The organism is Syntrophales bacterium, from assembly GCA_023229765.1.
Classification (GTDB): Bacteria; Desulfobacterota; Syntrophia; order Syntrophales; family UBA5619; genus DYTH01.
On the sequence record JALNYO010000030.1, the window covers coordinates 1 to 45,801 of the forward strand.

At 51.1% G+C, this 45,801-nt stretch carries 44 protein-coding genes, 1 tRNA gene and 1 pseudogene; 13 read left to right on the top strand and 33 right to left on the bottom strand.

All coding sequences use genetic code 11. From position 1 onward, the window contains the following. Positions 1–146: 146 nt before the first annotated feature. The 19 genes from M0P74_13445 to M0P74_13535 form a co-directional block, all read right to left on the bottom strand. Positions 147–2,111, bottom strand: coding sequence for a transporter substrate-binding domain-containing protein (locus tag M0P74_13445; protein MCK9364589.1), 1,965 nt, complete (start codon positions 2,109–2,111; stop codon positions 147–149). A gap of 145 nt (positions 2,112–2,256) precedes the next feature. Continuing rightward, positions 2,257–2,664 (bottom strand): hypothetical protein, encoded by a 408-nt coding sequence (locus M0P74_13450; GenBank protein MCK9364590.1) that lies wholly within the window; start codon positions 2,662–2,664, stop codon positions 2,257–2,259. Between the two features lie 805 nt (positions 2,665–3,469). Continuing rightward, positions 3,470–3,739, bottom strand: coding sequence for a hypothetical protein (locus M0P74_13455; protein MCK9364591.1), 270 nt, complete (start codon positions 3,737–3,739; stop codon positions 3,470–3,472). A gap of 263 nt (positions 3,740–4,002) precedes the next feature. After that, the gene (locus tag M0P74_13460; protein ID MCK9364592.1) at positions 4,003–4,182 is read right to left on the bottom strand and encodes a hypothetical protein; all 180 of its coding nucleotides are present in this window, start codon (positions 4,180–4,182) and stop codon (positions 4,003–4,005) included. A 108-nt stretch (positions 4,183–4,290) separates the two neighbouring features. Then, positions 4,291–7,254: an ATP-dependent DNA helicase gene (locus tag M0P74_13465; GenBank protein ID MCK9364593.1), complete on the bottom strand. Its 2,964-nt coding sequence runs from the start codon at positions 7,252–7,254 to the stop codon at positions 4,291–4,293. A gap of 240 nt (positions 7,255–7,494) precedes the next feature. Continuing rightward, complete coding sequence (locus tag M0P74_13470; protein ID MCK9364594.1) at positions 7,495–8,922, bottom strand: helix-turn-helix domain-containing protein; 1,428 nt, start codon at positions 8,920–8,922, stop codon at positions 7,495–7,497. Positions 8,923–9,138: 216 nt separating this feature from the next. Continuing rightward, complete coding sequence (locus M0P74_13475; protein ID MCK9364595.1) at positions 9,139–9,936, bottom strand: AAA family ATPase; 798 nt, start codon at positions 9,934–9,936, stop codon at positions 9,139–9,141. Further along, the gene (locus M0P74_13480; GenBank protein MCK9364596.1) at positions 9,933–10,127 is read right to left on the bottom strand and encodes a hypothetical protein; all 195 of its coding nucleotides are present in this window, start codon (positions 10,125–10,127) and stop codon (positions 9,933–9,935) included. Before M0P74_13480 ends, M0P74_13475 begins: the two co-directional genes overlap by 4 nt. Before the next feature lie 171 nt (positions 10,128–10,298). After that, positions 10,299–11,450, bottom strand: coding sequence for a DUF4143 domain-containing protein (locus M0P74_13485; protein MCK9364597.1), 1,152 nt, complete (start codon positions 11,448–11,450; stop codon positions 10,299–10,301). Between the two features lie 166 nt (positions 11,451–11,616). Continuing rightward, complete coding sequence (locus tag M0P74_13490) at positions 11,617–11,805, bottom strand: hypothetical protein (GenBank protein MCK9364598.1); 189 nt, start codon at positions 11,803–11,805, stop codon at positions 11,617–11,619. Positions 11,806–11,828: 23 nt separating this feature from the next. Then, positions 11,829–12,203: a hypothetical protein gene (locus M0P74_13495; GenBank protein ID MCK9364599.1), complete on the bottom strand. Its 375-nt coding sequence runs from the start codon at positions 12,201–12,203 to the stop codon at positions 11,829–11,831. A gap of 80 nt (positions 12,204–12,283) precedes the next feature. After that, complete coding sequence (locus tag M0P74_13500) at positions 12,284–12,709, bottom strand: hypothetical protein (protein MCK9364600.1); 426 nt, start codon at positions 12,707–12,709, stop codon at positions 12,284–12,286. Positions 12,710–12,813: 104 nt separating this feature from the next. After that, on the bottom strand, positions 12,814–13,041 hold the full coding sequence (locus M0P74_13505; GenBank protein MCK9364601.1) for a hypothetical protein: 228 nt from the start codon (positions 13,039–13,041) through the stop codon (positions 12,814–12,816). Between the two features lie 31 nt (positions 13,042–13,072). Next, positions 13,073–13,321 carry an ATP-binding protein gene (locus M0P74_13510; protein ID MCK9364602.1) on the bottom strand — a complete coding sequence of 83 codons (249 nt, stop codon included), beginning with the start codon at positions 13,319–13,321 and terminating at the stop codon, positions 13,073–13,075. Positions 13,322–13,672: 351 nt separating this feature from the next. Continuing rightward, the gene (locus M0P74_13515; GenBank protein MCK9364603.1) at positions 13,673–13,945 is read right to left on the bottom strand and encodes a type II toxin-antitoxin system RelE/ParE family toxin; all 273 of its coding nucleotides are present in this window, start codon (positions 13,943–13,945) and stop codon (positions 13,673–13,675) included. Further along, positions 13,929–14,153: a DUF6290 family protein gene (locus tag M0P74_13520; GenBank protein ID MCK9364604.1), complete on the bottom strand. Its 225-nt coding sequence runs from the start codon at positions 14,151–14,153 to the stop codon at positions 13,929–13,931. The genes M0P74_13515 and M0P74_13520 overlap by 17 nt, the downstream gene beginning before the upstream one ends. Positions 14,154–14,562: 409 nt before the next feature. Further along, the gene (locus M0P74_13525; protein MCK9364605.1) at positions 14,563–15,180 is read right to left on the bottom strand and encodes a hypothetical protein; all 618 of its coding nucleotides are present in this window, start codon (positions 15,178–15,180) and stop codon (positions 14,563–14,565) included. Positions 15,181–15,412: 232 nt separating this feature from the next. After that, positions 15,413–15,589 carry a hypothetical protein gene (locus M0P74_13530; GenBank protein MCK9364606.1) on the bottom strand — a complete coding sequence of 59 codons (177 nt, stop codon included), beginning with the start codon at positions 15,587–15,589 and terminating at the stop codon, positions 15,413–15,415. Positions 15,590–16,011: 422 nt separating this feature from the next. Further along, positions 16,012–16,629 carry a hypothetical protein gene (locus M0P74_13535; protein ID MCK9364607.1) on the bottom strand — a complete coding sequence of 206 codons (618 nt, stop codon included), beginning with the start codon at positions 16,627–16,629 and terminating at the stop codon, positions 16,012–16,014. Between the two features lie 108 nt (positions 16,630–16,737). Here M0P74_13535 and M0P74_13540 point away from each other — a divergent pair, with 108 nt between their 5' ends. Next, on the top strand, positions 16,738–16,890 hold the full coding sequence (locus M0P74_13540) for a hypothetical protein (protein ID MCK9364608.1): 153 nt from the start codon (positions 16,738–16,740) through the stop codon (positions 16,888–16,890). An 86-nt stretch (positions 16,891–16,976) separates the two neighbouring features. On the opposite strand, the pseudogene M0P74_13545 reads toward M0P74_13540, so the two are convergent. From M0P74_13545 to M0P74_13560, 4 genes and pseudogenes are all read right to left on the bottom strand, one after another. After that, a pseudogene (locus tag M0P74_13545) lies at positions 16,977–17,690 on the bottom strand (DUF1016 N-terminal domain-containing protein). A 23-nt stretch (positions 17,691–17,713) separates the two neighbouring features. After that, a complete protein-coding gene (locus M0P74_13550) occupies positions 17,714–19,003 on the bottom strand; it encodes an ATP-binding protein (protein MCK9364609.1) in 1,290 nt (429 codons plus the stop codon). Positions 19,004–19,336: 333 nt separating this feature from the next. Further along, positions 19,337–20,353 carry a DUF3187 family protein gene (locus M0P74_13555; protein MCK9364610.1) on the bottom strand — a complete coding sequence of 339 codons (1,017 nt, stop codon included), beginning with the start codon at positions 20,351–20,353 and terminating at the stop codon, positions 19,337–19,339. 123 nt (positions 20,354–20,476) lie between these two features. Further along, entirely contained in the window at positions 20,477–22,882 is a 2,406-nt protein-coding gene (locus M0P74_13560; GenBank protein MCK9364611.1) for a PAS domain S-box protein, read from the bottom strand. A 317-nt stretch (positions 22,883–23,199) separates the two neighbouring features. On the opposite strand from M0P74_13560, the gene M0P74_13565 reads away from it, so the two are divergent. After that, positions 23,200–24,738 carry a radical SAM protein gene (locus M0P74_13565; protein MCK9364612.1) on the top strand — a complete coding sequence of 513 codons (1,539 nt, stop codon included), beginning with the start codon at positions 23,200–23,202 and terminating at the stop codon, positions 24,736–24,738. A 13-nt stretch (positions 24,739–24,751) separates the two neighbouring features. Here M0P74_13565 and M0P74_13570 read toward each other — a convergent pair whose 3' ends face one another. After that, positions 24,752–25,525 carry an enoyl-CoA hydratase-related protein gene (locus M0P74_13570; protein ID MCK9364613.1) on the bottom strand — a complete coding sequence of 258 codons (774 nt, stop codon included), beginning with the start codon at positions 25,523–25,525 and terminating at the stop codon, positions 24,752–24,754. A gap of 258 nt (positions 25,526–25,783) precedes the next feature. Between M0P74_13570 and M0P74_13575 the strand changes: the two genes are divergently transcribed. Continuing rightward, complete coding sequence (locus M0P74_13575) at positions 25,784–26,230, top strand: hypothetical protein (GenBank protein ID MCK9364614.1); 447 nt, start codon at positions 25,784–25,786, stop codon at positions 26,228–26,230. A gap of 265 nt (positions 26,231–26,495) precedes the next feature. Here the strand turns inward: M0P74_13575 and M0P74_13580 are convergent, their stop codons facing one another. Continuing rightward, positions 26,496–27,218, bottom strand: a complete 723-nt coding sequence (locus M0P74_13580; protein ID MCK9364615.1) for an MTAP family purine nucleoside phosphorylase — start codon at positions 27,216–27,218, stop codon at positions 26,496–26,498. Between the two features lie 316 nt (positions 27,219–27,534). Between M0P74_13580 and M0P74_13585 the strand changes: the two genes are divergently transcribed. Next, positions 27,535–28,239, top strand: coding sequence for an outer membrane protein assembly factor BamD (locus tag M0P74_13585; GenBank protein ID MCK9364616.1), 705 nt, complete (start codon positions 27,535–27,537; stop codon positions 28,237–28,239). Positions 28,240–28,417: 178 nt separating this feature from the next. Here the strand turns inward: M0P74_13585 and rlmN are convergent, their stop codons facing one another. Together rlmN and M0P74_13595 are read right to left on the bottom strand one after the other, a co-directional pair. Beyond that, positions 28,418–29,452: a 23S rRNA (adenine(2503)-C(2))-methyltransferase RlmN gene (gene rlmN, locus M0P74_13590; GenBank protein MCK9364617.1), complete on the bottom strand. Its 1,035-nt coding sequence runs from the start codon at positions 29,450–29,452 to the stop codon at positions 28,418–28,420. Between the two features lie 15 nt (positions 29,453–29,467). Further along, positions 29,468–30,328 (bottom strand): OmpA family protein, encoded by an 861-nt coding sequence (locus tag M0P74_13595; protein MCK9364618.1) that lies wholly within the window; start codon positions 30,326–30,328, stop codon positions 29,468–29,470. Between the two features lie 172 nt (positions 30,329–30,500). Here M0P74_13595 and M0P74_13600 point away from each other — a divergent pair, with 172 nt between their 5' ends. Then, entirely contained in the window at positions 30,501–30,947 is a 447-nt protein-coding gene (locus M0P74_13600; GenBank protein ID MCK9364619.1) for an NUDIX hydrolase, read from the top strand. Between the two features lie 4 nt (positions 30,948–30,951). Continuing rightward, positions 30,952–31,263, top strand: a complete 312-nt coding sequence (locus tag M0P74_13605) for a nitrous oxide-stimulated promoter family protein (GenBank protein ID MCK9364620.1) — start codon at positions 30,952–30,954, stop codon at positions 31,261–31,263. A 38-nt stretch (positions 31,264–31,301) separates the two neighbouring features. On the opposite strand, the gene galE is transcribed toward M0P74_13605, so the two are convergent. Continuing rightward, on the bottom strand, positions 31,302–32,318 hold the full coding sequence (gene galE / locus M0P74_13610) for a UDP-glucose 4-epimerase GalE (protein MCK9364621.1): 1,017 nt from the start codon (positions 32,316–32,318) through the stop codon (positions 31,302–31,304). Positions 32,319–32,656: 338 nt separating this feature from the next. On the opposite strand from galE, the gene M0P74_13615 reads away from it, so the two are divergent. Then, positions 32,657–33,178 (top strand): peptidylprolyl isomerase, encoded by a 522-nt coding sequence (locus M0P74_13615; protein ID MCK9364622.1) that lies wholly within the window; start codon positions 32,657–32,659, stop codon positions 33,176–33,178. A 50-nt stretch (positions 33,179–33,228) separates the two neighbouring features. Here M0P74_13615 and M0P74_13620 read toward each other — a convergent pair whose 3' ends face one another. The 5 genes from M0P74_13620 to M0P74_13640 form a co-directional block, all read right to left on the bottom strand. Then, positions 33,229–34,095, bottom strand: coding sequence for an enoyl-CoA hydratase-related protein (locus M0P74_13620; protein MCK9364623.1), 867 nt, complete (start codon positions 34,093–34,095; stop codon positions 33,229–33,231). Positions 34,096–34,147: 52 nt separating this feature from the next. Then, positions 34,148–34,223 (bottom strand) — tRNA-Lys (locus tag M0P74_13625). A gap of 79 nt (positions 34,224–34,302) precedes the next feature. After that, complete coding sequence (locus M0P74_13630; protein ID MCK9364624.1) at positions 34,303–35,601, bottom strand: adenylosuccinate synthase; 1,299 nt, start codon at positions 35,599–35,601, stop codon at positions 34,303–34,305. 157 nt (positions 35,602–35,758) lie between these two features. Next, entirely contained in the window at positions 35,759–37,342 is a 1,584-nt protein-coding gene (gene serA / locus M0P74_13635) for a phosphoglycerate dehydrogenase (GenBank protein ID MCK9364625.1), read from the bottom strand. Between the two features lie 97 nt (positions 37,343–37,439). Beyond that, positions 37,440–38,567 carry a phosphoserine transaminase gene (locus tag M0P74_13640; protein MCK9364626.1) on the bottom strand — a complete coding sequence of 376 codons (1,128 nt, stop codon included), beginning with the start codon at positions 38,565–38,567 and terminating at the stop codon, positions 37,440–37,442. A gap of 269 nt (positions 38,568–38,836) precedes the next feature. Here M0P74_13640 and radA point away from each other — a divergent pair, with 269 nt between their 5' ends. The 6 genes from radA (at position 38,837) to M0P74_13670 (ending at position 45,784) form a co-directional block, all read left to right on the top strand. Beyond that, positions 38,837–40,228, top strand: coding sequence for a DNA repair protein RadA (gene radA / locus M0P74_13645; protein MCK9364627.1), 1,392 nt, complete (start codon positions 38,837–38,839; stop codon positions 40,226–40,228). 127 nt (positions 40,229–40,355) lie between these two features. Next, positions 40,356–40,646, top strand: coding sequence for a co-chaperone GroES (gene groES / locus M0P74_13650; GenBank protein ID MCK9364628.1), 291 nt, complete (start codon positions 40,356–40,358; stop codon positions 40,644–40,646). A gap of 28 nt (positions 40,647–40,674) precedes the next feature. Continuing rightward, complete coding sequence (gene groL, locus M0P74_13655) at positions 40,675–42,315, top strand: chaperonin GroEL (protein ID MCK9364629.1); 1,641 nt, start codon at positions 40,675–40,677, stop codon at positions 42,313–42,315. Positions 42,316–42,469: 154 nt separating this feature from the next. After that, the gene (locus M0P74_13660; protein MCK9364630.1) at positions 42,470–43,603 is read left to right on the top strand and encodes a branched-chain amino acid ABC transporter substrate-binding protein; all 1,134 of its coding nucleotides are present in this window, start codon (positions 42,470–42,472) and stop codon (positions 43,601–43,603) included. Between the two features lie 74 nt (positions 43,604–43,677). Next, the gene (locus M0P74_13665; protein MCK9364631.1) at positions 43,678–44,580 is read left to right on the top strand and encodes a branched-chain amino acid ABC transporter permease LivH; all 903 of its coding nucleotides are present in this window, start codon (positions 43,678–43,680) and stop codon (positions 44,578–44,580) included. A 19-nt stretch (positions 44,581–44,599) separates the two neighbouring features. After that, complete coding sequence (locus M0P74_13670) at positions 44,600–45,784, top strand: branched-chain amino acid ABC transporter permease (GenBank protein MCK9364632.1); 1,185 nt, start codon at positions 44,600–44,602, stop codon at positions 45,782–45,784. Positions 45,785–45,801 lie beyond the last annotated feature (17 nt).

Genomic DNA, 45,801 nt, shown 5'->3' on the forward strand with positions numbered 1-45,801 from the left:
ACCCGGTCGAAAGCTACAGAAGCAAGCAACACGCTCTTTGAAAACAGACTTCCACCGGCGTTTGATAAATTTCCCGCTTGACAAGAACGGTATCTACAAGTCAACAGCGCTCGATGTCGTATTGATGTGAGCATTACCGACAGTAATCAAGCCCCTTCAAGTTTAAAACCTTTCTCCCGAAATAATCTTAGGCAGGCTTCGGCAACAGTCTTGTCGTAAATGATGTCACTGTTCTTCTCGATTTCATTCAGAGCTGCTTCAATGCCCAAACCAGCACGATAGGGCCTGTGTGAGGCCATGGCTTCAACAACGTCGGCAACGCTGAGGATACGGGCCTCGATCAGAATGTCATCCCCTATCAGATTTCTTGGATAACCTGAGCCATCCATCCGTTCATGGTGCTGGTAGACAATCTCAGCAAGGGGCCAGGGTGATTCCAAGTCTTTGAGCATTTCGTATCCTCTGCGGGCATGCTCCTTAATCAGGGAAAATTCTAAGTCAGACAGTTTTGTCGGCTTGGATAATATCTCGGCAGGGATGGATATTTTCCCAATGTCATGAATGGAACCGGCCATGCGGATGCCATTGATTTTATCCTGGGGCAAACCCATCTCCATAGCGATGGCACGGGCAAGGTCCGCAGATCGGATCTGGTGTCCGGATGTATAGGGATCCCTTGCCTCCACAGTGGAAGAGATGACCTGGATCGTTGTGCCAACTGCCTTTCTGAGACTTTCGAGGGTATCTTGGAGCCTCCTCTCCGCTTGCTTGCGCTCGGTGATATCCTCGGAGATGCCCAGCAGGTATTCGGGTTCTCCCTTTGCGTTCAGGATCGGCACCTTCTTGGTGTGCATGGTGCGCTTTCCCTTGTTGCGGGTCTGTAGAGGTTCCTCCGGTATATCCACAAGCTCCTTCCCGCGCAGAACATCTCGGTCCTTCTCGGTAAAGAAGTCCGCCTGCTCCTTCGGGAAGAAATCGTAATCGCTTTTCCCCAGCAGGTCCTCCCTAGAATGACCCAGCAGATCCTCTCCAGCCCGGTTGAACCGGACGAACCTGAGGTTCCCGGCATCCTTGAGGAAGATCATGTTCGGGATATTCTCGACAACCGAGTCGAGTAACGTATTCATCCGGCGCAGCGCATCCTCCGCCTGCTTGCGCTCGGTGATGATTTTTAAGAGTTCATTCCTGCGGTTTCGGAGTCTCCAGTATAAAATAAAAAGACCTATTGAAATACCAAAGGCAAGTGATACTGATATCGCAATTAAACCGAAGATCCTGATTTCTTTCTGCGAATACCCTGATAATATTTTTTTCCCAAACCACTTGGCATATATACGTTCGTATTCACCGCTTTGGCGTACCTTTCTAATTCCTTCATTCAAAAGGCTGAGTAATACTTTATCTCCTACTCTTACCGCCATCGACCATTTTAGGGTCCTTAGCGGCTCTCCCGTCACTTTAATTTTGTCACCAAACCTGAGTTCCTGGGACAGATAGGTAACTATCGGTTCGGGATAAGCAAACGCATCAACATCGCCGGCGATAAGGGAATAAAGTCCCTCAGCAGGAGTCCTTACAATACGGCATCTTATCGCAGGAAATTGCATCAGATAAAGGTGGGTTATGTGTTGATTAACACAGGCGACCGTTTTTCCTTTCAATGACTCGATGCCGGTAATATTATACTGCCCAGCCCTGACAATGATGACTTCCTTCATTTCAAGGATCGGATCACTGAAATCAAGAACAATATCCCTTTCTTTAGAATAGCCGGTGTCGTGGATGAAATCAGCCTTGCCTAAATTAAGATAATCAAGAACTTCAGACCATACCGGGGAATGAATGTAATTAGTTTGGCCGCCAATGGCTCTTATGACAGCGGTTGAAAGATCACGTCCGAAACCTGTTAAATTGCCATCTTTGTCGAGCATATTTACCGGAGGAAAATTATCTGATGAAGCAACAACAAATTCCCGGGCTACTTGTGGCCTCACATCCTTAGTTGATGCAAGTGCATTTTCATTTACAAGCCAGAAAACTGCTATAACGGCAAGCACTAGCAGTGGAAACTGTCCCCTGAGTGGCAGGCAGTTATTCTTATTTATCATCATACCCCTTGCCTCTTGCTGCTCGCTATTGCCTTCGTGAAAAGATAGTGAATAGCGCGACCCGGTCCGTCACTTCAATGTTAAAACCGATTATCCCCGAGTACACCGATGGGGCTTCCTTTTTCATCGAATATAGGGACGCAAATGGCTACCACCAGCGGCTTATCCTCGACGATCTAAAGACAGTGGAAATGTATGGTTTCCAGTTGGCACTTACCCCTTTATACCAGTAACGATCGGACAGGTCTTTCTCTGCGAATTCTGGAAAGAAAGGATAATTCACCAAGAGAATTGCGCGTTTATCGGTGACATAGGTCATGTCGATCTCGGCATTGTTTTTGAGGTTGGTCAGGTGCAACAAAGCGCCCTTAATGTCCTTATTCTTCACGGCATCGATGAATGTGGGCCGGTAAGCATGGGACTGGAGGATTCCTATGGTTGCTTTTTTGTGTTCTAGGATGAGGCCTGCGAGGAGATTTGCGATGGTCTTATCACTGACCAGACCACCGCCGGAATGAGGAGAATCAGGAAAAGAATATTGGTTGCGTACTTCCATGATCAGAATCCTCTTCTTCGCTGATTTTTGAGGTCGACATGGTTTTCAGAAGATTTACATTCTGACACGCTGACTGTCTGGGAGCATATAGTAAAAAAAAAGAAAATACCAGAGATTTCAATTCATAACCGATAATGAATACCGTTCGAAAGGGTGGATATTTTTCAAAATCACCAGACGCTTGACTTCAGGAAGGAACCCTCGCCCCCAATCATCCCCCTAAAATGCCATCTTTCAACCGCAACTCATCAATATACCTTGGTGAAAAAAATGGCAACTTGTAAGTCATGCCTTCGCCGCGATAAAGGGTGGATTAACGAATCAGTTCAGGAAGCTATACATATCAGCTGGATGAACCGTCTTTATGATAAAGTCGCATGCTTCGATCATGACTTTATCGCCAAAATCTCTTCGATGACACTTGGAAGGTTCGGCTGGCTGAAACTCAGTCCAGTCGCGGGAACTCGATGACGTTTTATGTCAGGAGGAACATGTTTGTGATGGGGAAACGTCGATGCAAGGCTGGAATCTTGGGGGTGCGGGAAATCATCGTACCAATAGAGGCGCTCATCCCCTCTGTAAATCTCGTAACCATAGGATGTGACAAGAGACGCATCAAAATCGAGATCTTCCCTCATGCGTAAACGTAGACCATTGTGGAAGAATATCTCTCCCTCCGCAATTCCCGTATGGGGGCTTTCCGACCAGACAACCACTGTAGAATGGCGAACCTGTGTCCGGTTAATCAATTCTGAAACGAATCGACTATAATCGGCCAATGAAGACAGGGGGGAAGTATCCATTATCAATACGCTGGTTGCACGCGTAGCGTGTCGATGACGTCACGCTTGCAAAGATCTTCTCTATAAGCCTGCTTGCGTCGTTGCCATGTCTCATAAATACCTTTCCAACGGCTGAAATCGTTCCTCGATTCATCGTATTCGTCGTAACGCTCTAATTTGCCAGTCGTCAGCGCCTCATAGAAGTCTTCGCTGAGGATGCCATATTTTTCCTCAAAAAAAGTCATTCGACGTTCGAGAAGTTTCATTTCAACCACAAGCTCATGAATTTCCATGATAACAACCTCACTTTAAGGATATCTTGGATGCATTTATTTTGGGAAGCATCTTCATTCCTGTGCCTCAAAATATCACAGTCCATCGTGCTTATTCAATTGGTTTTTTCTTTTCAAAAATCAAGATAAACTTCACAAGCCGTTCATCCCGTGTTCAATGACCTGGCCCGACGAGCCGTAGAGAAGCCTTGTATTTGAACCCCAAATTATCGACCACATAATTTTACATGCTTTTAAGGCCGTCTGATTGAGACGGCCCTATGCTATTTCTTCCGGTAAACGTTCAGTCCGACCTTCGCCTCTTCATGCCCATCAACGGTGACATTTCCTTCTGTTGAGGCAATGATAATGGTCTTCCCTGATGATGACGGGCCAAAGTCTTTTGATAGGTCAACCTTGATAGACAGGATGTTGCCGTCCACTTTCATCTCTACGTTCTTCATGACAGTTCTCCTCGGGATTTTAAGAAAATGCAGCTTAACACCAACCGCTCAGATGTCAATATAAAAACTTCTTGTGTCATTGCCAGGCTGAAGACCGTAACTCATAATTCATCTCTTTCCATAGTATTTACGATAACGCGCATCAAGGATAACCACCTGTCCGCTGTCCGCCTCGGAACGGATCAGGCGACCGATTCCCTGCCGGAGTTTGATTGCTGTTTCATAACGATAGCGCCGCCAGTACTCCTTTTCGGCAAGGATGTTGCGGCGGGCGATCTGCAGTGGATCCTGGGGGTGGGGAAAGGGAAGCCGGGTGATGATCACCTGGGTCAGCGTGTCTCCGGGGAAATCCACCCCGAACCAGAAGGAATCCACGCCGAAAAGGACGCTTTCCCGGATTTCCCGAAATTCATCGACCAGGGCGAGCGTGGAAGCGCCGCTTTCCTGAAGGAGAAGGGGGTAGCCGGAGGCGCGGATATCGTCTCCGATTCGTGCCGCTATTTCCTTGAGATCTCCGTAGCTTGCAAACAAGACAAGGGTTCGCCCCCGGTTTTCGTGGATAAGACCGGGAAGCAGCTCCGCGACCCGGGACAGCCAGAATTCCTTGCTTTCATAAGCTCCGCTGAGGGCCTCCGGAGGCACGCTGATTACAAAGGCGTCGGGCGCAAAAGGGGAGGGGATCGCCTCAAAACGAAAATCCCGCTCTTGTTTGTTATTACTCCGGCAACAATGTATGTCTAAACCTTCATTCTCGCGCAGGCGGGCAAGCGAAGCTTTATTTTCATAATCCGGAACAGGGCTGGATGCCGGATCAAGTCCGGCATGACAACTTTTAATATGTTCACCTGCCGGAGCAATATTATCAACATGAACCTTTGTTTGCCGAGCATCCGTCTTGTTTTTGGTCAGCTCCTGCTGAAGAACGCTACGCTTGCCGGCACTGGAAGGATCTTCCTGATTTGTTTCGGATGATGGGGCGTTCTTTGGCGTCATGCCGGCAATGCTCATGAAGCCGGCGAAGCTCTCATTCTGACGAAGAGTGGCCGAGGTGAAGATCACGCTGTCCCAGATTTTGTAGAGATGAGTGCGGAGAATGTCCGCCACCTCTACCGCCTGAGTGGAAACGCTCCAGTGGTGAACGTAAAGCACCGCCGCGGTTACATATTCAGGAGAGTCGCAGGCGTCGGCGATGGCCTTTATGGTATCGCCATATTCCTCTATGTCCTGCAGTGCCGTCCTCAGCCGTTCGAGGGTCCGGGGACGAATGCCGAGCTGCCGGCAGGATTCATCGTCCTTTAAAAATGAGAGGCAGACCGCTATTTTTTTGAGGACTTTCCGCAGATCGAGAAGCTGGCAGTTCAAGCGCCCTTTCCGGAAGGAGGGATGTTCCGCGGGGATAATAGTTGCCTTGCCGCCGGAGGGAGCACCCCGAATTGACGAGATAACTGACGAAAATGCCGACATTTCTTCGCGAAGAACATTAATGGCGTCAAGCGCTTCGCCGGCGGCCTTCCCGCAGGAGTCTCCTTGGGAAGGCGGGATGCGCCGGAGCCCCGTTTCGATGTAGGTTGCGGAGTCGGAAATCTCGCGCGACGAGACCTCCATCGCAAAGGCGCTGCGGGCGGCCTGCTCAAAATGGTTAGCCTCGTCGATGACGCAGTTTCCGAAAATTCCCGCCAAGGCCCCATCCTTGTTCAGCAAGGCCAGCTTGTGGTGGTTGGTGATGACAAGACGGGCGTTCAGGGCCTCGGCGGCGATTACCTGGGCCGGGCAGCGGGAATGGCGGCGGGAGCAGCCGCTACGGGCCGATATTTCATGCTGGAGACGTCGGAAAAAAAAGCCGTCGTTGAGGTGAAAGCGGATTCTTTCTCCGGTTGTCTCGCCGTCCACCTGCCGGAAGTAAAAGATCTTATTGACAAAATAGAGCCACAACAGCAATCTGCTCCCGGAGAGGGCCTCTTCATAAATATGATCGAGTTTTTCGGCGCACAGGTAGTTAGATTTACCCTTCAACATCGCGACCGGTATTTTTTTGTAGGCCGGCTTGAGGGAGGCAGCAAGCGGGAGTTCACGCCGGACGAGCTGTTCCTGAAGGTTTTTCGTGTAGGTGGAGATGGCTATGCGGGCGCCGGGGTTTTTTGCCAGAAACTCCATGGCGGGAATCAGGTAGCCCTGTGTTTTTCCGGTGCCCGTTCCCGCCTCGATCGTGAGAACCTCACGCTCGTTGAGGGCGGTTGCCACGTGCTTTGCGTAGGCGATCTGCGGGGGGCGAATTACGTAGTTTTTCGTCTTCGCCGAGAGCGCCCGATAGATCTCTTCAATATGGGGCAGGGAAACCTTTTTTCGCCTTTCCTCTGGAACGGGCACAGGTATTTTGAGCGGCGCCTTTTCCAGGAAGCCTTTCCAGTCGTCCGTTTCCTCGCCGCCGCCGGGGTTGAAAAGCTCTCCGAAATAATCCTGAAAGTTGCTGTTCAGGCCGATAAAAAGATCGCCGAAGAGGGTTTCACTTTTTCGGAGGTAGAAACGCAGGGCCGCGGCCGGGGGAAATTCTGCCGGATTGAGAATAAAACCGGATAGATGTTTGAGTAGCTCGACTGAAAGAAGGAGCGCCTCTTCGGCGCTGAAGGAAAACTTCTCCCGCTTTTTTCCGTGCAGGTATTCCCACAGGGATTTGGGCGAGGCGGTGTTGGCATGGGGCAGAAAGAATTCGGCGGCGAACCGCAGATCGACCACGCGGGGGTTCCCGTAAACCGCCAGCAGCGATTCTATTTCCTCCCGGGGATTCAGCGTGACAACGATATTCGTTTCCCGAAACAGGGGGAAGAGAAAAGCGGCGACATCGGCAAAAGTAGGGGCGCCCTGCAGGGTATCGCGGGAGACGCCCGAGAGGCGATAGTCACGCTCCGTCGTTTTTTTGTACCGTACCGGCGACGAGAACGGTTCCCCGCCGCCCTTGGGAGAGAGCGGCTGCGCGGCTATCTGATAGATGCGGCTGCCTTCGTCTTCATCCTTGCCCACGTGGGCGAAAAGACAAATGATATTGGAGATGTTCCCGTTGTATGGCAGCAGCATTAAACAGCCTCATTTTTACGCATTATTTAGTAGGGCAAAACTTTTCGAGCATCGCTAATTTACTAATGATATCAGTAGTATTATATATGTCGGATATCCGACATACCCCCGAAAAAGCAGACGCCCCATGTCTCTAACTAAGCACTCATCCCCACTTTTTACCTTCAGCCCTTAGCTTTTCCTCTTTACTGGCCGCCGGTCAGTCTCAACCTCTTCAACATACCACACCCTTTACGAAAATTATCTCCCCTTTTTCGTTAACCGGTATTTCTGAGTTGGGCTTTTGGGGGAATCCGGTTGGGTCATCTCAACAAAACCTCCTTCAATAGCAGGTTTCAAATAATCGTAAAGCAATGTTGGACGATGGTTCAATTTCAAGAATTGCATTATCTCGCGAACGGCCAATGGCTGGCGCTGCAAGCAGAGCAGTAATCTCTGCACTTGTTCGGTTACTTGTTCGGTTACTTGTTCGGTTGGCTCGGTTTTCGAGAGCGGCGGTGAACTTGCACCGTTAAGGGCGAGTGGTTGGGCAAAATATACAGTAAAGCGAATACGCATTCCTATCTCGACCATTTGTGGCTCCGGCAAGCCAAATTGTTGTGCCTCCTCGAAGATCCGGAGAATGCCGCTACCCCACTGTTCGATAAGATCAATCTCTCTGAAAACACGTGCTAAAACGCGGTTCCGAAGCTTGGAAACACCCTGACGGATATCATCAAACGTTAACCCCGGCAGCAGAATTCCGGGGTTTTCAATTTCAATCCGGTCGTCAAAAAAAGAAACCCTGATGGGAGCGCCTTTCTGGGAGTAGTCGGCATGAACAACCGCATTTACTAAGACTTCACGGAGGATCGACAGGGGAATGCTCCAGACATCCCGCCGGTGCAATTGAGAGAGGTCGGCACCTTGCAATGCATGCTTTTTCAGGAAATCCATGGCTCGTTCTACTGCAACCGGAAGGTGATCGTAAATTTCCGCGTGATCAAATATTTGACTTTTGGTTTTGCCGATAAAGCGTCCGCATTGAATCCACGCATCGGGAAAAACCGCCGCGCGTTGCTTGCCAAACAACAGGACGCCCCCCACGGTGGGAACCAGACGCCCTTGATGTTTTATGACGAGACGCAGTGTTTCCAAATCTTTTTTCAGCAGTTTGCGGTGCCTTGAAAAACATGAGACTGCCCCCTGAAAATCGAGGTCATCAATCTCCATTTCAGGGAGAGATTGTTCATCAAATGCTGCACCCAAGGCGCTTCTAAGCAGTTCCTGAATCAAATCAACATCTGCCTGACGATTGGTGGAACCGAGCCGAACATACACCCCCTGCATCGGGCCTTCGCGTTTCAGCCAGTGTGGCCGGGAGCCACTGGGATACACTTCTACCGCCAGCAAGGTTTTGTCCTGCCAAGCAATCAATTCCACATTGGGTGCAAGTCGCGGCTCAATGCTGTCGGCAATCAGACTGCATAACCGTTCCTCTTCATCCAGCGGATTCTCAAGTCCGAGTACATTTTTTGTGACATCCTCGATACCTATCAGCAAAACGCCGCCTGCGGTGTTGGCAAAGGCTGTCAAGGTTTTCAGTATATTTCGGGGAGACCTGAGATCACGCTTGAACTCAAGCGTTTTGCCCTCATCGCGTCCGATCAGTTGGTTAATATTCATCATGGTCGAATCCCTCTTAAATAAAATATTCATGACGGCACACCGTCACAAATAAGGACGAAAATTGGCGGTACGCGCTCCATCGCGTCCGTGGCAATTCCCTAAAAAATAACGAATTATAAATCACCAAGTTATGTACGCATTTTCAGGTGAAATTTAAAATGTGAACCCGTCCCCGATTGCCCTTGCAACTATCGGAACTCATAGACAAACAAGTACCTAAGAAAAATTCCTAACAAAACGGCTACAGGTGAATGATTTCCACGTCTCCCCATTTTGAACGCAAATATTCGGCGATGAGCCGGCGATGGCATTGCAACGGCTTTTCCTCGCTGCACTTTTCTCCAACTCAACACAGAGGCGATAATTTTCATTTCTGCCATTCTCCTTGTCAACCATTTCTTCCAACGTCCTGACCTGTGCAAGTTTATCCCTCAATTCCCTGCTACAATCATCGTCGGCGGCTGAAGACAGGGCGCTTCGCTTTGCCACAGAGATTTTTTCTATGCTTTTGGAGTAACGACGAAAATTGACAAACACGTCTCTTGCAGCCATTAAATTTTCAACGCCAAGTAATTTATGAAGAAGATCCCTGCGGTTAGCCGGTGTTTGGGTAAGGAACTCACCCAGTTCTTCTTCTTTAAGAAAATATCCGACTTTCCATTGATGAAAATTAAGATCAGGAAGCGCTGATCTTTCAGTTGGATGCCATACTTTATCTGTGAAAAGTTCCTCCAGAATATCTCCTTTTGTAGACCGATAAAGGCGATAGAGACTGTCGCGAACAGTATAAGTTAACCCAACCGTTCCGCTATTTATGCCATCGGAAACGACGGCTTTTGATGTAACCCCTGTGGTCAGAATTTTTCCGCACAAGGTAAAATAGAGGGCCCGCGCCAAAGTTGATTTTCCGGAAAAATTCTTACCATAAATCACTGTAAGATTGTCGTCGAAATCAAACCGCCGAGAGCCTGCAAAGACGCCGATATTTTTTACGACAAGATGCTTTAATCTCATTTTCCGACTCTTTCGCCAGCGAGAATTTCAGACAATGTTGCTGTGGAAAGTGAAGGATTATCAAGTGTTAATTCTAATGCGTATAAAGCTTTTTCATGATCTTCATCTTCAATTCCCCGACTGTACTTATTTTTATCTGCCAGAACATTTAAATTGTCGTGGAAAATCATCAATATTTCTTGCGTATTCATTAATGTTTCTCCTCCCGTTTTCCAGAAAGTTTACTCACTGAGCGCCTTGAGCGGGGCATCCTTTGCATCTGCGTAATAGACGACAGTGACCTTGGTGGCCAAATCATCAGGTAATTCAGTGATATTCTAAGGCTGCATTACGTAAATAATTCAGGATGGATTCAAGGATAATCATTCAGGGAACCCGCTTGGTTTCAGTTGAAGCAGGAACTCCTCGCAGGGTACGCAGAGGATACCGTCACGCAAAAATCGCTCCCTCCCCCGATACAGCAGCCAGCGGCGGCTTTCCGGAAAGTCTTCGCCGAAGCTTTTAAGCCCGCGCAGATCTTCCGGCCGCACTTGGGAGGAATTCTTCACTTCCAGCGCGTACAAGCCGCCCTCGCCATAGACCACGAAATCCACCTCCACTTTCGACCGTGTCTGCCAGTAATACAATTGGTGTTTGCCGACCGAATAGTCACACCAAGCTTGCAGATGCTGGGCAACGAGACTCTCCAGCGCAGCGCCATCGATCTCCGAGGGAGCATCCAGGGGCCCGGACGGCCGGTTAGCGCGGAAGACTCCGACATCAAAAAAGAAAAACTTCGGATGTGCCGCCAGTTCGCGCTGTGCCCGCCTGGTGAAAACCGGCACTCGAAAAGCCAGCAAAAGATCCTCCAGTATTTCCAGATAACCCTCCACCGTCTTGCGGTTTACGTGGCAATCCCGGGCAACGTTGGCCAAGTTGAGCACGGACGCCTGCGAAAAGCTGATTGCTTCGAGGAAGCGGGAAAAGTTTCCGATATTGCGCACCAAGCTTTCCATCTGCACCTCTTCCCGCAAATAGAGGCCGTTGTATGAGCGCAGAATTTCCTCAGGCGCCTTGCCCCCCCGCACGATTGGCAGCATGCCCAGGCGCAATGCCTCCTCCAGATTGAATTGGGGGCAGAGTTCGGAGGCCATGAAGGGATGCAACGACTTTTGCGCCGCGCGTCCGCCTAAAAGATTTGCACCGCCCCGCCGAAGCTTACGGGCGCTTGAGCCGGTGAATATAAACTGCACACCCTGCTTAGCCTCGATCAGCAGATGGACGACTTCCAACAAAACCGGCAGCATTTGCACTTCGTCGATGACCACCTGCCGGACTTCAGGCCTCGCCCCTATCAACTCCCGCAGACGCTCGGGGCGCGCCGATAGCGAACGCAAGGTTTCCGGCTCCAGAAGATCTACCCGGAGCGCCTGTGGAAAAAGCCTATTGGTCAACCAGGTCTTGCCCGTGCCGCGCGGGCCAAGCAGGAAGAAGTGGTCAGCGGGCGGCATGAAATATCGTGGTACTGATTCCATTTTGCGCCTCATAATAGCAGAAGAGATGCTATTTTATAAAACGTATTTCCAGTGTTTGCAATTGAAAATGAAGACGCTCATAAGACCGGATTGATCATTGACGGCTCAATGGCAACATACCTTTCTGAAATTTTAATCTTTTCCAAGACTGTCATCTTCCCTGCGCTCATCCGTAATTTGCAAGATATGCGAGTACGGCATGGAGGGTTGCGCTGATAAAAAGGATCATTCCTGTTTTCTTGTGCATTTTGAAGGGGACCCTGATCCAGCGAAGTCCCGTACTGAGCTGGAACAAGATCAGTGTCATGTTGACAAGCCCCAGGATTAAAATGATTGAAACTCCACCGATCTTCATAGCAGACCCCTTATTGTGGCTGATCATTTCACCATTATTTTATGTGTTGCCGGCCCTTTGCTGCCATGATTATTGCAACTTGACTCGGCGACGATTTCCGTATCTTCTGTCACCTTGATCTTGATTTCTTTGCTAAAGACCGCTCCCTCAGGTCGATTCTCTCTGGTATAGTCCCACCTTTTCAAGTCTTTACCGTTCGCCGTTGCCTTTAACCACTCGGTATAATGGAAAGCATTATTCGCACTATGGGTGGACGTGATCAGGATCGTCACCTCGGCTCCTTTGGCAGCTTCGGCCGGCCCCTTAATGGAAGTTTCCGCCTTATTAGCGAGGACAACGTTTGCCGGAACCAAAAAAAATGCCAGTACTAACGTCCCAAATAACATGATTTTTTTCATTTATAAACCTCCGTGAATAATGGGGATAGGTTCAGTGTCCCCGTATTTCCCTTCTTTCTATCTTCATTCTTTTGTTCTATTCATTCCAACGCGTCCTTGATTTTTAGCTCGAACTCCCACCCTTCGTGGATCGAGAAGAATCGAGAGAGTTCACCCATGTCGACGGCGAGACCATCGACGACCAGCAGTACGCCGCCGTTACCGTCTGATGTTATGCGCCCCCGGAGCTTGTCGTGTAACATGTCATGACCGCTGCCAAGGTAACGTGTAGCCATGGATTGCCGCGCCTTATCACGAAGTCGCCCCAGCGCGTTGTAGGGGCTGGTCTCACTGTATACAGCGAACTCGTATCCTTTGCCCTTCGGTTTTTCTTCCCTCGCACGGACCGTGTACCCGAGTAGACCTTCGTGGCAGTCGACGACAAAAGCCCTCTTTTTGCCTAAAAAATCTTCGAATTCCTCACGACGAGGGAAATCGCTTTGCCAATCTGGCTGGTCACTATCCATCAGCTTCCTACCTCCATTTCTTCCGGGCCTCTCCGCCACGCCCAGTTCTTGATCCACGGACTCGCCACGTCGGTGGTTTTGGGGACACTATTCCTTAATATTCACTATTTCCCCCGGTTATCAAGAATATTAGTGGTTGTCCCCATTGAATTAATGTTATCAGAAAACCCTTTTGCCGCCGCAAATATTTCCTCAACACTCTTATCAGGCCACAAATCTCTCTGCCACTCAGTGTAATCGAAATTATCGTGCCGAATCAGTGTGATAAATTTTTCCGCCTCAACTACTCCAAGTTGGTTGCGAAGCGCTTTCATGCCTTCCGTGCGGATCATCGTGTCTGCCCTCATAGTTTTCCCTCCAGTATTATCTTTTATTTCTCATTATCCCCGATTGCCGTTCGCGAAATACGGGAAGTGTCCCGCTGTTCCCAAGCAAAATCGTTTCGCCATCGGTATTGGCCATAGCACAGTAGGGTTTCCAGGCATCCTGAGGCAGTTCGCCCCGGCCATCCCGCCCTTGTGCCGCCTTGCACTCCAGATCGACCGACCCGGCCATAACGGCCAGGTCTTCCAGTGTCAACTCCTCGCGCATCGGGTTGTCTCCTGTTTTCATCCTGGTCCCCATCGCTTAGATAGACTTTACTTCAGTTCCGGGGGACAGAAGCTTAACGCTCCATGTTATCATCCAGCCGCCAAAGACTTGCTTCCCGGTGGATGGCCTTCCCTCCGGGGCGGGATTCACACCCGCTGGATTACGCGACCTTGTCTGGCCGCACATTAGTGGCTGTCCCCAATTATTCCCTTGGCAGTTGCATTCGTATTTACAGAAAATGCGTTAGGTTCAACAAATGGCTTCATATGGTTCCCGACGATATTCTGACCACACACGGGACATGGGCTGGCACTACCACTACCGGGTCGTCGTCGTAGTTTTTTCTCTTAAAAACAAGAAAAAGAGAATCCTTTAGTCTTTGTAGACATTTTTTCGCTTTGCGATACGTAAAACCAGAATCAGAAAAACATTGTCTTCGGTACGGACGATGATCCGATAGTCCCCGACTCGATATCTCCAAAACTCTCCGAATTGTGGACCCTTCAGCGATTTGCCAATGCTCCGGGGATCTTCCAGGGAAGCGACCCTTTCCTGTAAAAACTTCAAGATACGCCTGGCGATCTGAGGATCAAGCCGATCTAATTCCCGTTCGGCAGCGGGATCAATCTCAATCTTCCAGGCCATAGCGTTTTATCACGTCCTTCATGGGTATCGGTTTGCTATTCCCGGCCCGAATATCTGCTAATCGCTTTTCGGCAAGATAAACGTCTTCCATATCGTCAAGATGCTCAAGAATAGCCTCCCGGACGTAAAATGTCTTTGTGCGCCCGGTTTCCTTCGCCAACACGTTCAACCGTTCTTCAATTCCTTCAGGTAGTCTGATTGCTAACATTGGTTTTTCCTCCTTGCAATACACGTATAGCATGGAGCATGTTCAGTGTCAACCGTCCGGGTACGAAGAACGGCGTTGATGTTGAGGCCGACCTCTGCCGCCCGTTGCGTTTATCTTTTCGACGTTGAGCCAGCGGTCGATATCCAGCAATATCTTCACCCGCTCGTTCTGAATCTATCTGAGAACGAGCGGGCATTTACAAAACAACACTCATTTATTAGCACGAAGCAAGGTCACCTGCGGACAACAGTATTTTATATTTATATCTAAACTGCTCTGTCAAATTTTATCCAACGCAACACAAAAGAGCGCAAAAGAATAAAGTCAATTTTACTCCACAAAAAATTTTTCAATTAAAAAAGGAGCACTCGTTGATGCTCCTTTCGTTAAAACTTCCCCTAAAAGAAACTCATTTCTGGGTGCCGTATAGCCCAAAGCCTGGGCCAGCCGGACTTTTGAACAGAACCCCGTGTTGCCCGGCGCTCGGATCATTGGATAATTCCTGAACGACTGCGAAGTCGCCCCAAATTTGCGGGCCGATCTTGGCACCATCGGCAGCATACCAATTGCCACCAAAAGAGACCGCGTCCAGAGGAGCCGCCACGATTTTGACAAAATAGACCCATTGTCTCATCTTACCGCTTACTTCCACTTCTCCAGACTGATGATTTGTCAGCCAAGCGCCGGAGCCACGATATGACGCAAATCCGTTATGCCTATCCAGGAGACCGTCGCCGTCGCAATCCCTGTTGCTCAACCAACCCTCGCTCCATTTCATAAGAAGATTTACGCCTTTGTAGGGTTGGCACCAAGCTGCGTTCCGGTAGGAATCGCAATAATCGCCATTGAACATGAGGGCTTGGTAGTTATAACCCCACTGGTCAGAACCAGTTTTAATCACTTCGCCGGCCGAGTTAAGCAAGGTGCCGCTTTGAATTGTAGTACACTTGTTCGGTCCAGCCGCCCAGACAAAGCTTACAACAAACGTCAATCCCAACGCCAAAACAATTGCCAAAAACTTTTTCATTGGTCACACCTCCTTTTGTTTTGTGTTAAACCGTTAAAAAAACTTTTCCTATCCGAAAAGAACTCCTAACCCGGACGAGCCGGAACCAAAATATGACCCATGTTTTAAAAGTTGGATTAAAAAATAATCTCAGTAATCACTTTACAGTAAAGGGTTTGCACAGTTCATGAAAAATATCTTGCCTAAAACTCGATCAACTTTACGGGTTAGTGACTAAGGGTTAATGACAGTTTCAATATCCCGATTGCAGAACCGACAAATTAGGAAGCCCTGCAATATATTTTCCGATTGGAAAGTCATCTATGGCACCTATTTTTTTATCTCTTTTTTCTGACTTATTTGCGACATTGATGCCCCACACAACCGCAAGAACGAGAAAGATTACGATTAGCGTCAAAATCTCATACATTATAGTCTCTCCTTTGTGTGGATTATATTTGCTGCATAACAGTATAATTGGGCCAAAGCTGATTGCCTTGGATAACGTTTGGAAAGCCGTTCAAACGGTGCTATAAAGTAGAACATTTACATCCCTGCATGTCAAGGAAAAACAGTGACTCACTGACATATATCTGTCATTTATCTCCTTGACATCACTGTTTACTTCCACTATCATCCTTCGCACCTAGTTGGTGAACTTCATAGTTCACCGTGATCAAAGGGCGGTGCCACTGCCAAGTAAACACCGCCCTTACTAAAACAAAAAGGCCTCTCTCCCGAGAGGCCCATCTATTTCGATGATCCGCTACTTCTTGTCAATCTATTCTGAAAATATCGCCCCTATACTACCCCAGATAATTTAAAGATCTACATGGCTTCAGTCTCAATCCTTTATTCATCAAGGTTATTTTCCTGCCCATACCCAGCCAAGGCGTACACCAGATTCTTCCCCGTGGCGATTCGCAGGATGATTTCCCGCTGCTCAGGTGAAAACTGGAACTTCATGGCTTTCTGGATTTTCTCGACATGCGCTTTTGCTGATTCAAGGGACAATACAGGCTTGCCCTGTCCCATCGACCGTTCCCGGAAGAAAGACAACAGCCATTTCTCCATATAGTCATAGGACGACAAGGAAACGGTTTCCCGCTCGATAAGAGTTTCGCTCATGCCAGTCAGAGTATCCAAGCCCTGCCGGATATCCTCATCCTGGATTTTATCGGTTTCGGTGTCGATCAACTCTTGAATGTTGTCATATAACATTGAAATCGGCAATCTGGTATGCCCTTGTTCTTCAGCGGCCTTTACCAGGGCATGTCTTAAAGCGGCCTGCACCCGGAAAGGGGAGGAAAAACTGACTCCGAGTTTTTGAGCAACATCATCGGCAGTCTTGAAGCCGATGCCCCGCACGTCGGTAAGGTAATACGGGTTTTCCTTCACCTTCTGGATGCTGTCCTTTCCGTAGAAATTATAGATACGGATCATGAGGTTCGTTGTGATGCCGAACGGCACAAGGTATGCGGACAGTTCCCGAAGCTCCTTCTGTTTTTCCCATGATGCCCTTATTTTCAGGAGCTTTTTTTCCTTGATCCCCTTAAACTCAAGTAGTTTAGCCGGTTCATGTTCAAGTATTTGAACCAGTCCGTCGTTGCCGTAGCAGTCAATGAGATCACGGGCCAGTTTATCGCCAACACCCTTGACAACTTTTATGAGAAAATAGAATCGCGGCGCTCACCTGCGGAGCAGGCGGCGAACCGCAGGTTCGACGGCTGAGCCGACAGGTGAAGTGCCTTGTTCCGGCGCAAGGCGACGGGACAAGGCCGAACTACAAACTCCTTGTAATCCGGGGATATCCTTACTTAGTTCCTGTCGGTAGAACATCGAACACCCTGTTCATCCAATATCCCGGCGGCGGCCCCGGGTTTTAAAATCAATGCCGGCGCAGGGCTCGGCGAGAGAAAGACGAGGGTAACATGAAAGCTTTCCCGTTCTTTCACTTCCCGGCGGACGCCGAGGAATCCTAAATTGTAGGAACTCTTTATCATTTCTTCGGCCTGCTCGGCGAGATACTCCGGCAGGGCGAGGGGGAAGTTTAGGGTCTTTTTTCCCGTCACCGCCCGTTCATATGTACCGGCTTTGATCTGGTTCAGGAGGACATTGCGGCTCCAGCCGAACCGGGCTGTGGCGCGGAGGTAGTAAAGGCGGGCGGCGGGGTCGATGAGCTTGGCCAAAGCATTTACATGATGGCCCCAGGGAACTGCGGCGATCAATTCTCTCACAGCCTGTGAGAGAAACAGATTGTCCGTATATGTCCGAAAAAACTGGAGCATCCGCTACACATTCTGCGGTGAAAGGCCGAAGGTGCCGGGAAATGCCTGCCGTAAATCCGCGGAAACCATCTGGACAATCGAATCGCCCCATCCCAGCGTCTGCTGCTTCTCCACGATACCATGCCCGATGTCCCAGTAAAGCAGGATGAAACCACGGTTCACCGCTTTTGATGCCGAGATGCGCGCAAAGACCACCCGCGCCTTCAGATTCTCGATGAACTTTCGGTATTCCGGCGAGGTCATCACAGACGGATCGTTTGCATTTTTCATTGCGCTAATTCCTCCCGCATCTGCTCCGCCTCATCAAACATCAGTTCCCAGTACGGCAGGCACCGCACCCGCGTTTTACCCATCATGGTCTCAGCGGTGAGACTCTTGTTGACAATACAGCCGTTTTCCGGATGATAACGCTCAAGGAATCCACGGTATGCACGTTGGGCCTCAAGTTTTTTCATGTCGCTGTACTTGACCTCCAGTGGCGTCACAGCATTCCCGCGCCGGAGGACAAAGTCAACCTCAGCCTTGTCTTTTGTACGCCAGAAGTGGATCGTCGTATCCGCTAGGGGAAAGCGTTCCGAAAGCAGGGCGTGGATCGCGTTTTGAAAGACGAATCCGGCCTCACTGTCCGAGATGCCGCCGAAATTGCCCGCTGCGAAATTGCGCAGCCCAATATCGCCGAAATAGTAAACCGGCGCTTTGGTTATCTCTTTTCTGATGTTGGTGAACCAGGGGGTTACCTTCCGGATAATGAAGGTCTTTTCGAGATACCAGAGATAGGTCTTGACCGTGGGCAGAGAGAGACCCAGGGTGGCGGACAGTTCGGAATAGCTGACCATCTTCCCGATCTGGCTTGCCAGCACCCTCACGAGATTGCTGAAACTGTCGCTCTTTTCCACCCGGAGAAGGTAAACGATATCCTTTTCCAGGTAGCTGCGGAAAATCTCGTTGATGACGGCCAGTTTTTCCTGGTGAGTCTCCGCCAACACAACTCGTGGGTAGCCGCCGTACATGAGGTATTCCCGGAAGAGCTGCTCTGTTCTTGCCGGCTCGGTACGGAAAAACTCTCTGAGCCGGTCCGCATATCGGTAACCGGTCCGGAAATCAGCGAATTCGCCAAAACTGACCGTTGCAAGCTCGAATATGCGCTTTCTTCCGACCAGCGACTCGCTGATCTTCTCCTTCAGCTCGATGCTTCCCGAGCCGGAGACCACAAACTTCCAGGGGAGACCCTGATCGTACAGACCCTTCAGAAACAGTCCGGCGTTTTCCTTGTGCTGGATCTCGTCCATAAAGACCACGCCGTCACTGCCCAATTCCAATCTAATTTTCTGGAGAAGCGCGCCTTGAGACGCGAGGTGGCGAAAGTCGTCTTCAACATCCAGATTGAGCCAGAGGGTATTTTTTCCCCCGGCGCGAAGTTGGGCCTCGAGTTGCTTGAGGATGGTTGTCTTACCCGATTGACGCGGTCCGACCAGCATGGTTATCTCAGGATGATCGAGATGCTCCGTCAGCGTTGTTGTGAGTCGACGCTGTATATGCTGATTATTGGTATTCACGGTTTTACTTTAGCACGAGAATTTGTAATGTCAAATTATTTTTATATAAAAATTATGACGGTCGCAAGATTTTATCATTCAGAGGTAATTGCGAAACTCCCAACGCTGTCATTCCCGCGACGTTTCTGGGCGGGAATCTGGTTCTAACTGCTTGAAAAACCATATTATGAACATTAAGCTTCGCTTTCCCGATAGAGACATTATGAACATTAAGCTTCGCTTTCGGGAATGACAAATGGTTTTGCAATTACCTCTTCAGTTATTTCGAGAGGTTGCCGGATGCGGGGCATTCGCTGACAGCGGTACTGCCGTAAGGACAGCTTGCGATATTTACTAAAAGCGCCTCCGCAGAGTCAGATAAAAACTGACGTCCGGCGCGGTTCCGACAGCAATGTCTTCTCCCACGCCTATATCGAGGGATGTTTTGTCCGATAAGAAAAGCGTCCCGCCGGCGATCAACTGCACTGAATTAGCGGATATTTCTTTCAGATCACTGTCGCGATAAAAGGGCGTGTGGGCATCCGCCTGCACCTTCAGCCCCAGCCAGGGGAGGGGTGTCTTCCATCCTAAGCCCAGGCTGCCGAAGACGACCCATTTTTTTTGTTGATCGGCCAGCACCTTGCCCTCCGTCATGTAAAGCGCGCCTAAAGAGCCGTAAGTTGTCCATTTGCCGAACTCAAATTTGGCTTCCGAGCCCCCTGTCAGCGACAACGCGATGTCCGTACTGCCGCTTCCCTGGAGGTAATCGCTTTCACCCGTGGGCAGTTTGAGACTGATGTTTAAGGCCAATCCGTCTTTGTCGTTGTCTCCAGACTGGTACAGTTGCCAGGCGCTGGTCAAAGACAGATCGCCCACGCCGGAATCAGAAGAATCAACACGCAGGCGGGTGACCCCGTCGCGGCGATATAGATAGAGCAAACGATTGTGCGGCGCCAGATCCCTGCCTCCCTGCGGAAGGCCGACGGCGCCATGGTAACTCTCAATGAAGCTGTCCAAAAAACCGCCGCTCTGAGAGATATAGGGGATATTTACACCTACTTCCCAGCGGGGCAAAAGACCGTGCCGCACCATCAAGGTAAACCTGGTCGTTTCTCCATCAAGGATGATTGCCTCCCGCGTATTGTCATTAGTTGTGTAATTGCTCGATAATACAGCATTAAGGCCTACCTCTGTTTGCCTCGGCTCCATGATTATGAAATTTCCCGTACCGGGCAGACCAAAGAGGCCCACCAGGGGACTTTGATTGACGCTGGCAAAAGGCGCCATCTCGCTTGCGGCGGCAGGGTTAGGCAAAGTCAGCCCGAACAGGCAGCAGGCGACTACAATAATGATATTAATCTTTTTTTGCATGTTAACTCCTTGATAAGGGTTTGTTTTCTTTGGCTTGGGGTATAGGTGGGCTGTTTTTTCTTGTCAAGGAATATTTTCCCGAATGGCCGCCTCGCAATGACAAATGCGTGTTTTTAAAATGTCTCAGTCCAGAATCTCTCTGACCTTTTGGGAGAGGCTTTCCAGACGAAAGGGCTTCTGGAGAAAACCGTTGCAGCCCCGGTCCATGATTGCCTGGGCTTCCCCGTTAATGCTGTAGCCGCTGGCGAGAAGAACCTTGAGCCCGGGATTGAGCCTCCGCAGGCGATCGAAGGTATCGCTCCCCGATATCCCCGGCAGGATCATGTCCAGAATGACCAGGTCGATCTCGCTTCTTTTCTCCATGTAAACGGCGATTGCCTCCTGACCGCTACCAACCGCATAGACCCGGTAGCCTATGAATTCGAGCATTTCCTTGTTCACCCCAAGAATCATCTGTTCATCATCCACAAGCAGGATCGTCTCCGCGCCCCTGGCGATTGTCCCGGTTGCCGCCTTTTCCTGAACTGCCTCCTGCTCCGAAGCGGGCAGATAGATTGTGAAGGTCGCACCCTGACCGGGCTCGCTTTCCACATTGATCACACCCTTGTGACCATTGATGATTCCATAGACCATCGCCAGTCCCAGTCCCGTTCCTTTCCCGATTTCTTTCGTCGTGAAAAAGGGATCGAAAATACGCACCTTGGTCTTCTCGTCCATCCCGATTCCGGTATCGGCAACCGTTATTTCTACATATTTTCCCGGCGTGACCGCAAAGATAGCCGCTTGGGCATCATCAAAGAAAACATTCCCGGTCTCTATATAGAGGTCCCCGCCTCCTGGCATGGCCTGCCCGGCATTCACATACAGATTCAGGAACACCTGCTCCATCTGCCCCCGATCAACCTCTACCGGCCAGAGATTCTTCTCGTATTTCCGACTAATGGAAATCTCTTTTTTGGTTCTGCCGAACAGCGAGGAGCTCTTTTCAAGGAGGTCGTTCATATCGGTGGGTTTCACCTCATATCTTCCCCCCCGGGCAAAACCCAGCAACTGTTTGGTTAAGTCCGCCCCGCGCCGCACCTGCTCTTCAATCCGCTTGAGCCGCTCATAATGGGGGTGTGAGGAATCGATTTTCATTAGCAGCAGGGAAGCATACCCCTGAATCCCCATGAGCAGGTTGTTGAAGTCGTGGGCGATGCCGCCGGCCAGCGTCCCGATGGCTTCCATCTTGTCGGCATGCTGCAGGCGCTCTTCCAGAAGTTTCCTCTTCTCCTCCTCGGCCTGCTTGCGCTCTGTGATGTCCTTAAAGATCACCACCGCACCATTGACCTTGCCGTCGTCCTTGGTGATCGGCATGCTGGAGTACTCCACGGGAAAACTACTGCCGTCCTTGCGCCAGAGAAAATCAGAAATCATACTGCTTTCGGTGGCATAAGTATAGGAGGCGTACATGGGGCATTCTTCCAACGGGAAACTGGAGCCGTCTTCGCGGGAATGGTGGATGAGTGCGTGCACCCCCTGGCTTAACATCTCTGCTGCTGTAAACCCGAGCATGCGCAGGGCGGCAGGATTGACAAAGGTTATCTCTCCGGTTGTATTAACCCCGAATATGCCGTCGCCGGCGGCCTGAAGCAACAGGCGATTGGTTTCCTCGCGCTCGTGCAGCGCCTCCTTCGCCTTGCTGAACTTGACGATCTCTCGGGCAAGCTGCCAATTGGCGGTTTCAAGTTTGCTGGTGCGCTCCTGGATGCGCTCCTTGCCGTTTTGCAACTTCTCAGACATGTCATTGAAGGAGTCGGCCAGAATCTTGAATTCGGTATTTCCGCCATAGTGGATTTGTTTCTTGAAATTGCCCTTTTTAATCTCGCCGGCGCCGTCCACAAGCAGCATAATCGGCTTGTGGATTAGGCGATTGGCAATATAGAATATTAGTAGAGAAATGATGATGAACACGGCTGACACTGATAGGAATAATCGTGAAAGCGTTGAGGAAATAAGTGCATCTGTCCCTGCTGTTGAATAGTCAACAAACAGGAGGCCGAGATTCTTTTGGCGGGCCGGATGGCATTGGAAACAGGCCGCTTCATTGTATATGTGAGTTACATTTCTCAAAATAGGGGTGCCGCGGAAATTCCTGGTTTGCAGCGTCAGGGTATTTCTCCCCGTTGCATCATTATGGCATTGGCGGCAGCCGTCGCTGTCCTTAAATAATTTTTTCCCAATGGACTCAAAATCTGAAGAAAATTTAACAACTCCCTCGGCATTGATGACGGATACATCCGTGATCTTTTCAAAAGCCATAATTTCATTAACCAGGGCATTCAGCAGTTCCGTATCGTGCGTAACCATCTGTTTTTTCAGCACTGCCTTAAGCACGCTGCCAATTTCTGTTACTTTCTCAATTGACTCTCCGGTCAGCTCATTTTTTTCAAATATGTACAGTCCCCCCAGTGCCGCCACGAGAAATACAAAAAGGGTGATGGCAATCGCCAACAATAGTTGCGTCCGGATAGATTGAAAATATTTCATTTTACTAAGCCTTCTTCTGGGTGTTCATATAAACCCCCATGCCCATGGGGCACAACGAAGCATGAAAATCCCCCCTTGCCCCCCTTTGGCAAAGGAGGGATGGGGGGATTTTCATACAAAAAATAGCCATTTTGTCATTGCGAACGAAGCGCGGCGATCTCGCCGACGAGTTCGCTTACCTTCTTCGCGCTTGTTGTCACCCTGCCGAAGGCCTCGGTTGTCTTTGTCACAATCTCCGAACCATTTTTGATTCGCTTTATGGAATCGTCAATCAGATTTTCCCTTAGAAGGCTAACGGATACCCGTTGAAATGTCAAATGGAAAATTCGGGTCAGAGCCATTTGACGCTTTGGCACGTCGGCAGAGGGGCCTGCCAAAAGCGAATATGCAAATTCCGGGTGGTTGTGCATCAGCACAATGTGCTTGTCGCTTTTACCGCAAAGCCGAAAGTGCCGAACACCCTGGACGGAAGCCCAAGTTTCCGGGCCGCCGTAGCAGCGGCATTTGCCGCCCTGTTCATTTTTATTTTCTTGAAAGTTTTCGGAAGCGGGTCTAAAAGCGGCGGGGAATGGAGGTTGAGTTTTTCAGTGGAACGTTATCAGATTGAGGATATGGAGATATTGTTTGACTGCGCCGGGAGGGATGACTGGGGCAAGTTCAGCTTTCCCGTCTGGTACGGCATCCCCGTCAAGATCAAATGGCGCGGATATCGTTTTGATTTCAATCTGCGGGGGGGGTGGAAATGGATCACGGGCGGGCATGGCGTATGGCCCGACGCCCAGGAGATGTTGAAGCGAACCGACGGAAACGGACTGATATATTATGGCGTCGAAAACTACGCCTCGGATTATGATCTCATCAAGAACTTCTATATACCCTACAACGGCGTCTATAATTTTGATCTTTTTCCGGCTAATCCACTGAAAGCAGGCCATGTAAAGCGGGCTTTGCGGTCTGTTTTCGAACTTGCCAAAGAGGCGGGCAGGCTTTCCGGGACGGCAGCCGGCGAGCGGGCCCGTGATTTTCTCCTCAAGGTTGCCGCCTGCGATCGGGAGGGACTGGCCGGCGAGGCTGAGCTCCTGTACCGCATCATGGGAACAAATCTGCCGGTGCTTCCTCCGGATACGATCGATGTCGATTATGAGGTTATTCCTCTTATTGTTACCGATGGTTGCGACTATAACTGCCGGTTTTGCACATTCACGGCGCATGATTCCCTGCAGGTGCGCAGCAAGGAAAATATCCGTCAGCAGATAAGCTCTTTGAAAGATTTCTATGGAGAGGACCTGATAAATTATAATTCAATCCTGCTGGGGCAAAACGATGCGCTCGCGGGAGGGGAAGAAATCCTGATCACCGCGGCAAGTCTGGCCTATGAAGGGTTGAATCTTGCCTCATCCTTTCACAAGGGGCCCGCCAATCTCTTTTTCTTCGGCAGCGTTGATCCCTTTCTGAAGGCGAAAAGCTCCCTGTTCGACGCGCTCAACAATTTGCCCTTCCGGACGTCTCTCAATATCGGGCTGGAGTCGTTTGATCAGGAAACGCTATCAATTTTGGGAAAGCCGCTTAGCGCCGAAAAAACGAAGGAGGCCTTTCGGAAAATGATGGAGGTAAACAGGGGCTGGGAGAGGGTCACGGTCAGTTGCAATTTTGTTTTGGGAGGCGAGTTGCCGCCAGCTCACAAGGAGGGAATAAAAAAAATGCTCTCCGAGGAGACGACAGCCAAAGATCGGGGCACGGCGTTTCTTTCCCCGCTTTTCGGAAGGGCACAGCGAAGAAAAATACTAAATGATATCATAGACATAAAAAGAAGTTCCTCTTTGCCGGTTTTTATCTATCTGGCGCAGAGACTATGAAAAGGGCAGCCATTCAGCCTTTTTTACGGGATTCCAGAAACAATCTGATCGCTTCTTGCAATTCTTCTCCGGCAAGCAGGGTTGACTGATGAGCAGCCTCCCAAGTGAGGGCCGAAGCGAGGTCGGTATCACAACCCTTTTCCAGTGTTTCCTTGATGGAGCTCATGGCCTTCGCTGATTTTGAGGCAAGTCTGTCAATCAGCAGCTTTGTTTCCCTGTCGAGTTCGGAATCCGGCACGGATTTATAGATAAGCCCGAGGGCGGCAGCCTCTTTACCGCTGATTACATCTCCGAGAAGGGCCAGTTCCTTGGCCTTGGCCATCCCGACCAGATGGGGGAGGAAATAGGAAGCTCCGCCATCTAGGGATATGCCCAGATTGACGAACGCCTCGCAGAATCTTGCCTCATCTGCGGCAATGACAAAATCGCCCGCCAGGGCCAGCCCGTAGCCGTAGCCGTAAACGTTGCCCCTTACCTTGCAGATAACGGGTTGGGGAATTCTTTTGACGGCAAGGATAAGCCCTCCAGCCGTGTTTTTCATAAACTGAAATGACTGCGCGGGATCGGCGGAGGCACCCAGCAGAGACATATCCGCCCCCGTCGTAAAATTTCCGCCGGCGCCTTGGAGCAACACGACACGGATGTCCGGGTCTGCTCCAACCTCTTCGAAAGCGGCTAACAGCGAGGACATGGTCTCGGCGGTCAGGGCATTCATCACCGCAGGCCGGTTGATGGTTATTGTCGCTAAGCCATTTTCTCGGCTGATCAGCACTTGGTTTTCGGACATATAATTTTTTTCTCCCTGGAAAAGTCGCCGCTAAGTGCGAAACGACCTGCCTTCTAAGCTTGGAACAGCGGCCAAATTAACGGAAGCATCGCGGAAATGTCAACATATATTTCTATATCCTTGATAAAACATAGTGGACATTGTAGAATGACCGTTAATATCAAGGTAGAAGGCGACATGCCCAGGGCAACAGAGATATAAAACGATTTATCTGAATGAAATGGAAAACGAAGTTTAATGTTCAGAAAGGAGCAGGCAATGACACATAAGGATGCAGGGGGATACGCGGCAAAACATGCTTCGGGAACAGTTGTTGAGGAGAAACTGGCTGCGGCGATACGGGATAATAGCGTTCAGGGGAAGATTGCCTGCGCGCAGGCCGAGATGATCAGCGCGAAACTCGGGGTTAAGCTGATCGAGGTTGGCGTCGCTGTTGATCTGCTGGAGATCAGGATAAAGAACTGTCAGCTTGGACTTTTCGGCTTTCCTAAAGAAAAATTTCCGGGGGGAAAAACGGTTGCACCGGCGAAGGTGGTTGCGCCGGATATTGAAGCTGCCATTCGCGCCCGGCTTGTTGAAGAAAAACTTTCCTGCAAGTCGGCCTGGGAGATAGCTGCTGAAAAAGGGATGTCGAAAATGGCGGTTTCCGAGGCCTGCGAGAATCTGAAAATTCGCATCAAACCTTGTCAACTCGGCGCTTTCTGATCCCAGCTTAGGGCCTGTCCACAAATAACCTGGACAAGATTGCGCTCAGATTTGGGTTAGATTTGGTTGCGGCGATTGAACAAAACCGCAGACGTAGCAGCGCTACGTTGAGGATTTTGTGATTGAGCCACAGCCAAAGATGGCCCAAAGATGAGATGCAAGATGTTCAGGTTATATTTGTGGACAGGCCCTTAGGCAGGCTTGTCAATTTTCGGGCATAAACGGGCTTGCAACGCTTCGCTCGCCATGACAAACGCGGCATCTTTCAAAGGTTTCGCCGACTATTCTGTTCGACATAGCAGTTCAGTATGCGGTGGATCGCCTCGGAGTTGAGACGGGCGTGCTGAAGGATCTTCTGGAGCGTCAATTCGCGTTTCTCGATGCCGTGGGCGTAGTTATCAACCGAGCACAAGGATGCGTAACTGATATCCAGCTCCTGAGCGATAATTGCCTCGCTGGCCATTGTCATCCCGATGATGTCGGCGAATTGCGAGATCATCGCTATCTCTGCCCGCGTTTCCAGGCGAGGACCGGCGGATTGCCAGTATATTCCGCCGTCAACAGGATTTATGGCGCATTCATGGGCCGCTTGGTGCAATTTCTGCCGAACTTCCTGATTCAGGCGCGGCGTGATATGAACAGGTTCTCCCCGGACGGCGGTTATGCCTGCGCCGAGTTGGATGTAATCGTCAGGGACAACGAGCGTCCCCGGTTTTAGACGGCGTTTCAGGGCGCCGGTTGAGTTTACTCCGATAACCTCAGTTGCTCCAAGCTTTTTCAAAGCGGCAAGGTTGGCCTGGTGGTTGATCAGATGTGGCAGAATGTGAAAGTTAGGGTCGCTGCCATGACGGGCGATGAAAAACACGTTCGCCGAATGAAAGACCACCGCTCGTCCGAATTCCGTTTCCACGGCTTCTTCGCGAAGGTCTGAAAATATTCCTTGGCCGTTGAGCAGAACCGTTCCAGATATGATGCCGACAGTTTTCATAGTTATCCTTTCCTGGGATCGTCGAGGGGGTTTGTGCCCGCCCCGGGCATGGGGGTTTATATGAAAATCCCCCCATCCCCCCTTTGCCAAAGGGGGGCAAGGGGGGATTTTCATGCTTCGTTGTGCCCCACGGGCATGGGGGTTTATACCAGCTTGCTGGACTTCTGTCAAAATCGCCTTTTCGCTGAATGATGAACATTAATCTTGATTGACATATTCCCGTTTTTTGTGCAATAGTCGCCCCCATCCGCGCGGTTATAAAATTTACAGCCGTTGTATTTTTGAGATTAAGCCCTTCGGGAAAGGAAAAGTTGAGATGGTTCATGATAAAAAAGTTTTTGCGGCGCTCCTGATTGCGGTTTTTTTGCTTGCCGGCTGTAAAATGTGGCTGCCCTGGCAAAGCAGATCCGGAATGCCCCGGGCGAATCCCGAGAGCATTTATCAACAGGGGTTAGAAGAGTACAATGCCGGCAGCTACAAGCGTTCCATCGAACTCTTTCAGCGGGTTAAAGAGGAGTATCCGCTCAGCTCGCTGGCCATTATGGCGGAGATGGGGGTTGCCGATTCCTTTTTCAGCAGCAAGGAATATCCGGAGGCGGTGCTTGCCTATAAAGAATTCGTTGATCTGCATCCGACGAACGAAAATCTACCTTATGCCATGTACCAGACCGGGATGTGCTACCTGAATCAACTGACAACGGTAGATCGCGACAACTCCGAAGCTTTCAAGGCGATCAAGGAGTTTGAAAGGCTGACGGCGCGTTTCCCCGAAAGCAAATTCTCCGCGCTGGCCGAGAAGAAGATTCTGGAGTGCAGAAAGAGCATGGGAGAAAAAGAGTTATATATCGGTGAGTTCTATTTAAAAACAAAGAAATACGCGGCCTCGTTGCGCCGTCTCGAAAAGGTCGCGCGCGACTACGCCAATATCGGGCTTGATGACAAAAAGGTTAATCGTCTGATAACCGAAGCGAAAAACCACCTCAACGCCCCGGAGAAGAAAAAAAGCTGGTGGTTGTTTTAGGGCCTGTCCACAAATAACCTGAACATCTTGCATCTCATCTTTGGGCCATCTTTGGCTGTGGCTCAATCACAAAATCCTCAACGTAGCGCTGCTACGTCTGCGGTTTTGTTCAATCGCCGCAACCAAATCCAACCCAAATCTGAGCGCAATCTTGCCCAGGTTAATTGTGGACAGGCCCTTAGGGGGAGGCTTGACCGCTTAACTGGCCGCAGGCGGCAAGAATATCCCGTCCGTGACTGGCGCGCAGGATTGCTGTGTAATGGTGATCAAGCAGTATCTGCTGAAAGGCCGAGACTGCCGCGGGTGTGGGAGTATGGTAGGCGGAGCCGGGGAACTCGTTGAAGGCGATCAGGTTTAATTTGCAGTGAAGCCCCCGGAGGAGGCGAACGAGCTTTTTGGCATCCTCGGCCGAATCATTGACGCCCGCAAGCAAAATGTATTCGAAGGTCAGCATCCGTCTTCCCGGCATGGGATACTCCCGGCAGGCGGCAAGGAGTTCCGGCAGGGGATATTTGCGGTTGATCGGCATCAATTCGTCCCTTTTGCGGTTGTCCGGGGCGTTCAGGGAAATGGCGAGATTGACGCAGATGTCCCGGCCCAGTCGTTTGATCAGCGGGGCGAGGCCGGAGGTGGAGACGGTTATCTTACGGCTGGAAAAGCCGAGCCCGTAATCGGAAATCAGGATTTTGATCGCCTTTAAGACGTTGTCATAGTTGGCCAGCGGTTCCCCCATTCCCATCAGGACGATATTCTTGATATTCGGGCCTTCCGGCAAATTGCGCCGAAGCATGGTCATCTGGCCGGTAATCTCGGAAGGTTTCAGGTCGCGCTTGAACCCCAGGCTGCCCGTAAGACAGAAGCGGCAGCCCATCGCGCAGCCGGCCTGCGTTGAGATGCAGGCGGTCCAGTGGTTGCGTCCGGGGATGAGGACGCTTTCGATGAAGAAATCATCTGACAGCCGGAAGAGGACCTTCTTTGTCCCATCCTCAGACGCCTGGATCCGTTCTATTGCCGGTTCGGAAAGGTGGGCCAGTTCGGCCAGACGGGCGCGGAACTCCTGCGAGAGGGTGGTCATTTCTGCAAAAGAGGCTGCCCCGCCGTTGTAAAGCCATTTCATGATCTGGCGGGCCCGGTACTTCTCCTTTCCCAACCCGACGATCAGGGTTTCTATCTCTTCAAGGGACAAATCCCTGATGTTAGGTTTTGCTGTCATATTTTTCAGGCCCTGTCATTCCTCCGGTTGTAAAACAATGGCGATTCGCCGGTTCCTGGCCCGTCCTTCCGGGGTGTCGTTTTCCGCAACAGGCCTGTGCTCCCCGAACGCAACCGCCGCGAGCTTATGAGGGTCGAGCCCCTGGGTTTCCAGATACCGCACTACCGTGAGCGCGCGCGCCGCGGACAACTCCCAGTTCGTCGGATACTGCTTTGCGAGATTGCCCTTGATCGGAACATTGTCGGTGTGTCCCTCGACGCGGATCACCTTGTCCGTTTCCGCCGTCAGTATATCGACCACGCGGCCAAGCACCTCCAGCCCCTCGGGCTTTATTTCCGCCTTCCCGGAGTCGAAGAGAATCTTGTCCACAACATCCACCGTCAGCTTCCCCTTGAGTTCGGTTATGGCAATCTGTCCCTGCTTGATCTCATTATCCATTTTTTCGAGCAGGTTCTCGTACGTCCCGCTTACCTTTTTTACTTCCTGTTCCTTGGTTTTTCTAAGCAGGGCAATGCTCTCGTTGAGCATCTGCTTGTCTCCGGCAAGCTCAGCGTTTTGTTCGCGCAGGCGTTCTATAGTAATGGTTACCTCTTTTTTGAACGCCTCCGAACTGGTTTCGAGATTTTTTCTGTCAGTCGCAAGTTTTTCATGCTTGGCCTGTAAGCTTTTCTCTGCGTCAAGCAACGCTGCTTTTTCCTTGATTAAATTTTCCACTTCCAACTGGAGCTGCCTGTTTTTTTCTGTAACTGTGGCGATATCCATTTTAAGGTCATCAGCCTCAGCCTGTTTTTTGAGATATTCGCTTTTTCCGACACAGCCACTCATGATCAGAAGCGCCACAACTGCAAAAGAAAGCTTTTTTTCTAGATGAAGCATATCGTTCCCTCGTTAATTTTGTGCCAAGTTCTAATACTTCGAAGCGAAACTATTTTCAACCAATAATCGAACAGGTTATAGAACGGGGCTGATGACAATTTGCCTGTTTATTAATCGCTGACATTATGGTAAAAAAATAAAAACAGTGTGCTGCGATGGGAAAGGAGGCTTCATGAGGGTGCGTGTATCGGCTGTATTTGAAAGGGGCGGTGAGATTCTCTGTATGAAATACATGTACGGAGGCAAGGATGTTTTTGCACTGCCGGGCGGCGGCGTAGATCAGGACGCTCCGCTGAAGACAACGCTGATTAAAGAGTGGAAGGAAGAACTGGGCATCAAGGTGGATATCGGGGGGGTCATAATGGTGGGCGAGGCGCCCGTAACAAAGCGGCATCCCCAGACCCTGCATATCATTTTTGAGGCCTTTGAGATTTACGGCACTCCTAAAGTGAGGCCGGACAATACCAGTTCCCTCGGCATCGCCTGGGTTGCTGTCGAGAAAATCAACCAGTGTGCGATTTACCCTGATGTGGGAAAAAAACTCTATGATTTCCTGATGAAAGAACCGAAAACCGCTCTGGAATTCATCGATAACTGCATGGAGCGTGGCTTCTGGTAGCATTATGAAATCGCTTGATAAAGAGGTAAAGACCGTAAAACTGATGATCGGCCTTTACTGTCGAGGCCAGCATGGGGCAAAAGAGCCGTGTGAGAGCTGCCGGGAGCTTGCCGGCTATGCCGAGGCGCGGATCAGGGGTTGTCGTTACGGAGAAAAGAAACCTGCCTGCAGCCAATGCCCGATCCATTGCTACAAGAAGGAGATGCGGGGGCGGATCACCGAGGTGATGCGTTTTGCGGGGCCAAGAATGACCTGGCGTCACCCCCTTCTGGCCATTCAGCACCTGGCAGGCAGGAAGGGCAGTTACGAGCGGTAATGTTTCCTCGGCTTTCCAGAGAGGTCAGATTGCAACGATTAATTGGCATCAGCATAGCCGTTTGGATTCATTGATTGCCAGCGCCAGGAGTCGCTGCACATTCGCTCGAGGTCGAACTGCGCCTCCCAGCCGAGCAATGATTTTGCCAGTGAAGGATCGGCGTAGCATTTGGCGACGTCGCCCGGACGCCGCGCCACTATTTCATACGGCACCTCGCGGCCGGAGGACTTTTCAAAGGCCCTTACCATCTCCAGCACGGAGTAACCCTTACCGGTTCCCAGATTGACTGTCAGCAGCCGCGGCTGAGCCGTCAGTGCCTCCAGCGCCTTCAGATGTCCTCGGGCCAGATCAACAACATGAATATAGTCCCGCACGCCGGTTCCGTCCGGGGTGTCATAATCACCGCCAAAGACGTTCAACTTGGCCCGTTTGCCGACTGCCACCTGAGAGATATACGGCATCAGATTGTTGGGAATCCCGTGCGGGTCCTCGCCGATCAGACCGCTTGCGTGCGCCCCGACCGGATTGAAATAACGCAGCCGCGCAATCCGCCAAGTATTATCCGCAGTGAACAGATCGCCGAGCATCTCCTCGATCATCAGCTTGGTGCGCCCGTAAGGGTTGGTCGCCGCAAGCGGAAAATCCTCTCTGATCGGAGTCGTATGCGGATCGCCATATACCGTTGCCGATGAGCTGAAGACGATGGTTTTGCATCCGAACTCCTGCATCGTTTCCAATAGACAAATTGTGCCGGTCAGATTGTTGTTGTAATAAAGGAGCGGTTCCGTTACCGATTCTCCCACCGCTTTCAGCCCGGCAAAATGAATCACCGCCTCAGGCTGATAATTGTCGAAAACACCCGCCAGATCTGCATGCGACCGAATATCGCCCTTGACGAAGGGGACGATTTTCCCGGTAATGGTTTCGAGCCGCTGCAATGACGCTGAAGAGGCGTTGCTCAAATTGTCGAACGCCACCAGTTCAAAGCCTGCCGCGATCAACTCAATGCAGGTATGTGAACCAATGTACCCCGCCCCGCCGGTTACCAGAATCATTTTTGAATTTCCTTTTCCGCCCGCCCCTATCTTCAAGTTCCGTAGCACCAATGCGGCTATATATAAGCGATTACAAGCTTTCTGTAAAGCTGGATTTCATTTACGGCAGTTGATAAAAGATTTCAAAACTTTCGGTCTGTCGTTTATACGATCGTTTGTATGAAAATCCCCCCATCCCCCCTTTGCCAAAGGGGGGTAAGGGGGGATTTTCATGCTTCGTTGTGCCCGACACGGGCATGGGGGTTTGTTTGGAGTTGACAGCCACGGGCATTCATGGTGTATAGGGCGCGCTTTCAGGCCAAGATGCCTGCGGCAAATAAGAAAAGGAGAAACTAACCATGACAGAACAGCTTTTAGGGGCAACTATTAAAACGACCAAGGGGGATATCCAAATTAAATTCTTTCCCGTCGAGGCGCCGCTCACGGTCCTCAATTTTATCAACCTTGCGGCACGGGGCTTTTATGACGGGCTTGCCTTCCATCGGGTCATTCCTGATTTCATGATTCAGGGCGGTTGCCCGCTGGGGACGGGCACCGGCGGTCCCGGCTACCGTTTTCCGGACGAGTTTTCGCCAAGTCTCAAACATGACAAACCGGGCATCCTCTCAATGGCCAATGCCGGTCCTGGCACCAACGGCAGCCAGTTTTTCATCACCCATGTTCCGACCCCCTGGCTGAACAACAAACACACCATCTTTGGCGAGGTTGCCGGAGCGGATAATCAAAACGTTGTAAACAGCATTGGCGTCGGCGACAAAATCGTTTCGATAGAGATCAGCGGCGACTACTCTGGATTGGCCGAAACAAACAAGCAGCAGCTTGAGGGCTGGAACTCTATCCTGGACGCAAAGAAAAAATAAAGGGCTGAGCTGTCTTCCCGTTTTTTGTGAGATTGTTCATTGCGGCCTCTTTATTTACGTCCAGGCTTTATCGCTGCTTTTGGCTTCTTTTCATTCTGCGGACGATTCGTTTTGGGGGCAGCCTTTTTCTTTTTGAGCAGCCAGTGAGGTTTGCGCTTGGCGAGAAGATCGGCGAGCCCCCGTTGAAATTCCTCGCCGGCGCAGGCGTTGGCAAAACGAAGGGCGCTGTCTTCGCACAGTCCGGGGGTAATCGGGTCCCCAGCCGTTGACCGCAGCCAATCCTTGAGGCAAGCCTGGGCGTTGGGGGCGCCCTGAATGATTTTACCGATCAACTCGTTAATCCGGGCGTCGAGCTCCTCCGCAGGGGTGATGTCGGTCAAGAGCCCGGTGCGGTAGGCCTCGGCGGCGGCAAAAAGTTCGCCTGAGAGGAACCAGTGGCGCGCCGTCCGTTCTCCCACCGCTTTGAGCAAATAGGGGACAATCGTGGTTGGAAGCAGGCCGAAACGCAGATCAGAAAGCCCAAACTCCGCATTATAGTCGCTAACCGCCATATCGCAGGCGGCAACAAGCGCTGCACCGCCATTGACTGCAAAACCAGTAACGCGGGCGATCGTCGGCTTGGAGAGGTTATGGATGGTCTGCAGCAGTTTTGCCAGGCTCATCGCGTCAAGGCGATTTTTTTCCAAACTGTTTTCGGCGAGTTCCTGCAGCCTTTCCCTGTCCGCGCCGGCACAGAAGCACGCACCCGCTCCGGCGAGAACGACGATGCGAACTTCCTGATCGGCATCCAGCAACGAGAAGGCTTCCTCAAGCTCCTTGATCATTGTTGCGTCGAGCGCATTTTGCCTCTCCGGACGGTTCATCCAGATGACCCCCACACCCTGTCTTATTTCCACCAGCAATGTTTTGTAAGTCATATTCACCTCTATGGTTTGCAAAAAAGGGCTCCCCTTGGGAAGCCCTTATATTTGGTGGGTCGTGCGGGAATCGGACCCGCGACCAACGGATTAAAAGTCCGCTGCTCTACCAGCTGAGCTAACGACCCTCTGAAGTTCAGGCTGTGGGCTTTAACAGGAACGGCGTTTTCTTGTCAAGCATTATATGAATTTTTCCATCCCCCCCGTTTAACCGGAGAAGGGGTCGTAAAGGGAGATCGTTTCTTCGCGGTCGGGGCCTACGGAGACAAGAGCCATCGGCACGCCGGTTATCTCTTCCAGCCGTTCGATATAGCGTCTCGTATTTTTGGGAAGGTCTTCCATTTTTTTTGCCTTCCGGATGTCTTCCGTCCAGCCGTCCAGCTCTTCGTAAACAGGCTGGCAGGAGGCAAGAACCCGCAAATTGGCGGGGACGGATTCGGTGAACTCCGCATTTGCTGATCTATATTCAGTGCAGACCTTTATTTTCTCAATTCCGGTCAGGACGTCGAGTTTTGTCAGGGCGATGCCGGTAATCCCCGAAAGGCGGATTGAATGGCGAACCAGAACAGTGTCGAGCCAGCCGCAACGGCGCTTACGGCCGGTTGTCGCGCCGAATTCCTGGCCGACCTGCTGCAGTCTCTCCCCAACCGCGTCTTTCAACTCGGTGGGAAAGGGTCCTTCTCCAACCCTTGTTGTGTAAGCCTTGCATATTCCAATAACATTCTGAATGGCCGCTGGTCCTACTCCTGTGCCGCAGGCGGCATTGCCGGAAACGGTGTTGGAAGATGTTACATATGGGAAGGTGCCGTGGTCGATATCAAGATGGGAGCCCTGTGCGCCTTCGAAGAGGATATTACTCCCCTTGTTCATCTCCTTTTGCAAAATGAGCGAGCAATCGGCCACGAGCGGCCTGATTTTTTCGCTGTAGGAGCGGTACTCCGCGAATATTGCCTCACCGTCGAGCGGTTCTTCGCCGAAGAGTTTAGTCAGATAGAAGTTTTTTTCTTCGATGTTTCGAATCAGTATTTCCCTGAAAACCTCTTCATCGAGAAGATCGCAGATGCGGATGCCGACCCTTGAGATTTTGTCCTCATAGCACGGTCCGATGCCGCGGCCGGTAGTGCCGATTTTCTTGCCGACGCCGTGGGATTCACGGGCTACATCAATCCTGCGGTGGTAAGGCATGATGACATGCGCCTTTTCGCTGACGTAAAGCCGGACATCAGCCGGCAGGAGGCCCTGTTCCCGCAGACCGTCCAGTTCTTTGATCAGTACCCCCGGATCAATGACGACGCCGTTTCCGATCATGCAGATCTTTCCGGCGTGGAGTATCCCTGAGGGGATGAGATGCATGATGATTTGTCTGCCTCCGATAACGAGGGTGTGGCCGGCGTTGTTGCCGCCTTGAAATCTCGCGACGACGTCGGCCTTTTCGGAATAAATATCGACAACCTTTCCCTTTCCCTCATCGCCCCACTGGGCGCCAACGATAACTGTATTTGCCATTTTTATGCTCCAATCTGATTGAATGACTGCAATGCAACACTTTCCAACGAGGCGGTTCTGTCACTTAAAATTTTTCCGTGATAAACAGGCCCGTACAGACGCGGCGACTGATTAGCCCCGCTTTTGCCGCCGGTTTCCGCACTCGTGAAGCGGACCTTTACATCTCCAGCTCGTTTACGGACAAAATGTTGGGCAGATTTCGCAGCTTATCAACAACATCCGGCAAGACAACGCTGTCGGTCCCAAGTATTACCATTGCCCGGCCATCGATCTGTTCCCGGCTCAGGTTGAGGTGGGAAATATTGACGCCGCTTTGACTGAGGATAGTGCCGATATTGCCGATTACCCCCGGTTTATCGTTGTTGTAAACTACAAACAGCCTGCCTTCAGGAATGACTTCGACGGTAAATTTGTTAATGCGGACGATGCGCGGTTCATTCCTTCCGAAAATGGCGCCTGCCGCGAATGCTTCTTCCTTTGCCGTCTTTACGGTAACGGAGATCATGCTGGTATAGTCTTTCACCTCATTGCTTTTGGACTCGACAACGCGTATTCCCCGTTCCTTGGCGATAAACGGCGCATTTATGAAATTTACGCTTTCGTTCAGGATGGGGGTCAGAAGTCCCTTCAGTAGGGAGATGGTGATTGGCGCCACGTTGTAGTTCAGGATCTCTCCGTTGTATTCGATGTCTACTTCCTCGATCGCCCCGGATACGAGCTGCGCCTCAAATTTCCCCAGTTTCTCCGCCAGCGTGAGATAGGGCTGAATGACCGTGAGGATCTCCGCGCTTACCGCCGGGAAATTAACTGCGCCGTTGATTTCGCCGGTTGTAAGATAGGCGCAGATCTGTTTGGCGATGGCCACTGCGACGTTGATCTGTGCCTCATCGGTTGAGGCCCCCAGGTGGGGAGTGCAGATTACGTTCTCCAGGGAAATGAGCGCCATGTTTTTTGTCGGCTCCTCTTCGAATACGTCAAGGGCGGCGCCGGCAATGCGTCCGGCAACAAGCGCTTCGTAGAGATCTTTTTCGTCGATAATTCCGCCGCGGGCGCAGTTTATGACACAGGCTTCTTTTTTCATCTTCTTGAAGGCCTCGGCGTTAATTACCCCGCGGGTTTCCTTGGTCATGGGGGTGTGAACGGAGATGAAATCGGCCGTTGTGAATATCTCGTCTAAGGACGCGAGCGTGATGCCCATTTTTTCCGCTGCTTCCGGCGAGATAAACGGGTCGTAGGCGATAACCCTCATCTTGAGTCCCAGGGCGCGGTCGGCAACGATTCCTCCGACACGACCAATTCCGACTATTCCGAGTGTCTTGTTGAGAAGCTCTCTGCCGGTAAACTTGCTCTTTTCCCATTTCCCGGCCTTCATGGAGGCTGTCGCCTGGGGAATCTTTCTGTTGAGGGCAAGCATCATCGCGATTGCATGCTCGCCTGTTGTAACGGAGTTGCCGCCAGGGGTGTTCATAACGATGATTCCCCGTTTGCTGGCCTCGGGGATATCTACATTGTCAAGCCCGATTCCTGCCCGGCCGATGACCTTCAGCCGGCCGGCGAGCTCCATGACCTCAGCGGTAACCTTGGTCGCACTGCGAATTATCAGCGCATCGTAATTGCCGATGACGGCCTTCAATTCCTCCGGGGTCATTTTTGTTCGAAAATCAAACTCTATCCCTTTGTTGCATTTTAATATTTCCAACCCTTCCGGTGACAGATTATCACTGATTAGGACATTTTTCATCGCTTTTCCTCCCCGTGCAATTATTTTAAAGATGCAATTTATTCATATAAAAAAGTCTTTTCGTTGTTTGAAACTACACTCTTTCCCGAAGCGGCCATTATAACCCGGCAATTTTTTCCCGGTAAACCTTTTCCAGCTCAGCCAGGGCGAAGCTTATATCCGCCGGTTCAATGGTGGGGCCGCACCATAGACGGAAGCCCGGAGGGGCGTCCTTGTAGGAGTTCATGTCGTAGGCGGCTTTTCTCTTCGCCATCTCCGACGATATCTCTTTGAGGAATTTGGCCTGCTCTGCCAGGGGAAGGGCCTGCACTTGCGGGCTCACAACAGAAAGGCAAACAGATGTGGTGGAACGCGTCTCGGGCGCTTCGGCCAGAAAGGCAATCCAGTCGTTGGCTGCCGACCATTTTTCTACGATCTGGAAATTTTCCCTGCTCCGCTTGATCAACCCGGCCAGGCCGATTTTTCCGGCCCATTTCAGGGCGTCGAGGTAATCTTCGACGCACAGAAGCGACGGGGTATTGATCGTGCTGGCCTCGAAGATCGTCTGGTTTATTTTTCCACCTTTTTTCATCCGGAATATTTTGGGAAGCGGCCAGGGAGGATCATAAGATTCAAGCCTTTCAACAGCGCGGGGGCTTAGCGCCAGCATGCCATGCGCAGCTTCGCCGCCCAGACATTTCTGCCAGGAAAAGGTCAGGACATCCACCTTGTCCCATTGTATCGGCATCGCGAAGGCGGCGCTTGTCGCGTCACAGAAGGAAAGTCCCTTGCGGTCGGACGGTATCCAGTCCCAATTCGGAATTTTGACGCCGCTAGTGGTGCCGTTGGCGACAAAGATTACATCGTTCTCCCAGTTGACGGTGGCAAGAGCGGGGATTTTCCCGTAGTCCGCCCGGATTACCGTCGGGCTCAGTTTTAACTGTTTGGCGACGTCGGTCGCCCAGCCCTCGGAAAAACTCTCCCAGACCAGAACGGTTACCGCCCGTGTTCCCAGCAGGCTCCACATGGCGGCCTCAAAAGCCCCGGTGTCCGATGCCGGCATTATTCCCAGAAGATAATGATCAGGGATTTCAAGGATTTTTCGTGTTTCGTTGATGGCGTCTTGAAGTTTTCCCTTGCCCAGCGTGGAGCGGTGGGAACGGCCCACTGCCGCGTCCTTCAGGGCGTCGAGGTTCCATCCCGGCCTCTTGCTGCAGGGGCCGGAGCCGAAATTAGGATTTGTCATACGAGGCTCCTTTCATGAAAAGAAAGAACAGAGATTTGTAAAAAAATGAATTGTGCATCATCCTCAATGATGTTTTTAAGTATTTTCTGTTTTTGATACGTATATCCTCTTCGATTGAGTATGCCGCAATCCTCCAGTTACAGGTAACCTACATAATCAGCTTTGAGTGAATATCAGGATTATCGTAATTATTCAAGTGGATATTGGTTGACGCCGGACAATCTAAAGGGTATTAGTTTAACACATTTACGGCATGCAGGAGGGTATTCGTGAAAACAGAGATTACCGTTAATAAAAAAATTAAGACTGTGTTTTTCTGCAGCAACTGCGGACAGCAGGCCCCCAAATGGCTGGGTCGCTGTCCCACTTGCGGCGAGTGGAACACCTTTGTCGAGGAGGAGCTGCAAAGCGATTCCGCTTGCAAAACTTCTGAATTCCGCTTGAACGGTGTTCCCCAATCCATTGAGGCGATTGAAGCGAAAGATGGGGAGCGTCTGCTGACGGGAATCGCCGAATTGGACCGGGTTTTGGGAGGCGGCATTGTCGGCGGCTCGGCGGTTCTGATTGGCGGTGATCCGGGAATTGGAAAATCTACGCTCCTTTTGCAGGTTCTGGAGAAGCTGGCAGAAAAAGGGCTGCCGGTTCTCTACGTCTCCGGCGAGGAATCGGCCCGCCAGATAAAGCTTCGGGGAAAACGTCTTGGGGCAGCGGCCAAGGATCTTTTGATCCTGGTTGAGGTAGAATTAGAGAGCATTCTGGCCCGTCTGTCTGAGGTAAAACCGGCGGTGGCCGTCATCGATTCGATACAAACCATCTATTCGACAGCTTTTTCTTCTGCGCCGGGAAGTGTCGGGCAGGTGCGCGAGGCGGCCGGTAAACTGATTCTCTTCGCCAAAAAAACAGGCATCCCGATTTTTCTTGTCGGTCATGTAACGAAGGACGGTTCAATTGCCGGTCCCAAAATTCTCGAACACATGGTTGATACGGTGCTCTATTTTGAAGGCGATTCCGGTCACGCCTATCGCATTGTCCGGTGCATAAAAAATCGCTTCGGGCCCACCCATGAAATCGGGGTGTTCGAGATGCGGGACACCGGCCTGGCCGAGGTTGCCAACCCATCGGCCTTTTTTCTCGCCGAACGTCCCGAGGGGGTGGCGGGATCGATTGTCGTCCCGAGCATGGAGGGAAGCCGGCCGATTTTGGTTGAGGTGCAGTCGCTGGTCAGTGCGACCAGCTTCGGAATGCCGAGAAGAACGGCGATCGGTGTTGATCATAACCGGGTTTCGCTGCTTACGGCGGTGATGGACAAGATCTGCGGGATCCATGTTGCCAACAGCGACATTTTTCTCAATGTGGCAGGCGGGGTAAAAATTGACGAGACAGCGACGGATTTGGGGATTGTCGCGGCGATTGCCTCCAGTTTTCTCAATAGGCCCATTGCGGCAGGCACCGTTGTTTTTGGAGAGGTTGGCCTGACCGGGGAAATTCGCGGGGTTTCGCAGACTGAATTTCGGATAAAAGAGGCCGCCCGCATGGGATTTAAACGGTGTATTTTTCCGGGAAACAGGCAACCCGAGGTGATGTCGTCAGATAAATCGAGGATTGGCATTGAACTCATTCCGATCCGTTCGCTGGGCGAGCTGATAGAAAGTATTTTTTGACGGGCGGCGAAAATTTTTTTGCTCGCGACTTGACAGAGCGGAATCGATGCATATCATATCGCCGATTACTGGGTTAATCAAAAATCATAAGCTTAAAATTAATAAAGATGAAAGGAGAGGATAGACAGTGAAAATCAGACCATTGCAGGACAGATTGATCGTCAAGCGCGTTGACGAGGAAGAGAAAAGCAAGGGGGGAATAATAATTCCCGATACCGCAAAGGAGAAGCCTATGGAGGGCTTGGTAGTTGCGGTAGGCAAAGGCAAGAAAACCGATGAAGGCAAATTGATCCCGATGGATGTCAAAGAGGGCAACAGGGTTCTGTTCGGGAAGTACTCCGGCACCGAGGTCAAAATTGACGGCCAGGAGCTTTTAATCATGCGCGAGGATGATATCCTCGGTATCCTTGAAAAATAATTAATGAAATATTAGGGAGGAAAGATAGATGGGAGCTAAGATTATTAAGTATGATGAGGAGGCGAGGAAGTCGATCCTGAATGGGGTCAATACCCTTGCCGATGCAGTGAAGGTAACGCTGGGCCCCAAGGGGCGCAACGTCATAATCGACAGAAGCTACGGCGCCCCGAATATCACGAAGGACGGCGTAACGGTTGCCAAGGAGATCGAGCTTGAAGACAAGTTCGAAAACATGGGCGCCCAGATGGTAAAGGAAGTTGCCAGCAAGACCAGCGATGTCGCCGGCGACGGCACGACCACGGCGACAATTCTGGCCCAGGCGATCTTCCGCGAAGGCGCGAAGAGCGTGGCTGCCGGCAGCAACCCGATGGATCTGAAACGCGGTATTGACAAGGCTGTGGAAGTGGTTGTAGCCGAACTCCGCAAAATGAGCAAGCCGACCAAGGATGCCAAAGAGATAGCCCAGGTCGGTACGATATCGGCCAATAACGACGAGACAATCGGTTCCATCATCGCCGAGGCGATGGAGAAGGTCGGCAAGGAAGGCGTCATTACCGTTGAAGAGGCAAAAGGGCTGGAAACGGAGCTTGATATCGTCGAGGGAATGCAGTTCGACCGCGGTTACCTTTCCCCTTATTTCGTGACAAATCCCGAGAAGATGCAGGTGGAGCTGGAAGATTGCTTTATTCTTATCAATGAGAAGAAGATCGGCAACATGAAGGATCTGCTGCCGATCCTGGAGCAGATCGCCAAGATGGGAAAGCCGCTGCTTATCATCGCCGAGGACATCGAGGGCGAGGCCCTTGCAACCCTGGTCGTGAACAAGATCCGTGGCACCCTCCATGTGGCAGCCGTGAAGGCGCCTGGTTTTGGCGACCGCCGCAAGGCCATGCTTGAGGATATCGCCGTTCTGACCGGCGGCAAGCTGATTTCGGAAGAGATGGGATACAAGCTGGAAAATACAGCGATTGAAGATCTGGGCCGTGCCAAGCGTATCTCCATTGACAAGGACAACACGACGATTATTGACGGCGCCGGCGATCGCGCTTCCCTTGAGGGACGCGTGAAGCAGATCCGCGCTCAGGTAGAAGAAACGACCTCCGATTATGACCGCGAGAAGCTCCAGGAGAGACTGGCCAAGCTGGTAGGCGGCGTGGCGGTAATCAAAGTTGGCGCTGCGACCGAGACTGAGATGAAAGAGAAGAAGGCCCGCGTTGAGGATGCCCTGAACGCGACCCGCGCTGCCGTTGAAGAGGGTATCGTTCCCGGCGGTGGTGTAGCTTATCTTCGCACCCTTCCCCTGCTTGATAAACTGGTGCTGGAAGGCGATGTGGCTGTAGGCGTCAAAATTGTGAAAAAGGCGCTCGAAGAGCCGCTCCGGATGATCGCGAACAATGCCGGCGTGGAGGGGAGCATTGTTGTTGAGAAGGTAAAGGAAAACAAAGGCGCATACGGTTTTAACGCCAGAACCGACAAGTATGAGGACATGATCAAAGCCGGGGTTATAGACCCGACCAAGGTTACCCGCTTCGCTCTGCAGAATGCGGCGAGCGTTGCCTCAATGATGCTGACCACCCAGTGCATGATTGCGGAAAAGCCTGAGGAAAAAGGGGCGGGAATGCCGGCCATGCCTCCCGGTGGCGGATACGGCGGCGGCATGGGAATGTAATTCTTCCTCTGTCTGAAAATGTAAAATCAAAAGGGCCCCTGTCTATGATAGGGGCCTTTTTTTAATCTTGACTGCAAAAAAAATTTGCAGTAGTTCTGCCAACAGTCAGGTTCTTCGGTTATGTTTCACGTCTTAATCAAATATGAGGGAGATTATGAAGAGGTTTTATATCCGAGCGATCTTTGCGGCATTTTTTAGCGTTGTGTCGGTGGGTTTCCTTGTTTACGGGGATGTTTTTGCGGCTGAAACCATTAAACTTGGCGTGGCCGGCGCCCACAGCGGCGATCTGGCCTCTTACGGGCTGCCTACGGTAAAGGCGGCAGAGCTTGTCGTCAAGGAGATAAATGCCAAAGGGGGCGTCCTTGGCAGGCAGGTTGAGCTCATCGTTGAAGACGACATCTGCAAGCCGGAAGTGGCTACAAATACTGCGACAAAACTGGTTTCACAAGACGTCAGGTTTGTCATCGGCCATATCTGCAGCGGCGCCACCAAGGCGGCGCTCGGCATTTACAAGGATGCAAAGGTCCTCGTCATTTCGCCTTCGGCAACGAATCCGGAATTGACACAAAGCGGCGCTTACCCGAATTTCTATCGGACCATAGCCTCTGATGACGCCCAGGCCCGTCTGGAGGTGGAATTTGCGATCAGCAAATTAAAGGTAAAGAAAATAGCGGTGCTGCACGACAAGGGCGATTATGGAAAGGGTCTTGCTGAATTCGCGAAGAAATTCATTGATGATTCCAAGAAGGCTTCGGTTGTTCTTTTTGAGGGCGTTACCCCCGGAGCTGTTGACTATTCGGCCGTTGTTCAGAAAATCAAGCGTTCCGGCGCCGAAGCGGTCATTTATGGAGGATACCATCCGGAGGCCTCTTTAATCGTTGCCCAGATGCGCAAAAAAAAGATGAGCACCCCTTTTATCTCCGACGATGGGGTAAAGGACATCACCTTCATCAAGGTCGCCGGGAAATACGCTGAAGGGGTTTATGCAACAGGCCCAAGGGATACCTCTAACAACCCCCTGACCGTAGCCGCGAACGAGCTCCACAAGAAAACATACGGCACGGACGCGGGCGCTTTTTATTTAAACGGTTACGCGGCAACGCAGGCTATGCTGAATGCTATTCAGAAAGCTAGCTCAACCGATTACGATGCCGTAGGCAAGGCCCTTAAAACTCAACTTGTCGAAACGCCTCTCGGGAAAATCAAGTTTGACAAAAGGGGTGACGCGATCGGCGTAGGTTTCTCCATCTATCAGGTTCAAAAAGGAGACTATGTCGAGCTTAAATAAATTACGCTGAAGTCGATTTCTCAGAGGAGGGCGGCAGGCCTTAAGAATGAGAGCTATGAGAATGATTGAGGAAGATGGATTACTTTCTTGAACTGCTGCTGGGAGGATTGACAAGGGGCAGTATTTACGCCCTGATTGCCCTCGGCTATACAATGGTTTACGGCATCATCGAATTGATAAATTTCGCCCACGGCGAGATTTACATGATTGGCGCCTTCACCGCGCTTATTGTCGCATCAGTGCTGACGATGAACGGAATGACCGGTTTATCGGTGCTGATTCTCGCCTCGGTGGTCGCTGTAATATATTCTGCCGCCTACGGATTTACCGTCGAGAAGATAGCATACAAGCCGCTTCGTCAGGCGCCGCGCCTTTCCCCGCTCATCAGCGCGATCGGCATGTCGATATTTTTGCAGAATTATGTGTTGATCGCGCAGACTTCAGATTTTCTGCCGTTTCCCAGCCTGATCCCGGACCTGCCTTTTCTGGAGCCCTACTCGCATATAATAGGGCCGGCCGAATTTTTCATTGTGGCGACAACCGCTGTCGTGACGATTATCCTGACTGTTATCATAAAATTTACAAAAATCGGCAAGGCCATGCGGGCAACCGCTCAGGATCGAGAGATGGCAATGCTGACGGGGGTAAATGTCAACAAGGTTATCTCAAATACCTTTATTATCGGCTCGGCGCTGGCCGCGGTGGGCGGCGTGCTGATCGCTTCCCATGTCGGCCGGATTAATTTCTACATAGGTTTCATCGCCGGGATAAAGGCCTTTACCGCCGCTGTTCTGGGGGGCATCGGCAGCATTCCCGGGGCTGTGCTGGGCGGACTTGTGCTTGGCTGGACTGAGAGTTTTGCCACAGGCTACGTTTCGAGCGATTATGAGGATGTCTTCGCCTTTTTACTGCTTGTGCTTATTCTGATATTCAGACCTGCCGGTCTGCTGGGGCGTACGCCCATTCAAAAGGTATGAAAGGGAACCGCAATCGCCGATGAAAGCCGCCGCAGAAATCAAGAAATCGCTGATCGTTTCTATATGGTTCATGTTTCTGACATTTCCGCTCATGGTGATCCGGGTAAACACGATCGAAAAGATAGTTGAGTGGCGCTGGCGCAACATGTTTTTTATCGGCATCGGCAGTTTCCTTTTCTCCTTTGTCTGGCGATGGCTGTTAGAGCGCAATCAGAAACGGGCCGAAGCGCAAAAAGGCGCCCGATCGTGGGGGCGGCTGCTCCTCGAAGAACCAAAGTTTTACAAACCGGGGCTTGCGGCCGTAGCTATATTTGCACTTATTTTTCCGTTCATCTTTTCCAGTTATCAGACAAACATCATGACAACCGCCCTGATGTACGTAATGCTGGGGCTGGGATTGAATATTGTGGTCGGTCTGGCTGGACTGCTCGATCTCGGGTACGTGGCCTTTTACGCAGTGGGAGCTTACAGCTACGCCCTTATAAACTACCATTTCGGTTTGGGCTTCTGGGCGGTTCTTCCTGTGGGCGCGCTTTTGGCCGCCTTCTTCGGGATTCTTCTGGGCTTTCCGGTGCTGAGACTGCGCGGTGATTATCTGGCCATTGTTACGCTTGGCTTCGGCGAGATAATTCGGCTGATTCTGGAAAACTGGAATGAATTTTCGTTTGGTCCCAGCGGAATTGCCCATATTCCGAGACCCGGCCTTCTGGGAATGAACTTAACCCTGAATGAGTCCATTATTTATCTGTACTATCTGATGATTTTGTTTTGCCTGCTGACGATTTTCGTAATCAACCGATTGCAGAATTCCAGGATTGGTCGCGCCTGGATCGCCCTGCGGGAAGACGAGGTCGCCTGCCAGGCAATGGGCATTGACAAGACAAAAACGAAGCTTACGGCATTTGCGCTGGGTGCGACCTGGGCGGGAGTGGTTGGGGTGATTTTCGCTGCCAAGACGACGTTTGTCAACCCGGCAAGTTTTACCTTTCTTGAATCAGCGATGATCTTGTCAATCGTTGTTCTGGGAGGAATGGGTTCGATCGTGGGGGTTTTTATCGCTGCCCTGATCCTGATACTGAGTCCGGAATATCTGCGGGCCTTCAGCAATTACCGGATGCTTCTGTTTGGCGCCGTGATGGTTCTCATGATGGTCTTCAGACCGCAAGGCCTTGTGCCGAACGTGCGTCGCACTTACAAATTGTGAACATTAAGCTTCGCTTT

What these genes read in the sequence shown, in the direction of transcription:
- M0P74_13560 (MCK9364611.1), bottom strand. Translation starts at nt 22,882, where the DNA reads ATGAAATATTTTCAATCTATCCGGACGCAACTATTGTTGGCGATTGCC.
- M0P74_13570 (MCK9364613.1), bottom strand. Translation starts at nt 25,525, where the DNA reads ATGTCCGAAAACCAAGTGCTGATCAGCCGAGAAAATGGCTTAGCGACA.
- M0P74_13620 (MCK9364623.1), bottom strand. Translation starts at nt 34,095, where the DNA reads ATGACTTACAAAACATTGCTGGTGGAAATAAGACAGGGTGTGGGGGTC.
- M0P74_13445 (MCK9364589.1), bottom strand. Translation starts at nt 2,111, where the DNA reads ATGATGATAAATAAGAATAACTGCCTGCCACTCAGGGGACAGTTTCCA.
- M0P74_13660 (MCK9364630.1), top strand. Translation starts at nt 42,470, where the DNA reads ATGAAGAGGTTTTATATCCGAGCGATCTTTGCGGCATTTTTTAGCGTT.
- M0P74_13670 (MCK9364632.1), top strand. Translation starts at nt 44,600, where the DNA reads ATGAAAGCCGCCGCAGAAATCAAGAAATCGCTGATCGTTTCTATATGG.
- serA (MCK9364625.1), bottom strand. Translation starts at nt 37,342, where the DNA reads ATGAAAAATGTCCTAATCAGTGATAATCTGTCACCGGAAGGGTTGGAA.
- rlmN (MCK9364617.1), bottom strand. Translation starts at nt 29,452, where the DNA reads ATGACAGCAAAACCTAACATCAGGGATTTGTCCCTTGAAGAGATAGAA.
- M0P74_13595 (MCK9364618.1), bottom strand. Translation starts at nt 30,328, where the DNA reads ATGCTTCATCTAGAAAAAAAGCTTTCTTTTGCAGTTGTGGCGCTTCTG.
- M0P74_13600 (MCK9364619.1), top strand. Translation starts at nt 30,501, where the DNA reads ATGAGGGTGCGTGTATCGGCTGTATTTGAAAGGGGCGGTGAGATTCTC.
- M0P74_13575 (MCK9364614.1), top strand. Translation starts at nt 25,784, where the DNA reads ATGACACATAAGGATGCAGGGGGATACGCGGCAAAACATGCTTCGGGA.
- M0P74_13555 (MCK9364610.1), bottom strand. Translation starts at nt 20,353, where the DNA reads ATGCAAAAAAAGATTAATATCATTATTGTAGTCGCCTGCTGCCTGTTC.
- M0P74_13515 (MCK9364603.1), bottom strand. Translation starts at nt 13,945, where the DNA reads ATGGCCTGGAAGATTGAGATTGATCCCGCTGCCGAACGGGAATTAGAT.
- M0P74_13455 (MCK9364591.1), bottom strand. Translation starts at nt 3,739, where the DNA reads ATGGAAATTCATGAGCTTGTGGTTGAAATGAAACTTCTCGAACGTCGA.
- M0P74_13450 (MCK9364590.1), bottom strand. Translation starts at nt 2,664, where the DNA reads ATGGAAGTACGCAACCAATATTCTTTTCCTGATTCTCCTCATTCCGGC.
- M0P74_13615 (MCK9364622.1), top strand. Translation starts at nt 32,657, where the DNA reads ATGACAGAACAGCTTTTAGGGGCAACTATTAAAACGACCAAGGGGGAT.
- M0P74_13580 (MCK9364615.1), bottom strand. Translation starts at nt 27,218, where the DNA reads ATGAAAACTGTCGGCATCATATCTGGAACGGTTCTGCTCAACGGCCAA.
- M0P74_13470 (MCK9364594.1), bottom strand. Translation starts at nt 8,922, where the DNA reads ATGATGAATATTAACCAACTGATCGGACGCGATGAGGGCAAAACGCTT.
- M0P74_13475 (MCK9364595.1), bottom strand. Translation starts at nt 9,936, where the DNA reads ATGAGATTAAAGCATCTTGTCGTAAAAAATATCGGCGTCTTTGCAGGC.
- M0P74_13500 (MCK9364600.1), bottom strand. Translation starts at nt 12,709, where the DNA reads ATGGATAGTGACCAGCCAGATTGGCAAAGCGATTTCCCTCGTCGTGAG.
- M0P74_13640 (MCK9364626.1), bottom strand. Translation starts at nt 38,567, where the DNA reads ATGACAAATCCTAATTTCGGCTCCGGCCCCTGCAGCAAGAGGCCGGGA.
- M0P74_13630 (MCK9364624.1), bottom strand. Translation starts at nt 35,601, where the DNA reads ATGGCAAATACAGTTATCGTTGGCGCCCAGTGGGGCGATGAGGGAAAG.
- M0P74_13605 (MCK9364620.1), top strand. Translation starts at nt 30,952, where the DNA reads ATGAAATCGCTTGATAAAGAGGTAAAGACCGTAAAACTGATGATCGGC.
- M0P74_13565 (MCK9364612.1), top strand. Translation starts at nt 23,200, where the DNA reads ATGGAAAATTCGGGTCAGAGCCATTTGACGCTTTGGCACGTCGGCAGA.
- M0P74_13525 (MCK9364605.1), bottom strand. Translation starts at nt 15,180, where the DNA reads ATGAAAAAGTTTTTGGCAATTGTTTTGGCGTTGGGATTGACGTTTGTT.
- M0P74_13585 (MCK9364616.1), top strand. Translation starts at nt 27,535, where the DNA reads ATGGTTCATGATAAAAAAGTTTTTGCGGCGCTCCTGATTGCGGTTTTT.
- M0P74_13510 (MCK9364602.1), bottom strand. Translation starts at nt 13,321, where the DNA reads ATGAAAACAGGAGACAACCCGATGCGCGAGGAGTTGACACTGGAAGAC.
- M0P74_13530 (MCK9364606.1), bottom strand. Translation starts at nt 15,589, where the DNA reads ATGTATGAGATTTTGACGCTAATCGTAATCTTTCTCGTTCTTGCGGTT.
- M0P74_13485 (MCK9364597.1), bottom strand. Translation starts at nt 11,450, where the DNA reads ATGGAATCAGTACCACGATATTTCATGCCGCCCGCTGACCACTTCTTC.
- galE (MCK9364621.1), bottom strand. Translation starts at nt 32,318, where the DNA reads ATGATTCTGGTAACCGGCGGGGCGGGGTACATTGGTTCACATACCTGC.
- M0P74_13540 (MCK9364608.1), top strand. Translation starts at nt 16,738, where the DNA reads ATGTTCAAGTATTTGAACCAGTCCGTCGTTGCCGTAGCAGTCAATGAG.
- M0P74_13465 (MCK9364593.1), bottom strand. Translation starts at nt 7,254, where the DNA reads ATGCTGCTGCCATACAACGGGAACATCTCCAATATCATTTGTCTTTTC.
- groL (MCK9364629.1), top strand. Translation starts at nt 40,675, where the DNA reads ATGGGAGCTAAGATTATTAAGTATGATGAGGAGGCGAGGAAGTCGATC.
- M0P74_13460 (MCK9364592.1), bottom strand. Translation starts at nt 4,182, where the DNA reads ATGAAGAACGTAGAGATGAAAGTGGACGGCAACATCCTGTCTATCAAG.
- M0P74_13665 (MCK9364631.1), top strand. Translation starts at nt 43,678, where the DNA reads ATGGATTACTTTCTTGAACTGCTGCTGGGAGGATTGACAAGGGGCAGT.
- M0P74_13520 (MCK9364604.1), bottom strand. Translation starts at nt 14,153, where the DNA reads ATGTTAGCAATCAGACTACCTGAAGGAATTGAAGAACGGTTGAACGTG.
- M0P74_13480 (MCK9364596.1), bottom strand. Translation starts at nt 10,127, where the DNA reads ATGAATACGCAAGAAATATTGATGATTTTCCACGACAATTTAAATGTT.
- M0P74_13490 (MCK9364598.1), bottom strand. Translation starts at nt 11,805, where the DNA reads ATGAAGATCGGTGGAGTTTCAATCATTTTAATCCTGGGGCTTGTCAAC.
- M0P74_13495 (MCK9364599.1), bottom strand. Translation starts at nt 12,203, where the DNA reads ATGAAAAAAATCATGTTATTTGGGACGTTAGTACTGGCATTTTTTTTG.
- M0P74_13505 (MCK9364601.1), bottom strand. Translation starts at nt 13,041, where the DNA reads ATGATCCGCACGGAAGGCATGAAAGCGCTTCGCAACCAACTTGGAGTA.